Genomic DNA, 56,687 nt, shown 5'->3' on the forward strand with positions numbered 1-56,687 from the left:
GGCGGCTTCGCCCGTCGCGGAAAGACCAAGCAGCATGACCAGGATCAGAACCCGCATCGTCTCCTCGCCTGAAATCGCAGCCTGAACGGTAGGGGCCTGATCCTGCAGCGGCAAGACGACAGCGGAATGGCTGAGCCTCAGACGAGCCCGCCCAGCCGATAGCCCACGCCCGGCTCGGTCTCGATCAGCTTCGGCTCGGCCGGATCATCCTCCAGCTTCTGCCGGAGCTGGCCGACGAAGACGCGCAGGTATTGCACATCGTGCTCATGCGCCGGCCCCCAGACGGCGGTGAGTATCTGCTTGTGGGTCAGCACCCTGCCATTGCCCTGCGCCAGGCAGGCGAAGAGGTCGTATTCCTTGGGGGAGAGCTTCACCGCCGCGCCGCCCTTGCTGATCCGGCGATTGACGAGGTCGATCTCGACATCGCCGACCTGCAGGGCCGGTTCCGAGCCCTGGCGCTCCAGCCGATGGCGCAGCGCGACGCGGAGGCGCGCCAGCAATTCGCCGACGCCGAAGGGCTTTTCGACATAATCGTCGGCGCCGGCATCGAGCGCGTCGATCTTCTCGGTCTCGCGGTCGCGGGCGGAGAGGATGATCACCGGCCCGTCATAGAAGGCCCGCGCCTTGGCCAGCGCCTCCTTGCCGTCCATGTCGGGCAAGCCGAGATCGAGCACGACGGCGTCCGGCGGCTTTCGGGCGATCTCGCGCAGGCCGGTAGTGGCGTCGTCGGCGCGGATCGGCTCGTAGCCGGCAGCGTCGAGCGCCGGGCCGAGAAAGCGATGGATCTGCGGCTCGTCGTCGATGACGAGGATGCGCGGGCGAAAGGCGGTCATGGCTCGGAACTCTTGCTCTCTCCGCCCGCAGCGTCCTTGCGCAGGCTGATCAGGATGCGGGTGCCGCCCTTGCTGCCGTCCGGGCGGTCATGGATCGGGCTGGCGGCGGCGATGCGCCCGCCCATGGCTTCGACGAAGCCCTTGGCGATGGCGAGGCCGAGGCCGGCGCCCTTGCCGCGCTCGCCGCCTCGGTCGATCGATTCCTCCAACCGCCGGAACTTCTCGAAGACGCGCTCCAGCTCAGCGGTCGGGATGCCGCGGCCTTCGTCCTCGATCGAGATCACGACATTGCCGCGGTCCTCATAGGCGGCGGCCTCGATCAGCGCGCCGTCCTCGCTATAGGCGATGGCATTTTCGAGGATGTTGACCAGGACCTGCTCCAGCAGGCCGGCATCGGCCCGGACCAAGGAGAGTTCCGCCGGAAAGTCACGATGGACCCGGCGCTGGCCGAGTCGGCGTGAGATGCGCGAAAGCGCCGACGCGATCACGTCGCGGACATCGATCCAGTCGCGCCGCGCCACCAGCGCCCCGCCTTCGAGCCTGGTCATGTCGAGCAGGTCGCCGACATAGCGGTTCAGCCGCTCGGCCTCCTCGCGGATCGAGAGCAGGAGGTCGTCACGCACGGCGGGCTTCATGCCCTCGCCATAGTCGATCAGCGTCGTCACCGAGCCGAGCACGGTGGCGAGCGGGGTCCGCAGATCATGGCTGACCGAGTTGAGCAGAGCCGAGCGCAGGCGGTCGCTGCGACGCAGCGCCTCGGCATCGACCGCTGCGGCGGCGAGTTCGGCCCGCTCGATCGCGATGGCTCCCTGGTCGAGCAGCGCCATGGCAAAGCGCGCGTTCTCGGCGGTCGCCAGCGCCTTCGGCTCGAATCCGACCACGCCGGAACGGGCGCGAACGCCCTGCAATGGCCGGAAGGTCCAGGGGACATTCGGCAAGGTGCCGGTGCCGGCGCCGGCCGGCTCGCCGCGGTTCCAGGTCCAGCGCGCCGCCGTCATGTCGGCGGTCGAGAGCACTTCGAGTTCGGGCGCGCCGGCGGCGGGAGCGATCTCACCATCGACCGGCAGCAGCACCACGACCTTGCCGGAGGTCGCGGCCGAGACCTGCTCGGCCAGGATCGAGGCGACGTCCTCGCGCCGCGCCGCGGCGGAGAGACGACGGCTGGCAGCGAGGAGGGCAGTAATCGCCGAGGCGCGCCGTGCCGTCGCCCTGGCCTGGTCGCGAATACGCCCGGTCAGGCCGCCCGTCGTCAGCGCCACGGCGAAGAAGACCATGAAGGTCAGGACATCGCCGGGATGGCCGATCCAGAAGGAGAGGCGCGGCTCCAGAAAGAAGAAGTTGTAGGCGAAGGCGGCGAGCGCCGCCGCGGTCACCGCCGGCCAGAGCCCGAAGGCGAGGCCAGCGCCGAGCACGCTGACCAGGAACAGCATGGCGAGGTTGACGTTCTCGACCCGCTTGTCGATCAGCTCGGCGAGGCCGATCACGACCCCGACCATGGCGACCGCGCCGAGATGGGCGAGCCAGTTCAATCGGCCCCGTGACGTGCCTTGGATTGCAGGGCGTGCAGGCCCTGTCGTCACCTCGGTGATGATGTGCAGCGCCGCGCCGTTCTGCGCCTTCAGCAGTTCAGGAGCGAGGGAAGGGCGGAACCAGGCACGCCAGCCCTTCCGATGCGACTTGCCCACGACGATCTGGGTGACGTTGTTGCGGCGGGCATAGTCGAGCACCGCGCCGACGAGGTCGTCGCCATTCAGCACGACGCTGGCGCCGCCGAGCTGTTCTGCGAGCTTCAGCGCTTCCGCCAGATGGGCGCCACGGCCGGCATCCGGCTGCGCCCCGCTCGGCCGCTCGACATGGGCGACGATCCAGGGCGCATCCATCATCATGTCGGAGAGGCGTCGCCCGGCCCGGACCAGCGAGCCGGCCATGGCATCGGGCCCGATCAGCACCAGGATGCGCTCCCCCGCCGCCCAGGGCCCCTCGACGCCGGCGCGCTTCATCGCCTGGCTGAGCTGGTCGTCGACCGTTTGCGCCGCGCGCCGCAGCGCCAGTTCGCGCAGCGCCGTCAGGTTCTCCGGCTTGAAGAAGTTGCCGGCGGCCAGCCGCGCCGTCTCGGGGACATAGACCTTGCCTTCCTCCATGCGCTGACGCAGCTCGGTCGGCGTGATGTCGATCAGCTCGATCTCGTCGGCGCGGCTGAGCGCGCTGTCGGGCACCGTCTCGCGCTGGCGCACGCCGGTGATCTTCCAGACCACGTCGACCAGGCTTTCCAGATGCTGGACGTTCAGCGTGGTCCAGACGTCGATGCCAGCCTGCAGCAGCTCCTCGACGTCCTGCCAGCGCTTGGGGTGGCGGCTGCCGGGTGCGTTGGAATGGGCGTATTCGTCGACCAGCAACAGCCGTGGCTTCAGGGCGAGGGCCGCGTCGAGATCGAACTCCATCATCAGCCGGCCGCGATGCTCGAGCGGTCGGCGCGCCATCACCTCGAGCCCGTCGAGCAGTTCTTCCGTCTCGCGCCGACCATGCGTCTCGACGACGCCGACCAGCACCTCGCCATGCTCTGCCTGGGCGCGCCGGCCTTGCGTCAGCATCTCGTAGGTCTTGCCGACGCCTGGCGCCATGCCGAGAAAGATCTTCAGCCGGCCGCGCTTGCCGCGGCCGGCTGAAGCCAGCAGGGCGTCGGGGTCGGGCCGCCCTGCCTCGCGGAACTGGGATTCGTCTGTTGCCATCGAACCTAACGTTGGGCGCGCGGCCAGCGCGCGTCGAGTGCCAAATTCACGGCTAGCACGTTGACGCGCGGCTCGCCGAGCAGGCCGAAGGTCGAGCCCTCGGTATTGGCGGCGATCACCGCCTGGACCTCGGCCGCCGGGACCTTGCGGGCGGCGGCGATCCGCGGAGCCTGCCGCGCCGCATTGGCCGGCGAGACGTGCGGGTCGAGGCCTGAACCCGAGGTGGTGACGGCGTCGACCGGGATCGGCGCGTTGCTCTCGGCGCGCAAGGCCTCGGCATCGGTCTTGATGCGGGCGGCGAGGTCCTCGTTCAGCGGGCCGAGATTGGAGCCCGACGAGCCAGATGCGTCATAGCCGTCCTTGCCGGCCGCCGAAGGGCGAGGGCGCAGATAGGCTTCGTCCTTGAAGTTCTGTCCGATCCAGCGCGAACCGACGACCTCGCCGGTGGCGTTGCGGATCAGCGAGCCACCGGCCTGGGCCGGGAACAGCGCCTGCGCCAGCCCGGTGACTCCCAGCGGATAGGCGAGGCCGAGCAGGGCGGTGAAGAGGACCATCGAGACGATGGCGGGGCGAAGATTGGCGATCATGATACGGCTCTCCTGTCAGGCCGTCAGACGAGCTTGAGGGCGGCGAGGGCGAGATCGATCAGCTTGATGCCGATGAAGGGCGCGATGATCCCGCCGATGCCGTAGAGGGTGAGGTTGCGCGAGAGCAGCTTGGCCGCGCCGATCGCCCGGTAGCGCACGCCGCGCAAGGCGAGCGGGATCAGCGCGACGATCACCAGCGCGTTGAAGATCACCGCCGAGAGGATCGCGCTCTGCGGGCTCGCAAGGCCCATGATGTTGAGCGCGCCGAGCGCCGGCAGCGAGACGACGAAGAGCGCCGGAATGATGGCGAAATACTTCGCGACGTCGTTGGCGATCGAGAAGGTGGTGAGCGCGCCGCGGGTGATCAGCAACTGCTTGCCGACCTCGACGATCTCCAGGACTTTTGTCGGGTCGCTGTCGAGATCGACCATGTTGCCGGCCTCGCGCGCGGCCTGCGCGCCGGTCTGCATGGCGACGCCGACATCGGCCTGGGCGAGGGCAGGGGCGTCGTTGGCGCCATCGCCGCACATGGCAACGAGGCGGCCCTTGGCCTGCTCGGTGCGGATGATCCGCAGCTTGTCCTCGGGGGTCGCCTCGGCGAGGAAATCGTCGACGCCGGCTTCCGAGGCGATCGCCGCCGCGGTGACGGGGTTGTCGCCGGTGATCATCACCGTCCGTACGCCCATGCGGCGCAGATCGGCGAAGCGCTCCTTCACGCCAGGCTTCACGACATCCTTCAGGTGAATGACGCCGACCAGAGCGCCGTTCTCGCTGACGGCGAGCGGCGTGCCGCCCGAGCGGGCGATGCCGTCGACCGCCTGGCGCAATTCCGCCGGCACCTGACTTTCGCTAAGATCGAGCGTCTTGATGACGGCGTCGACGGCGCCCTTGCGCCAGGATTTGCCGTCATGGTCGAGGCCCGACTGGCGGGTGGTGGCGCTGAACGGGATCGTGGTCGCCCCCGCCGGAATCTCGGCGGTGACACCCTGATTGCGGGCGAGCTCGACGATCGAGCGGCCTTCCGGCGTCTCGTCGGCGAGCGAGGCCATCAGCGCGGCCCGCAGCGCCGCATCCGGACGCACGCCCGGAACCGGGATCACCTCGACTGCCATGCGGTTGCCGAAGGTGATGGTGCCGGTCTTGTCGAGCAGCAGCGTATCGACGTCGCCGGCGGCCTCGACCGCCCGGCCCGAGGTCGCGAGCACATTGACCTTCAGCAGCCGGTCCATGCCGGCGATGCCGACGGCGCTGAGCAGGCCGCCGATCGTCGTCGGGATCAGCGTGACGAAGAGCGCACCCAGCACCATCGGGTCGAGCGAGACGCCGGAGAAGGCGCCGAGCCCGGTCAGGGTGACGACCGCGATCAGGAAGACCAGGGTGAGGCCGGCGAGCAGCACGGCGAGCGCCAGCTCATTCGGAGTCTTGCGCCGGTCAGCACCCTCGACCATCGCGATCATGCGATCGAGGAAGGACGAGCCCGGACGCGAGGTCACGCGGACCTTGATCCAGTCGGAGACGACGGTGGTGCCGCCGGTGACGGCCGAGCGGTCGCCACCGCTCTCGCGGATCACCGGGGCGGATTCACCGGTGATCGCAGCTTCGTTGACCGAGGCGACGCCCTCGATGATCTCGCCATCGGCCGGGATGACGTCGCCGGCCTCGACCAGGACGACATCGCCCGGCGCGAGCTCGTGAGCCGGCGTCGGGATCATCGCATTGCGCTCGGCATCGATGATCAGCTTGGCCTTGGTGGTGACGCGGGTGGCGCGCAGCGAATCCGCTGCCGCCTTGCCGCGCCCCTCGGCGATCGCCTCGGCGAAATTGGCGAAGACCACGGTGAGCCAGAGCCAGATCGCGATCTGGATCGGGAAGGCGGCGGCCTGACCGTTGGCGATGGCGACGATCGCCGAGACGGTGGCGAGCGCGGCGACGACCTCCGTGGCGAGGATGACCGGGTTGCCGGCTAGCTCGCGCGGGTCGAGCTTGTTGAAAGCGCTCTTCAGGGCCGTCAGGACGACGGCCTGGTTGAAGGCGCTGGACTTGGCGAGTGAGACACTCATCGAAAGAGTTCCTTTGTCGGCTCAGCGAACAGCCGCAAGCACCTGGAAGTGCTCGACGATCGGCCCGAGCGCGAGCGCGGGGAAGAATTGCAGGCCGCCCAGGATCAGGACGATGCCGATGAGCAGGCCGACGAAAAGCAGGCTATCGCTTGGCAGGGTGCCGGCGGTCGGCGCGAGCTTCGGTTTGGCAGCGATGGCGCCTGCAATCGCGAGGACCGGGATCGCATAGGCAAAGCGGCCGAGCAGCATGGCGATGCCGAGCGTGGTGTTCCACCAGGGCGCATTGGCTGTCAGGCCGGCGAAAGCCGAGCCGTTGTTACCCGCCGCCGAGGAATAGGCATAGAGGATCTCGGACAGGCCACGCGGCCCCTTGTTCAGCAAGCCCTCCAGCGCGACCGGCAGCACCGCGGCGACGGCAGAGAAGCCGAGGATGGCGAGCGGCAGGATCAGCACCGCCAGCATGGCGAACTTGATCTCGCGGCTCTCGACCTTCTTGCCGAGATATTCCGGCGTGCGCCCGACCATAAGACCAGCGACGAAGACCGCGAGCAGCGCCATCACCACCATGCCGTAGAGGCCTGAGCCGACGCCGCCGGGCAGGATTTCTCCGAGCTGGATCAGGAACATGGCGACGCCACCGCCAAGCGGCATGAACGAGCCGTGCATGGAATTGACCGAGCCGTTCGAGGCGCCTGTGGTCTGCGCGGCCCAGACGGAGGAGGCAGCGGCACCGAAGCGTACTTCCTTGCCCTCCATATTGGCAGGCGCATCGGTGATGCCGGCGGCGACCATCGCGGGCTGCGGCGTCAACGTCTCGGAGGAATAGATCGCGGCGGCGCCGAGGCCGACCAGGATCACCATCGCGGCGAGCAGGGCGCGCGCCTCCTTGCGGGCTCCCGCGACGCGGCCGAAGGCGATGACCGTGCCGAAGGCGAGGGCGTTCAGCGAGACGACTTCGATCAGATTGGTCAGCGGCGTCGGGTTCTCGAGCGGATGAGCCGAGTTAACGTTGAACAAGCCGCCGCCATTGGTGCCCCATTGCTTGATCGCCTCCTGGCTGGCGACCGGGAAGAGGGCGATGATCTGATCAGCGCCTTCCAGCGTCTTGGCGGTGACGTTGGCGAGCAGGCTCTGCGGCACGCCGGCCGCGACGAGCGCGAGCGCGGTGACGATCGACACCGGCAGCAGCACGTAGAGGACGGAGCGGGTCAGGTCGACCCAGAAGTTGCCGAGCGTCTCGCCGCGATCGGCAGCGAAAGCGCGCGCCACCGCGGCCGCGACGGCAAGGCCGGCGCCGGCCGAGACGAAGTTCTGCACGGTCAGGCCCGCCATCTGGCTGAGGCTGCTCAGCGTCGTCTCGCCGCCATAGGACTGCCAGTTCGTGTTGGTGACGAAGCTGACCGCCGTATTGAAGGCGAGATGCGGCGAGACGCCGTCGAAGCCCTGCGGGTTCAACGGCAGCACATTCTGCAAACGCAGCAGGCCGTAGAGCAGCACCAATCCCGCGGCGCTGAAGGCGAGGAAGGCGCCGGCATAGCCGAGCCAGTTCTGCCCCTTGTTCCGGTCGATGCCGAGCGCGGCGTAAAAGCCGGCCTCGACCGGTTTCAGCACCAGATCGAGCGGCGTTGTCTCGCGCGCCCAGACGCGCGCCATATAGATGCCGAGCGGCCAGCCCATGGCTACCGTCAGCGCGATCGTGAAGACGATCTCAGCCCAGCCCCGCCAATCCATGCGAGGTCTCCTTTTTGTCGTTGTGTCAGAAGCGGTCGGGGCGCAGCAGCGCGGCGACCATGTAGATCGCGAGCCCGAGGGCCGCGGCGGCATAGAGCAAGGTCAGGCCCATGGCGTCAGACCTTGCGCAGCAGCGCTGCGTACCAGCCGAAGAGCGCGAAGGCCCCGGCTCCGAGCGCGAGAAAGACGATATCGGCCATGATGGATCTCCAGCCTAGGTTAGGCCGGAGATGTGGTGCCGCACCTGCTAAGGGGTCGAGCCGGAAGGGCAGGCGGGGGCATAAACGATGCATAAAGATGCAAAGCAGCCCAAGGCGCCGACATTCGAACTGCGATCAGCGTCCGCTACTCGAAGCCATAGACAGCCTCGGCGAGTGTCGACAGACATGGAAGGGATTGCGGGAAGGGCGTCAGCTCGCCGCTTCCAGGCCAACTATAGCGAGGAAGCCCGATACCGCGAGGCTCGCCCAGAATATCTCGTTGACGACGCCTTGGAGGGGCACTGCCCCCATGGTCACGCCGGACAGGCCGCCGGCCAGGAACAGCGCCGACGCCGCAACAAGGCTGTTCATGATGTCCTCCCGCATTTTGGCTTCGAACGCGGCGGGAGCGATTCCGTTCCCCCGATTCGACCCGACATCAAATCACTTGTTTTGATCGGACCATCGCACATCCATAGTTGCGGTGATGTGACAAGCGCGAAGAGGAGAAACCGGCATGACGCATCGCTTGAATGGCGCCTGTCATTGCGGCGCGATCGGGCTCGAATTGACGCTGCCGCGGCCGCCCGAGGAGGAGGTGGTCGGCGCCTGCCAGTGCTCCTTCTGCCGCAAGCACAATGCCCGGACGGTCTCCGATCCCAAGGCACTGGCACGCCTCATGGTGCATGAGTCGGCCGAACTCCAGCGCTACCGTTTCGGGCTCTCGGCCTCGCAGGTCGTGCTCTGCCGCCGCTGCGGCGTCTATCTCGCCATGCTGATGGTCGAGGAGGGCAAGGCCTGGACCACGATCAATATCGACGCGCTCGACGAACGCGCCCGTTTCACCAGGCCGGCTGAGGCGCGGGATTTCAGCGGTGAGGCGCTGGAAGGCAGACTGGAACGCAGGAAGGCGCGCTGGACGCCGACCGAGCTGGTCGGCTGGCCAGAGGAGGGCGGCTAGATCAGGTCACCGGTGCAGCCAGCTGCGTCAGCCGCTCCCGCACTGCATCGGAGAACGGCCGCGCCTTGCGCGTCGCCTCGTCCATCTGGACGATCACCGAAATCCCGCTGGCGACGCAGCGTTCGCCCTGGAAGATCGCCTGTTCGAGTCGGACCGAGCTGCGGCCGATCGAAGCGATGCGCGTGCCGATCTCGACCTCGCCGGGCCAGAGCAGCTCGGCCCGGAAATCCAGCTCCAGCCGGGCGAGGACGAAGGCCGTCCCCGGCTCGGCCAGCTGAACGGTTTGGCCATAGATCAGCTCGACGCGCCCGGTTTCCAGGAAGGTCGAGAACACCGCATTGTTGACGTGGCCCTGGCGATCGGTGTCGCCATAGCGGAGCTTGTCCTTGGCCCGCAGCGGAAAATCGATGATGGCGAGATCGTCCGACATGGCAGGCCCCATTCTATGACGGAGCCTTCAAACGCGATCGGCGGGCGCGAGGCAAGCGTCTGCGGCGATCGAACGGGCGAGGGCGCTCAAGCCAGCACGTCGCCGTAATCGGGATGGCGGCGTGTCGCAGCGACGGCGACCGCATCGTCGTGACCCATACCGAAGTACCGCCGGCCTTCAACGGGCGCGGCCTCGGCTCGCAGCTGGCCGAAGGCATCTTCGAGATTGCGCGCGCCAGCGGGCGGCGTGTCGTGCCGCGCTGCTCCTTCGTCGCCGCCTGGGCACGTGGCGAAGGCCTGTCCGCCAGGGAAGTCGAGCTCGAAGCGCCCACTCTCGGGCCGCTCGACGACCATGGCCCGGCCGGCTCCCATATGCTGCGTCATCGCTCGTCTCCACAGGCGCCGGGTGGCAGGGATGGCGCTGCTTCGAGCCCAATATGGAAGCACAGCAGCCGCTCGTCTGCGGCTGCAATCATGCCGATCGGGAATGGCAGGGCTGCGGCGAACAGCCCTGCGGTATTGTGATCAGGACAGCCACTCCTGCTCGCGCCGGCGGGCACGCTCGCCCTTGAGCTCGTCCTCGGCACCGTGATCGACGATCTCCTCGCTGCGGTTGCGGAAAGTCCAGATCGCCTTCGCCGCTTCCCAATGCTCGTGGTCGCGGCCTTCCGGCTGTCCTTCCTCCATCCAGAGCGCATAGGCGATCTTGCGGATCTCGCGCTCGGCCTTGCCAGTATGACTCATCTTGTCCTCCTGGTTCCGTTGCGGTCGACGAGGAAACGACGAAACGCCAGCCGGCGTTCCGCGCCTCCCGATCAATCTGTCACGGCAATGTGGCGCTCGCATGAGCCCATCGGAGGCAGGCGGCGGCTCCTTTCGGGGAAGAGCGATCCTACTCCGCCGCAGCGGGGGCGGGGGCTGTCATCTGCTCGAAGCAATCGAGCGTCCGCGCCGAATAGACCAGCGCTGCGCCGGCGTTCATCGCGATCGCGACCCCGAGCGCCTCGGCGATCTCCTCGCGGCTGACGCCCACCTTGATGGCCGCATCGACATGGGAGGTGATGCAGCCGTCGCAGCGCGTGGTGGCTGGACTGGACTACTTATCGCGCCGAGCTGAAGGGCCGCGTCGGCGATTTCGGCAAGGCCGCGCCGGAAGCGCTTCGCGGCTATGCCGCGCTTGCCGGCGGGGCTGCGAAGACCACGCATCTCGACGCCCGCACGCGCGAGCTGATCTCGCTCGCCGTCGCCGTATCGGGATGCCCTCCGTCCTAAAGTCGGCCTGATGATCGGCCGACGCCAGTTGTCGGGCAGAGGTCGTGCTCACGCCAGCCCGATCGGAGGCGATGGTCGCCGCAGGCTTGAAGAATGCGCGCATCGCCCCAAATCCCGGTCAAAGGGCACCATCGGCTCAACGGAGCTCACCATGGACCATGAGAAGTTGAAGCAATTCCGCAGGCGATCGATCGAGAAGGCGCTACGCGCCGGGCTCCCGGCTTATTTCCTCGACGAATGCGACGATGACGGCGTGATCCGGGTCAAGCCCAACGGCGCGGCCGAACGGATCGTCGTTCAGCAGGGCCAGGTGCAGGTCCAACCGTTCGAATGCCGGGCCTGCTGATCGGCGAAGGCCCCGCCGGCAAAGGCGGGGCCTTTCTCTTGGCAAACGCAAGGGCAAGAGGCGCGCTGATGGGCGGCATATTCCGTTGTTCGGAAGCCGTGCAGTGAACCGTCGAACGGCCGGAGGGAGCATGACATGGAGATCAATTTGATTCGCATAAGACATATTATGGAACTTAAATAGATGCTCGGAAGCGCCTCGAGCAGAACGCACTGTCAAAACACCGACTGAGGTTTCACCCCTCGATCGTCAGCTGCATCCCATCGAAGGCCGGTTCAATGTTGTCCGGCAAGCGCTTGGCCAGGCTGGCATAATCGAGATCGACATGGAGGTTGGTCAGGATCGCGCGGCGCGGTTTCAGCTGCGCGATCGCCTCCAGCGACTGCTCCAGATTGAAGTGGCTGGGATGCGGCGATTCACGCAGGCAGTCGAGGACGAGCATGTCGAGCCCGCTCATCGCCGGCAGTGACTCCGGCGGGATCGCACTGACATCCGGGGCATAGCCGAGCGAGCCGAAGCGGAAACCGAGCGCGTCATAGTTCGGGCCGTGCTCGAGCCGGAACGGTAGCGTCTCGATCGGTCCGCCAGCGCCGTTGATCGTGAGCGGTTCGCCGGCCGCGAGCGATACGAGATCGAGGATCGGCGGATAGAGGCTGCCGGGCGGCGTCTCGAACAGATAACCGAAGCGCTGGCGCAGCGTCGCGCCGGTCACGGCATCGGCATGGACCGGGATGCGCTTGCGCATGTGCAGGACGAGCGCGCGCAGGTCGTCGATGCCGTGGGTGTGGTCGGCATGGTCATGGCTGAACAGTGTCGCATCGAGCCGGTCGATCTCGGCCGAAAGCAACTGCTCGCGCAAATCCGGCGTGGTGTCGATCAGCACGCTCGTCGTGCCGCCCGGGCCTTGGCGCTCGACCAGGATCGAGCAGCGCCGGCGCCGGTTCTTCGGTTCGGCCGGATCGCAGGCACCCCAGCCGGAGCCCGGCCGCGGCACGCCGCCAGATGAGCCGCAGCCGAGAATGGTGACGGTCAGGCTCATGCGGCGACGCAGGCCTCAGGCCACCCGCGCCACGGGCGCGGCGTGGTCCATCTTCCAGTAGCAGCGCCTGGCGTTCTCCGTCGTGATCCTGGCGATCTCGTCGAAGGACACACCCTTGACCTCGGCCAGAACCTTCGCAGTCTCAACGACATAGGACGGTTCGTTGCGCTTGCCGCGATATGGCGTGGGAGCGAGGTAGGGCGCGTCGGTCTCGACCAGCAGATGCTCCGGCGGGATGTCACGGGCGATATCCCGGAGCGCCTGCGACGTCTTGAAGGTCAGGATGCCGGAGAAGGAGACGTAGAGCCCGAGCTCGACGCCGGTGCGGGCTAGCATCTCGCCGGCGGTGAAGCAGTGCAGGATGGCGGGGAAAGCGCCCTTCCCCATTTCCTCGCGCAGGATCGCCGCCATGTCCTCGTCCGCCTCGCGCGAGTGGATCACCAGCGGCAACTGGGTCTCGCGGGCGGCAGCGATATGGGTGCGCAGGCCCTGCTCCTGCGCCTCGCGCGGGCTCTTGTCGTAGTGATAGTCGAGCCCGGCTTCACCGATGGCGACGCATCGCGGATGGCGCGACAATTCGACCAGCTGCTCCGCGGTGACGTCGAGCTCCTCATGAGCGCCGTGCGGATGTGTCCCGACCGAGCACCAGACCGACGGGAAGCGCTCGGCCAGCGCCGCATAGGCGTCAAAACGCGCGACGCGGGTCGAGATCGTCACCATCCGGCCGACGCCGGCCGCTTCGGCGCGGCCGACATAAGACGCGATATCCTCGGCGAAATCCGAGAAATCGAGATGGCAATGCGTATCGATCAGCATCAGGCGGTCTCGCTGCCTTCCGGCTCCACATAGCGCGGGAAGACCGCGCTCGGCGCCGGCAGGGCGGTGCCCGAGGTCAGGCGGCCGACCTCGCCGAGCGCGGCGAAGTTGCGCGCTTCGGCCGGAACCGCCAGCAAATCGAGCAGCTTGGCCATGGCCTGCGGCATCACCGGTTGGGTGAGGATCGCGACCTGCCGGATCGTCTCGATCGTGACGTAGAGCACGGTATCGCGCCGGGCCGGGTCGCTCTTGGAGAGCTTCCACGGCTCGTTGTTGGCGAAATAGCGATTGGCCTCCGCAACCACGGCCCAGATGTCCGCCAACACGACGTGCAGGGCGAAATCCTGCATGGCGGCGCGCGTCTTCGCCAGAAGCCCATCGGCCTGCGCCAGCATGGCGCGATCGCCTTCCGTCAGCGTGCCAGCCGGCGGCACCTTGCCCTCGCAGTTCTTGGCGATCATCGACAGCGAGCGCTGCGCCAGATTGCCGAGATCATTGGCGAGGTCGGCGTTGATGCGGCCGACGATCGCCTCGTGGCTATAGTTGCCGTCCTGGCCGAAGGAGACCTCGCGCAGGAAGAAATAGCGCAGCTGGTCGACGCCGTAGATATCGGCGAGCGCGAACGGGTCGACGACATTGCCGACCGATTTCGACATCTTGGCGCCCTTGTTCAGCAGGAAGCCGTGGCCGAAGACGCGCTTCGGCAGCGGCAAGCCCGCCGACATCAGGAAGGCCGGCCAGTAGACCGTGTGGAAGCGCACGATGTCCTTGCCGATGATGTGGACATCGGCTGGCCAGTAGTGCCAGCACGGGTTGCTTTCGTCCGGGAAGCCGCAGCCGGTGACGTAGTTGTTGAGCGCGTCGACCCAGACATACATTACATGCTTCGGATCGCCCGGAACCGGCAGGCCCCAGTCGAAGGTGGTGCGGCTGATCGAGAGATCCTCCAGGCCACCCTGGACGAAGGAGACGATCTCGTTGCGGCGCGTCTCCGGCGAGACGAAGTCCGGCACGTCTCGATAGAGCGCGAGCAGCTTGTCCTGATAGGCCTTGAGGCGGAAGAAATAGCTCTCCTCCTCGACCCATTCGACCGGCGTGCCCTGCCCGCCCAGGCGCGTGCCGTCAGGCTGGAGGGTGGTCTCCTCCTCGCCATAGAAGGCCTCGTCCCGGACCGAATACCAGCCGGAGTACTTGGCGAGATAGATGTCGCCATTGGCCTCCATCCGGCGCCAGAGCTCCTGCGTCGAGGGCAGGTGGTCGGCGTCGGTGGTGCGGATGAAGCGGTCGAAGGAGCAGCCGAGCCGCTGCTCCATCTCCTCAAAGCGCATGGCGATGCCGTCGACGAAGTCCTTCGGCGAGAGCCCGTTCTGCGCGGCGGTGCGCTGCACCTTCTGGCCATGCTCGTCGGTGCCGGTCATGGCGAAGACGTCGTAGCCGTCGAGGCGCTTGAAGCGGGCGATCGCGTCCGCCGACACCATCTCATAGGCGTGGCCGATATGCGGCGGGCCGTTGGTGTAGTGGATCGCGGTCGTCAGATAGAACTTCGGGGCCGAGGCCATGGTCTGTCCGGGTTCGTGTCGTTGTCAGGCCGCGCGCGAACGGGAAACCGCCTCCGACAGATCGTGAAACAGCGACATGACGAGGGGGCGGCGATCGAGATTATAGGTTTCGACCTCGTTCGCGGCGCGTGCAAGTCTCTCCCATACCTCCGCGAGGGGCGCAAGCCGGGCGGGCCCGGCGGCGGCATGCGCATGGAGATGGGCGCCGAGCCAGCCCTGCACCGTCTCGATCATGACGGCGAAATCGGCTTCGCCCGCCCTGCCCGCGACATCCTCGCCGAGCGCCAGCAGTGCGGTGAGATCGACGGAGGGCAAGGCGTCGAGCCGCGCCCGCACCGCCTCGACCAGCGCCAGCGTCTCCGGATCGACATAGGTCAGCGCCCGCTTGACCGAGCCTTCTGACAAGGCTGCGGCACGCCCGAGCGCCGAGGTGTCATAAGGCAGGCGCATGCGCTCCAGCGCGATCGCGCCGGCCTGCGCGACATCGCTTTCGCCGAGTGGCTCGAAGGAGAGCAGCCGGCAGCGCGACCGGATCGTCGGCAGCACGCGGCCGGGCGCATGCGCGACGATCAGGAAGAGGCAGCGCGGCGGCGGCTCCTCCAGCAGCTTCAGCAGGGCGTTGGCGCCCGGCCGGTCGAGATCCTCGGTGGAATCGACGATGGCGACGCGCCAGCCGCCCTCGCCTGCGCTGGAGCCGAAGCGGTCGATGATCCGGCGCACCAGATCGACCGGGATATTGCTGGTGAAGCTCTTGCCGTCCGGCTTGGCGATGCGCCGCAGGAGGTGGAGGTCGGGATGCGACTGCGCCGCGATCTTGCGGGTGGCGCCGTCCGTCTCCGGCATGGCGAGGTCTCGGGCGGCTTCCGCCCGGCGCAGCGGATCGCCCTCAGCGAGCATGAAACGGGCGGCGCGATAGGCGAAGCTCGCCTTGCCGACGCCCTCCGGGCCACCGAGCAGCCAGGCATGGTGCATGCGGCCGGAGCGCAGCGCCGTCAGGAGGGCGTCCTCCTGGCGCTGATGGCCGATCAGCGCCAGCGTCTCGCGCGGATGCGGGGCGTTCGGCAGGCGGTCGGGTTCGTTGCTCGATTCGATCATGCCGGCGCAATCTGCGGCAAGGGCAGCCGGCTGGAAAGCGCTTCCCAGGCGGTATCGGCCAGCGTCTCCGGCGGGAGGCTGGCGTCGAGCACGACGCAACGCTGCGGCTCGTTGGCGGCGATATCGAGAAAGCCCTGGCGCAGGCGACGGTGGAAGCTGATCGTTTCGCTCTCGAAACGGTCTGTCGCCTCGCCCGGCTGGCGACGGCGTGCTGCGCGGGCAAGGCCGGTCTCGGGCGCGAGGTCGAGGATGAAGGTCAGCTCCGGCATCAGGCCGGCGATCGCGACGGCTTCAAGGGCCGCGAGCTTGTCCATGGCGATCTCGCCGAGCGTGCCCTGGTAGACGCGGGTCGAATCGATGAAGCGGTCGCAGATCACCCAGGCGCCACGCTTGAGCGCCGGCCTGATCCGGCTGTCGACATGGTCGATGCGGGCGGCCTGGAACATCAGCGCCTCGGCGAAGGCGCCATAGGGCTTGATCCGCCCAGTGAGCAGGGCCTCGCGGATGCGCTCGGCCTTGGGCGAGCCGCCGGGCTCGCGCGTCAGATCGACGGTGAGGCCATGCGCCTCCAGCCGGGCCGCGAGCGCCTTGGCGAGGGTCGACTTGCCGGCCCCCTCCCCGCCTTCGAGCGTGATGAAATGCCCCGGTGCGGGCCGCGCCTTCGCTCTGGCCACGCTCAGCTCCGCTTCAGGGCCTTGCGGACCCAGCCGGTCGCGGCCTCCATCAGCGCATCGAGCGCCCGCTGCTGCAAGCTGCCGACCGCGACGCTCTCCGCCGCATAGAGCGGGATATCGAGCGTCTTGATCTCGCCGCGCATCACCAACAGGCGGCCGATCTCCGCGCCCTCCGCCACCGGCGCCTGCAACGGACCGCGATAGACGATGCGGGCGGCGAGGCGCTCGCTGCTGCCGCGCGGCACCAGCAGGTTGACCGCTCCCTTAGCCTTCAGCGCGACCCGCCCCTTCTCGCCGCCGAAGACGCTGGCCTCGCCGACGCTCTCGCCTTCGGCGAAGACCTGCTTCTGCTCGAAGGAACGAAAGCCCCATTCGAGCAGCTTGCGGGCTTCGCTGGCGCGGTCGCGGGCATTCTTCAGGCCGTTGACCACGACGATCAGCCGCTGGCCCTTCTGCAAGGCCGAGCCGACGAGGCCATAGCCGGTCTCGTCGATATTGCCGGTCTTGAGGCCGTCGGCGCCGATGTCCATGGCGAGCAGCGGGTTGCGGTTGCTCTGCTTGATCTTGTTCCAGGTGAAGTCGCGCTGGCCGAAGATCTTGTAGAGCTCCGGATAGGTCTTGATGATGTGGTCGGCGAGCAGAGCGAGCTCGCGCGCCGTCACCTTCTGCTGCGGGTCGGCCATGCCGGTGGCGTTGCGGAACTGCGACTTGGTCAGCCCGAGCGCGTGGACGCGCTCGGTCATGATCCTGGCGAAGCTGGCCTCGTCGCCGGCCACCGCCTCGGCCAGCGCGATCGCGGCGTCATTGCCGGACTGCACGATCAGGCCTTGCAGGAGGTCGCCGAGCTTCACGCGGCTGTGGACGATGGCGAACATGGTCGAGCCGCCGGAGACGCCGCCGCCCTTGCGCCAGGCGTTCTCGGAGATCGAGATCTCGGTCTCCAGCGTCATCTTGCCGGCAGCGATCTCCTGGAAGGCGACCAGCGCAGTACCGAGCTTGGCCATGCTCGCCGGCACCATCAGCTCATCGGCGGCCTTCTCGTAGAGCACGGCGCCGCTGGCAGAATCGAGCAGGACCGCATAGGGCGCGGCCGATTGGAACGCCTGCGCGCGGACAAGGCCCGGCGCCAGCACCAGCAGGGCCACGCAGACGGCAAGAACCTTGCTCCAAACCGGACAGTAGGCGCGCGCCATCCCTGATCGACCTTGCGTCATATCGAGATCAGATGATGCGCCGGTCCGGGCGGTCAAGCCCGGATTGGAATCAATTCCGGGCCAGCGGCTGCTGCGTCTGCAGCTTCAGCCCGGCGGAGAGCGGCTGGCTCTTGGCGAGGCGGATACCCGAGGTCTTCTCGGGAGCGGTGACCAGGCTGGCCGTGCGCGGCACCGGCTTGGGGGCGGTCACGAGATTCGGACGCAAGACCGGAACCAGCTTGCCAGCATTGGCGGTGGCGCCGAGATCGAAGGGCCGGGACGGCGGCAGGCGGATACCACGGACCGGCACGCCCTCCGCGGACGAGGTCGACGCGACAGTGGCGACGATCGGGCTCTGCGCGGCGATGGTGCGCGGCTGCTCGGGGGCATAGGCCTGCACGACGGGCTGGGCCGCGATCGGAGCCGGAGCGGGCTCCGCCCGGGCGGGCGCCGGCGGAGGTGCCGGCCTTGCAGCTTCGTCGTCAAGATCCGGTCCGGCTGAGCGGCCGAGATCGACCCGCTGCGAAGCGCTCGCGATCATCGTGCGGCTGCTCTGGCCCGGGATCGAAGCGGCAGAGCCGTCGGTGCGCAGCGAGGCGAGCAGCATGTTGTCGTCGGAGCCGGCCAGCGAGGCCTGGCCGAGATACTCGATCTTGACGCGCGCCGTGCCCAGGTGCCGGAAGGCCAGTGCATCGGCGGTCTTCTGCGAAACGTCCATGACGCGGCCGCCATGGAACGGACCGCGATCGTTGACGCGCACAATGATCGAGCGGCTGTTGGTCATGTTCGTGACGCGGGCATAGGCCGGCAGCGGCATGGTCGGATGCGCGGCGCTGATGCTCATGCGGTCATAGACTTCGCCATTGGCGGTGCGACGGCCGTGGAAGGCCTCGCCATACCAGGAGGCGGTGCCGACTGCTGTATAGCCAACCGGCTTTTCGTAAGGAGTGTAGCGCTTGCCGGCGACCGTATAGCTGCGCCCGATCAGCTCGCGGCCGCCGCCCTTTGGCACCGGCTGCCCCTCCTCGACGACGCGAGCGCTGGCGGGGCCGTATTTGGAAGACGGAAAAGCGCCGATCTCTTTCGACTTGCCGCGGCGGGCGACCTGGTCATTGGCGCAGTTCGCCAGGAACAGGCCGGCGAGCACGACGCAGCCAAGACGGGTCGCCGTGGCCAAGGAAGCAGAAGCGCGAGGGGCGTCGCCGGAGTCGGTCAGGGGGATGGCCACCGCCGGTGCGCTCGTGCCTCGCATCATGCCGCATTCCTGTTCGTCGCGCCGAAAACGCTACGCCGCCCAAGCCACCATCAGTGGCAAGGTCGCAGTTTTCGACCAATTCCATTAAGGGATCGTTAAGCGGCGGAAGCGCGTACGCGCCACCGTCAACGGAAGCCCAGCCCAGCCCAGCCTTTGGGCGGGCACAAAGGTGTCGAAAATGCGGCAACTGTCAATCGGCGACCACCCCGGCGCCATTTTTCGGTGGAGCGTGACAAGCCTGCAACGCTTGAATCCGCTTGCCGGCCCAGCCTTGCAACGAGACCGCAACGCCATCATAAACCTCTGATATTACGCGTATTTTCTGGGGACCGATAACTGATTATCGCAACCTCGCCGCATGCGGCTTGCAAAAATCGGCAGGGACCGGCAATGACGGTGCGCCGGAAGGGTGGCCGAGTGGTTTAAGGCAGCGGTCTTGAAAACCGCCGTGGGTGCAAGCCCACCGTGGGTTCGAATCCCACCCCTTCCGCCAAAAGCTCGTGAAATGCTTGCGATATACGCAGTGGCTGACGAGGCGCGTCCCTCGCAGGCAAATATCGTCAGCGATCCGATCCGCAGCGTTCCGTTGCCCCCGAGAAGCGCCTCCCCTCGCCTTGAGGCAGCTCTTTTTGAGGCAGCTCTTTGGCCCGGCCCGTGTCGCACCTGGGGCGGGGGCAGCCGCCGCAATGCAGAGCGATCAGGACGCGGCCCGGCCAGGCAACTGCTTACAGACCCATCGAGACGAGAAGATCAGAAGCTCGGCTCCATTCCTGCCTCCGATGCCGGGCGCCCGAGCAGGACGGCACCAGGAAAGGACCAACCTTCGCACCCACGGTTCGCACGTCAAAGATCAGCCGCAGCGCCTGAAGCAGACCATCCTCAGACAACATCGATCCAGCCGGGAGTCGCGGTTAAGAATGTTGCGAAACTTGGGAGCACATGCGATGGCGATGCCGCTGGTTTGATGGAAGATCGCGGCACGATGCGATCAAGCGACATGACCGAAGGAATGAAGGGTTGAGCGAGTTGTCATTGATAGGACGAGTGGTGCGCAAACTCGCCGGCCGGCCGAGCGATGATCATCGGCATCACAAGCAGTCGGCCCTGGCAGATCTTCTCGTCTCCTCGACTCCGGAACGCTTCGGTGTCGACCTTGCCGATGCGCTCGAGCATCGCCCGGAAATGACACTGGACGTGGTCAACCAGCGGGTCATTGCCTATCAATTCCTTGCGCACCTCGGAAACATCATCCGCCGTTTCCGGATCGACACGATCATCGATGCGGGAGCCCACTCGGGCCAGTACGCCTCGACTGTTTACGGCTATGCCGGCTTCAAGGGCCAGATTCATTCCTTTGAGCCAGTAAAGCGTTATTTTGACGTTTTGAACTCCCATCTGCACTACTATCCTGGATGGAGCGCCTATAATCTGGCGCTTGGCGACGAGCCGGGGCCGGCTCAGATTTTCGTCGGCGGCGGCCACGGCGGAACTTCCTCGCTCCTGGCGCAGACCGAGCATCTGACGACTTTCGCCTCTGCCAATACTCTCGGCGAACCGGAAGATATCGAGGTCCGGCGCGTTGACGATATGTTCGGAGAGGCTCTCAGCGATCCGGAACGCCGAGTGATGCTCAAGCTGGACGTTCAGGGCTTCGAAGAGCGTGTTCTGCGTTCGGCAGGACGTTTCGTCGAGTCCTTCAAGCTCGTTCAGGTCGAAGTCTCGAGCGTCGACCTCTACGCGGGACAAGGCAGCGTCGGAGCCATCGTGTCCTACCTGGAAAATTTAGGGTACACGCTGGTCTTCACGGTCAATAGCTTCAGCCCGCAACCGTCGATCTTTATCGACTACGACTTTATCTTCTGCAGACGCTCCGAGATCGTGAGTTGATCGGCCGCATTTCGTTCGGACGCCTGCACCGGAAGCAGTTCCCGGGATATGCAGGCACCGCACGGTAGCCTTCGCCGGCATCAGCGTGGCGCCTGCGGTCAAGGCGCTCGGCCGGTTTCGCCAAATAGCAGGGTGAAACGAGCCCTGGCATAGACGGATTTGGAGTTAGCCATGACAAGACGCGCGTTGATAACGGGCATCACCGGCCAGGATGGCGCCTACCTGGCTGAGCTGCTGCTGTCGAAGGGATATGAGGTTCACGGCATCAAGCGGCGGTCGTCATCGTTCAACACCCAACGCATCGACCATCTCTATGCCGATCCGCACGAGATCCAGGATCCCCGCTTTGTCCTTCACTACGGGGACATGACTGACTCGACGAACCTGATCCGGCTCTTGCAGCAGACGCAGCCGAGCGAAATTTACAATCTCGCAGCGCAAAGCCACGTTGCCGTGTCATTCGAAAGCCCGGAATACACAGCCAACGCCGACGCGATCGGGCCTCTGCGACTGCTGGAAGCCATCCGCATCCTCGGGATGGAGAAGCGGACACGCTTCTACCAAGCCTCGACGTCCGAGCTGTACGGTCTCGTGCAGGAGACGCCGCAGCGAGAGACTACGCCGTTCTATCCGCGCAGCCCCTATGCCGTCGCCAAGCTGTATGGCTACTGGATCACGGTCAACTACCGTGAAGCCTATGGCATGCACGCCTCGAACGGCATCTTGTTCAACCACGAAAGCCCGATCCGCGGCGAGACGTTCGTCACCCGCAAGATCACCCGTGCCGTGGCGCGCATCTCGGTCGGGCTGGAAAGCTGCCTCTATCTCGGCAACCTCGACGCTCGGCGCGATTGGGGCCACGCCCGCGACTATGTCGAGGGCATGTGGCGCATCCTGCAGCGGGACGAGCCTGGCGATTATGTTCTGGCAACCGGCGAGACCAGATCGGTGCGCGAGTTCGTCGAACTCGCCTTTTCCCATGTCGATCGCAACATCACCTGGCGCGGCGAGGGAGTGAACGAGACCGGTATCGACTCCGCGACCGGCAATGTCCTGGTCAGGATCGAGCCGCGGTACTTCCGCCCGACGGAAGTCGATCTGCTGCTCGGCGATGCGTCCAAGGCCAAGGCTGAACTTGGCTGGTCGCCCACGACGCCGTTCCATCAACTGGTCAGCGAAATGATGGAGAGCGACCTCGCCGCTGCCCGGAAAGACGCCGCCGATGTCGCCTGAGATCTTTTCCCTCGCCTCCAAACGGGTCTGGGTCGCAGGCCACCGCGGAATGGTCGGCTCCGCGCTGCTTCGCCGCCTCGAACGCGAGCAGTGCCAGGTCATCACGGCCGGGCGGGGCGAACTCGATCTCAGGGACCAGGCATCGGTCCGAACATGGATGACGCGCGAGCGTCCGGAGGTGATTTTCCTGGCCGCAGCGAAAGTCGGCGGTATCGTCGCCAACGATACGCTGCGCGCGGAGTTCCTCTACGACAACCTGATCATCGCAGCCAACATCATTCACACCGCCCATACGCTCGGCGTCGAGAAATTGATGTTCCTGGGGTCGACCTGCATCTACCCTAGGCTCGCGCCTCAGCCATTGAGCGAAGATTCCCTTCTTACCGGCCCTCTGGAGCAGACGAACGAGCCCTATGCGATCGCCAAGATTGCGGGGATCAAGCTCTGCGAGACCTACCGGGCGCAGTATGGGGCGGACTTCATCTCCGTCATGCCCACCAATCTCTATGGTCCGGGCGACAACTACGACCCCGAGCACAGCCACGTCGTTGCGGCGTTGTTGCGGCGTTTCCACGAAGCGAAGCTGGCGGAGGCTCCGGAGGTCGTCGTGTGGGGAACCGGCACCCCACGGCGCGAATTTCTCTATGTCGACGAGATGGCCGACGCCTGCGTTTTCGCGATGACGCGCTATTCAGGAGCGGAGATCCTGAACATCGGTACTGGCGAGGATATCGCGATCAAGGATTTCGCGACGTTGGTGGCCGAGGTGGTGGGTTACCGCGGTCAGATCCGCTACGATGCAAGCCGCCCTGACGGAACGCCGCGCAAGCTGGTCGACGTATCGAAGATGGAGAAACTCGGGTGGCGGGCTTCGGTGCCGCTCGTCGAGGGCCTCAAGCTGGCCTACGACAGCTTCCTGGACGCCCGGAAGTCGTCCTGACATGGGCGAACTTGGACGACGCCAAGACACTGCCCGCTCACCCTCTTTTCGGCGGGGCTCTTCGAGGGGACTAGGCTGGATCGCTTCAGATCGGTCAGCCCCCTGCCCCGCATAAGCTCGAGCGTGACGCCCTTTGCGGCTTTGTGAAGAACTCAATCGCGGGGCTCTCTAAAACGACGCTCGCCCAAGTAGGCATGCAGGCAACAAGACCAGAAGGTCGTCGTCCTTTCCGCAGCAAGGCTGCCTAAGAAGCAATATTCTTGCCTGACGCTCAGAAATCCAAACTTGGAGATGCTTACAAATGGTACGCGCGTTTTGGATGCCGAACCACAATTTCGGCGACAATCTCAATCATTATATTCTTTCGCGTATCGCCAAGGACGGCGTCGTCTTCACCGACATCTTGGATGCCGAGACAAAGGTCGTTTCGATCGGTACGATCCTGGGCTGGTGCAATGAAACGACGATCGCGTGGGGCCCGGGCCTCGGCAACGTCGGCGATGCCGTGAACCCCTTGGCGACGATTCGGGCGGTGCGAGGCCCCCGCTCGCGCAAGCGCGCGCTGGAATGCGGATGCAAGTGCCCGGATGTGTTTGGTGATCCCGCGCTTCTTATGCCGCGCATCTATCGGCCCGTCACGGAAGTCCGGCACAAGGTCGGCCTGATTCCACACTATGTCGACCAGAAGGTCGTCTATCAGCGCTATCGCAATACCGACGCCTCGATCCGGGTCATTGATATCCTCGACACGCCCGAGCGCGTCGTCGATGCGATCGCAAGCTGCGAGATGATCCTTTCCAGTTCGCTGCATGGCGTTATCGCTGCACATGCCTATGGAATTCCTGCCGCCTGGGTCGAGTTCGGCGACAAGATCGGCGGAGACGGAACGAAATATCACGATTATTTTGAATCTGTCGGATGCACCGTCGCCGATCGCATCAACTGTCGGGACATGCCGGCCGCCGGTACGATGCTGTCGCGAGCAAAGTCTCATCTGGAGCTGAAAGTTCATATCGATACTGATCCGCTGCTGGCCTCCGCTCCTTTTGAGCTCGCACCGAACTTCGGCAGCGGAGGTGCCATAAGGGCTTGAAAGGCAACCTGAGCCTCCGCCCTTCTTCCGAGTTGCGGCAATCCGTGGTCCGGGCGCATGACAGGAAGTGGTTCTCGGATCGATCCGACGATCCCAGGACAATCCAGCAGCATCGAGCTTTCGGCCGCTCGCCGAAGGCTCTTTGTCATTTCGAGCTCAGCAGAAGTGGAAACCCGTTGGAAAAACACGCGGCTTCCGAAAGAGCGCTTCCGTCAACCTTCGCGAGGCGGAAATGCTCGAACTTCAGGCCCCATGGGCATCAGGCGCCCCACTCCGCTCGGGATCGCCGGACGGGAATGAACTCCACCATTTTTTCAGATGCAATGTGAGCCGTGGTCGGTACCACAGCGATCTAAGCATCCAAATGCCCCCGGCAATTCGGCGTCCGGACTTGAAGCGCGCCGCCGCTCGCTCGAGCGCGAGGTAAGCAGCCAGATTGCGACGCGCGCTCGCCGGCATGTTCGGGCGCGGGTCATCGAGCCCGAATTTGAGCGCGATCAGGTTCGCGGCCTCGTCGACATTCGCGACCGTGGCGTTGGCGCCGACATTGATCCGGGCTCCCAGATGCGGCGCGACCTTCAATGCTCCCCCGGCCCTGGCTAGGCGGATGAACCAGTCGAGGTCCTCCAGGCGCCGCAAGCTGGTATCCAGAGGGCCGATCTGCGCGAACGCCCTTCGGGAAATCAACGCGGTCGACCCCGGGCAATGCCAGCAGCCAGCGCAGAAATCCGCAAGGGCGGCGCTTTCGATGGGGAGCATATCGTCGCTACCCCGTTCTCGAGAATAGCGAAAGGCGCTGGCGATCACCGTGAGGGGGGCCTCGCCATCGGCGATCGCGAGCTGCGACGCGAGCTTGCCCTGCATGAACTCGTCGTCGGAATCGAGGAAGGCGATCCATTCCCCACGGGCAGCCGCAACACCCGTGTTGCGAGCCGCCGCCGCCCCGGCGTTGATGTCATGGCGAACCAGATTGACACGCGGATCGGCTGCTAGATCGTCCGGAAGGGCGAAGATGGGATCGGACGCATCGTCGACGAGCACCACCTCCAGCGAAACGCCGGCCTGCGCCAAGGCCGACCGCAACGCCTTGGTTGCCGTTAAGGGACGATTGTAAACTGGAATGACTACGGAAACGACCGGCAGCGACATCGACTCAGCCCAACTCACATTCGGCAGCGCGAGACGCGCCTCCGGCAAGATACGTCTTGGCAAGCCCTGATGAGAGCCTTGACCCAGCCTGGTACACACTAAGGACGAGCTACTAAATGCCCTCTCTCCCCGGTGCCAGATCCTACATTCGATCTTCCGACATCAGCCTTGGTCTCAAGCCTTGTGATGCTGAGGCGGTGTGCTACAAGCGCCCCGCCACGTAACTCTGTGCTTGCCTTCTGCGTCGGCACGACCGTCTCCCAACCAGCTCCCGCAAAATGAAGGAGCTGGTTTTTTGCGGTAATCAATTGACGTATCGAGTGAAGCTACGGCCCAGCAGGCCGGCGCTGCTGACTGGGATTTCGGAGAAGGACAATGGAGACCAAGGCTCTGCTGAAGGACGAGGCGGTATCGCCTACCCTCGTATCGGTCTTGATCCCCGTCTACAATGTCGAAAAGTACCTTGAGGAGACCGTTCGGAGCATCCTGAATCAAAGTCACCGCGATCTCGAGATCCTGCTGCTCGACGATGGCTCGACGGATGGTTCGATGGCTGTCGCGTCCAAGCTGGCGGCCACCGATTCGCGGATCGTGATCCTGCCTTCAGCCGGTCATAACCGGGGCGTCGTCGCAACGCGCAACGATCTCCTTCGCGCTGCGCGTGGTGCTTATATCGCCTGGAATGACAGCGATGACATCAGCACGCCGGATCGGATCGCGCGTCAGCTCGATTTTCTGAAGAAGAACCCTCAGTTCGGCGCCGTAGGCACGGGTATCGTCTTCGCTGACGAGAACCTCGTACCCCAGAGCTCCACTAGCTATCCGGCAGACCCAGAGAGGCAGCGTACCGACCCCTATTTGTGCTGCGCGACGATCATGGCGACACGCGCTGCGGCGCAAGATGCCGGCCTGTTTCGCCGCGTTTTCCGGTTCGGCGGCGAGGATGGCGACTGGATATTGAAGATGTCGGACAAGCACGACGTCACCAACATCCCCAACGCGCTCTACACCTATCGTCGCCATCCGCAATCGCTCACGCACAATCTGCAGAACTGGTCGTTGACCGTGCGGATTGGTGTGTTTGCGCGCTATGCAGCGCGATTGCGTCGTTCGGGGCATGCCGATCCCGTCGATGCATTGGATGATACCCGGTTACCCGAGCAGCTCAATGCCTGGGCATTCCTCGACAACACATCGCTGTCCCACGAGGAGATTCTGACGGCTCTGTCCCGGCGATTGGATGGCGAAGCGCCAGCCCTGTCCATTCTCCATGGGTTCGTCGCGGAAGATGCGGAGGCGCGGGCAATCGTCTCCGGCTACGACCGCCAAACCTTCCATTCCTTCGAGGTGTTGCTCGCCGTAAGGCAGAAGGATCTGCCTCGGATCGAGGCGATCGTGAAACGAGCCCAGGCCGACATTCGGCTTGTCCCCATCGCAGAGGGAGCGCCTTGGCCTGCGCTGATCGAGGCCGCCCGTGGCCGCTATCTGTTCATGCTGAGCGCCGACAACAAGCCGCCTCCGCCCTGGGCCGTGCACGAATTCGTATCTCGCTGCCTTCAGGCTCGCGACAACAATGCGGAACTGCCGCGCGATTGTAAAAGGATCGAGGTCACTGGCGAAGTCCTGCGAGCCGGCAAGCGTCATCGGCTTGCCATGAAGGCGGATGAGGCAAAAGCCTTGCTGCTTCAGCCTGACGGCAGGCATCTTGGGCTGATCATCGAGGCGGCGGCGGAGTCCGGTCTGGCCAATGTTTGGCACCGGACCAAGGTGGTCTATCGCAATCACGGCGCCATAGCCGTTTTGGAGGCCACTGCCCGGAACCTCAAGCTGATGGCCAAGCGATTGGCCGCCCGGGTCATTTATAAGTGGCTTGCACCGCGAATTCTCAAGTCCGACCGGGGGCAGGCATTCCTCAACCTGCCACCGATGAGGCGGCTGAAGGATAAGCTCCGCACAAAAGTCCTGCAGCACTCCCCCGATTCCTCGCTGGTCGAGATCGAGGCCGCTCCGCCGCCGCCGGTCGTGCCGAAGACCTTTCCGATGGACTATGCCAAGGCCGCGGCGGAGGCCAGGATCAAGGTCGGAGTCTATGAATGCTGGGGCGATTTCGTCGACTCCCTGCATTTTATGACCCCGGACGGCACTCCGTTGGTGGACGGCGTCATGTTCGCTCCCATGGAGGAAGTCGAGAATCCTGACTTTGTGCTCGTTCTGAACACGCCGGCGCAGGAGCAGGTCACCGCGACGATCGCGCCCGAGCGCCTGTGGTTCGCCATAGGGGAGCCCCCGACTGCGATACATCGCCCCTTGCACCGCGGCCAGGGGACGCATTCGACGATCGTGACATGCGATCTGTCCTTGCCGGACGGGGACGCGCGCGAGCGGCGGTACATTCATGCCCCGGTGATGACCCGAACTTGGCATGTCAAGCGGCAGTACCGCGAACTGGAGGCAATGGAGCCGCTGGACAAGCAGAAGAAGCTGTCCTGGGTCACCAGCAACCTGCGCATTCTCGAGGGCCACCGCTATCGCATGCAGTTTCTCGACAAGCTTCGCGAGCGGGTCGATTTCGACCTTTTCGGGCGGGGGTTCGACCCGATCGACGACAAGTGGGATGCGATCGCGCCCTATCGGTACTCGATCGCCTTCGAGAACGTCGCAGCACCGCTCTACTTCACTGAAAAGCTCATGGACTGCTTCGTTTGCCAGACGATGCCGTTCTATTTCGGCGATCCCGAGATCGAAAAACGGTTCCCACCGAAATCGATGATCCGGATCGATCCGGAAGATCCCAAGGTCTTTGACATGATCCGCGACATTTCGGCTTCCGAGCTATGGAAGGAGCGTCAGGGCGACATCGCAGAGGCTCGTGAGCTCGTCCTGAAGAAATACAACATGTACCGGGTCCTCGCTGATCGCATACGCGAAGCTGCCCTGGTACCGCCGAGGGAGGCCACGGCCCTCCAGATCAAGCGCCAAACCGTCCTCTGAGCAATTGTGTCTTTGCCTTATGCAGACCAGCTTCCTCCCTTTAGCTGTAGCAATCGGCCACTTGTGCCGACGTGTGTCGGCTTCGGGCCTGGAAGCGCTACGTAACACAGCATCCTTCCGAACATCACTCGTGCGCGCACGACCCGATGGATGTCAAAAAGGAGAATCCTTTTGATTCTGTCCGCCGAAAAAAAGTATTCGCTCATCCTTGACCGCGTCTGGCTGCCGCACAGTCTGCATTTTCTGCGGCGCGACATCGCGCGACAGTATGACCGAACCGCATTCGGCTTTGTCTGGCTGTTCATTTCGCAGACCATCACTATTGGCGGCATCGCCTTCGTGTTTTCTACGGTCTTCCGAACCGATCTGAAAGACTTCTTCCCTCATCTCGCGATCAGCATCCTGTCATGGAATATGATGAGCGGCGCGATTGCAGAGGGTCCGCGTGTCTACCACGCAGCGGGACCGATTTTGAATGCGTTTCCTGTCCCTTATGCCACGTTCGCTTTTCGCATGGTCCTGCGCTATCTCGTAGCGTTCTGCTTTGGATTGCCAATTTATTTCGCTGTCGCAATCTGGTTCAAGGTTCCATTTTTTCCTAGTATTTTACTTTCATTTATAAATATCCCAATTCTACTTTTGCTCCTCTACCCTCTTTCAAATGTACTCGGCATCGCTGGCGCACGCTTCCGCGACGTAGCCCCAACCGTAGGGTCCTTGATCTATCTTCTGTTTTTGGTTTCACCGATCCTTTACAAACCCAACGCAATTACAGAAAAGGCTCAGTTCCTGCTGTTCCTTAATCCATTTTATTACCTCTTGGAGCTTGTTCGCCTTCCTTTCCTCGGAGGAGTTCCTCCGCTGCATGTCTATGTCGTGGTGCTCGCCATGACCGCGCTGGCCTGGATCTGCTCCTCGCTTGCCAACAAGCGCTATGGGAAATATCTCGTGTTCTGGGTCTAAGCGCCTCAAACCAAACATCTCCTTTGCCGGCCCCCAAGACCGGCGACCGCCTCAGTTGGAGTAAGGCGTGTGATCATTTTTGAGAACGTCACGATCGATATTCCGGTCATTCTTCAGGACGGAGCCTCGTCATTCAAGAATACCTTGGCGCGGAATGTCGGAGGCGTAATCAGCGGTAAAGGACTTGCTCGCAAACGCGTGATTCGGGCCCTGGACAACGTCTCTTTCTCGCTCCCACCCGGCGGGCGTCTGGGACTGGTCGGCCACAACGGGGCGGGCAAGACGACGTTGTTGAAGACGGTCGCGGGGCTTTACCCCATCTCCGCCGGCCGCGTGCAGGTCGATGGCAGCATCCGCACCTTCTTCAATCTCTCTGCCGGCCTCGAGCCATCCTTGTCGGGATTGAGCAATATCCGGAACGTGGCGCTTTATTACACGCAGGACAGCAAGGAGATCGACGATCTGGTACCGAGCATCGTGGAATTCTCCGAGCTCGGGGAATTCATCGACTTGCCGGTCTCGGCCTATTCGGCCGGTATGCTGGCTCGGCTGATCGTCGGGATCGCTCTCAACTTCAAAGGCGATATTCTCGTCATGGATGAGATGCTTGGTGCAGGCGACGCTCGTTTCATGAAAAAGGTCATGGGCCGCGTGGAACGGATGATGGAAGAGGCACGTACGCTGGTGTTCGCTTCGCACGCGACCGAGATCGTCCGGCAGTTCTGCACAACCGCATTGTGGCTGGACAAGGGAAGCATCCGGATGGAAGGAGATGTGATCGCGGTCACGGACGCATTCCACGCTACGCTCGACGCCAGCTGAATGCGGAAGGGCTACTGGCGGATGCCAGAATGATCACGATCATCGTCGTAACGCGGAACCGCGCAGCACTCCTGGAAGAGTGCCTCGCGAGCTTGTCCCAGCAGCAAGCGCCGGGTGATTGGCGGGTGCTTGTCGTCGACAACGGCTCCAGCGACGATACCAACCTCGTCACCACCCGCTACAGCGCGTCGAATCCTCGGTTCTCTGCCATTTCGGAGGCCGAGCCGGGCGCGAGCCGGGCCCGCAATCGCGGCGCGACTGAAGCGAACACGCCTTACCTGTTGTATGTCGATGACGAGTGCACGTTTCCGGATGGATACGTTGCACTCGCCCAGGAAATCGCCGCAGGGCAGCAACCGGCCTGTTTCGGTGGCCCTGTCTTGTCTCGGCATCACGCCCATCCACCTGTGCCAGCCTGGTTCAAGCCGGATTACGGCGCTTTTTCCCTGCCCCACAACAACCGCCCGGGACTACCGCCGCGCTTGAGCGCCGGAAACCTGGGCGTGTCCCGAGAGGCGCTTTTCGAGGTTGGCGGCTTCCCGGAAAGCTACGGGCCGGTTGGCTCATTGATGCGCTATGGCGAAGAGAATGCCGTGATCGCGGGAATGTGGGATCGCTTCGGGGCGGAGCGCGTGGTCTACGAACCAAAATTAATCAATCGCCATCTCGTACGACCCGAAAAGTTCAGTTGGCGCTTCATTTTGAAGGATCACTTCCTTCGCGGCCTGGCGCGCGGACGGCTAAAGGCGGCGGGACTTGGCGAGGATAGCCGTATTCATGACGGCTCCGCCAGCGCGAGCGCCCCAGCTTCTCGAAATGGTTTTGCCTTGGCGCGCCTCCTCGTCGACGGGCTGCTCGATGTGACGTTCTTGCGGCTTGTGACGGAATCGAAGCGTTTTCCCAATTGGCAGAATGTTGTGTACGAGCGGTGGATGCGCTATGTCGCCGCCGTCGGGGTCGGGGTCGGTTACCTCAAGGGCAAGTTTGAAGGCCAGCCCGCCGGCTAGCGGCTTTTGAGATCCAACCGGCGTGACCCCGCGACCACGAATTTTGTCTCCTTGCTGACAGACCACACGGTTTGAGCTTTGGAGATGTTGTAAAGAACTCCATGCGCTCGAATGGCCGGAGCGCGCGAAAAGAAGGTTGCTCGGATGTCTACGCCAAATTACGAGTCAAAGCTTTACGGGCTGCGCTACTTGTTCTCGTATCTTGAGCAGGCTCGTGCCGCCAATTTTCGGGATGAACGCGTATTTGACGAAATGGAATTTCTTCTCGAGCTGGCCAATTTCAAAGGCCCCAGGACTAGCCAGCTGGGTCAGGACGTCTTTGCGCTCGCCATGAACGGCTATAAGCGGGACGGGTATTTCGTCGAAGTTGGCGCGCACCATGGCGAGCAGCTTTCAAACACCTGGATGCTCGAGAACGGCTACGGCTGGGATGGGCTCCTGATCGAACCGAACCCTGCCCATCAACACAATCTGAGCATGCGCTCGGCGCGACTTGTCGGTTACGCCGCATGGAAGCGCTCTGGCGAGAAGCTCAACTTCCACGCGACCGCCGATAGCGCCCTGTCGTCGCTGGCCCATGTGAAGCCGTCCGATGCACATGACCGCACGAACTTCAAAGCCCTGGTGGTCGAGACGATGACGCTCGACGACATTCTCACCAGCCGGAAAGCGCCGAAGGTCATCGATTTCATGTCGATCGACGTCGAGGGCGCCGAGCTCGACGTGCTGGATGGCCTCAGCTTCGACAAATGGCAGATCAACGCGATCTGCCTGGAGCACAACCACGACAAGCCGCGGCTTGAAGCCATCGATCGTCGCTTGGCGGCAGCCGGCCTGCAGCGGGTTTTCGAGATCGTCTCCGACTTCGACGCCTACTATGCGCAGCCTGCCGCCTATGAAGCGTGGCGCAATTCCGTCGCGAAGCGTGGGTAGTCGCGGGGTCGGCTCCAAAAGCAGGACATGCGATTGAGACCGGCCATTCGGTGCCCGAGATAGTGCGGGCCCGCCACGGATCGGCCGCTGGCGCAAGCCACTCCTCGCCGGCCGCGGGGAGCGGCCATCGCTCCGAACGAGCATGCGCAAAGGCATCGCGTCGCTTGGGGCGATGAGCTTGTGCAAGCGCGCTGAAGATGACCTGGTCGGCACAGGGGCCGGCCTCGCATCCAAAACGGCATGCTGCCGAGCCCTCTTCCCAAAGACTGGCGTGTCTCGACCTGTTGCTACGCGCTCCGATTGAATGCGCCCTTGCGCGTGTCTCGCCTCTGCAGGTCTCGCCTCTACAGGTCTCATGGCGCCCGGCCGCAAGGTCCGAGCAACCGGGCGCTGTCTGCTGGCAAAGGGGCCTGCCTCGCTCGGAGCCACCCGGGGTGAGCGTGCTCGCTTGCCATTTCGGAATGTCGATGCCCTAATCCAAGGATCGCTCGGCGATCGCCGCCGAAGCCTGTCGACCGGCCGCCAAGAGCCGGCATGTTTCTCAAGGGAGGTCACCTTATGTCGAAAACCGGATGGTTCGGCGCCTTGGCGCTCGCCGCGCTGGCGCAAATCGTCCCGGCTACGCCGGCCTACGCCCAAGCCTGGCCGCAGCGGCCGGTCAGCTTCATCGTGCCGTTTCCGGCCGGCGGCGGCACCGACGCCTTCGCTCGTCCCCTCGCCGCCCAGCTCGAGCAGCAGCTCGGTCAGCGCATCCTGATCGACAATCGCGGCGGCGCCGGCGGCACGGTCGGTGCCTCGGCCGCGTCCAAGGCCGCGCCGGACGGCTACACCTTCTTCATCGGCGCAGCGCACCACGCCATCGCGCCGGCGCTCTATCCCAAGCTCGACTACAACATCCAGACCGACTTCATTCCGATCGGGGTGATCGCCCAGCCGCCGCAGGTCGTCGTCGTCCATCCTGGCAAGGTCCAAGCCAAGACGCTGGCCGAGTTGATCGACTTCGCCAAGAAGAATCCCGACAAGCTGAACTATGGCTCGGCCGGCAACGGCACCACGCACCATCTCGCCGGCGAGCTGTTCAAGCTCACCACCAAGATCAACCTGACCCATGTTCCCTATCGCGGCGCGGGCCCATTGATGCAGGACCTCGTCGCCGGCCAGGTCGATCTCGCCTTCGACGGCCTCGGTTCCTCGGCGGCACAGATCTCCAGCGGGACGCTGCGGGCGCTCGCCGTCGCTGCGCCCAAGCGCGCCAGCGCCTTTCCCGACGTGCCGACGACGGCGGAAGCCGGTGTGCCGGGCTACGAGGTCTCGACCTGGTACGCGATGTGGGCGCCGAAGAACACGCCGCCCGAGATCGTCGCCAAGATGACGACCGAGGTGCAGAAGGCGCTGGCTTCGCCCATGGTGACCGAGGCCTGGAAGAAGAATGGCTCGGAAATCCCGAACCTCTACGGCCCCGCTTTCGGCGATTTCGTCAAGACCGAGGTGGCCCGCTGGGGCAAGGTCGTGGCCGAGGCCAACGTCAAGCCGGACTGAGCCTGCAGGCACTCACCCGCCCTCGCCCGCGTCGTCGATCACAGCGCGGGCGATCGCGAGGCTGAAACCGGCCCGCGCCAGCGCAGCGACATGCTTCTGGCGCTGTTCTGCGCGGTCGCCACGGCTCCACGGACCGAGGCGCTTGCGACGGGCGGCGATACGCGCCGCCTCCAGTTCGACAGCCTCATCCAAGACGGCTGTCTCAGCGACAAGCTCGCGTCCGACACCCTTGGCAGCGAGCCCGGCCGCGACGGCGCGCGTCGAGCGCCCCTTGCGGCGCAGGCTCTGCGCCTTCGCCTCGGCGAAGCGGCGATCGTCGACGAGGCCGGAGGCCACAAACGACGCGACGATCTCCTCCACCATCCCCCGGAAGGTTTGCGGCTCCTGCCCGTGATGGCGGCAGCTGCGTTCGACCTTGCGCAGCAGGACGCGCTTCAATTGCGCCGCCGGCACCGAATAGCGCTCGAGATAATGCAGGGCGGCGCGGCGCAGATAGGCCGCATCGATCCGCCTCGGCGCCGGCCGATCTCGCGGCCCCCGCTCCTCGTCCGGTTTCAATGCCAAGCTAATCGAACCTCGGCTTGCCGCGGCTCGACTTGACCGAGGAGCGCTTCTCTTTCGAGGCCAGGCGCCGTTCCTTCGAGGCCTTGGTCGGTTTGGTCGGCCGCCGGACCTTCGGGCGCACTTCGGCCTGCCGGATCAAGTCGATCAATCGCGCCAGAGCCTCCTCGCGATTGCGGCTCTGGCTGCGATGCTCCTGCGCGGTGATGACGATGACGCCGTCCTGCGTCAGCCGGCTGCCGGCGAGCTTCATCAGGCGGATCGCCACCTCGTTGGGAAGAGAGGCCGAGCGGCGGGCATCGAAGCGGAGCTCGACCGCGGTCGAGACCTTGTTGACGTTCTGCCCGCCTGGGCCGGAGGCGCGCACGAAGCTTTCCTCGATCTCGCTGTCGTCGATCGCGATGGACGGGCTGACTTGAATCATGGGAGGAGGCTACCTCAAGCCATGGAGAATTGCAGCGATGAAGCCTTCGCGTGACATCGAGCGCCTGATCGAGATCATGGCCGCATTGCGCACGCCCGGCACGGGCTGCCCCTGGGATCTCGAGCAGGATTTCGCCTCGATTGCCCCCTACACGATCGAGGAGGCCTATGAGGTCGCCGATGCCATCGCGCGTGGGGATATCCTCGATCTCAAGGACGAGCTCGGCGACCTTCTGCTCCAGGTGGTCTTCCACGCCCGGATGGCGCAGGAGCAGGGCAGCTTCGCTTTCCCCGACGTGGTGGAGGCGATCACATCCAAGCTGATCCGCCGGCATCCGCATGTCTTCGGCGATGCGCGCGATCTGTCGCCGGCGCAGGTCAAGGCGCTGTGGGGGCAAATCAAGGCGCAGGAGAAGGCCGACAAGGCGCGTGCAAGGGCGCTGGCCGGCTTGCCCGAGCCGCCTGAGGCCAAGGGCGTGCTTGCCGGCGTACCGACCACCTTGCCCTCGCTGACCCGGGCCTGGAAGCTCCAGGCCAAGGCCTCGACCGTCGGCTTCGACTGGAACGATGCCCGGCTCGTGCTCGACAAGATCCGCGAGGAGACCGCCGAGATCGACGAGGCGCTCGCCGGCGGCGACAAGGCCGCGATCCAGGAGGAAATCGGCGACCTGCTCTTCGTGATCGCCAACCTCGCCCGCCATGTCGATGCCGATCCCGAGGCCTGCCTGACGGCGGCCAACGCCAAGTTCGAGCGCCGCTTCGCCGGCATCGAGGCAGCGCTGGAGCAGGAAGGGCGCGAGCCCAAGCAGGCCTCGCTCGACGAGCTCGAGGCGCTCTGGCAGCAGGTCAAGCGCGCCGAGCGTGCCACCTCGTGACCAGACGAAAACGCCGGGCGCGAGGCCCGGCGTCGATAAGCTTTTTTCGCCTGATCGACCGATCAGGGCTTCGGAGCCGGGGCAGGCGTCGCGCCGGGAGCCGGAGCCGCGCCGGGAGCAGCCGGCGTGCCGGGGGCCGGAGCGGCGCCAGGCGTGGCATCGGCGCCGCCGAGACGCTTGCGCAGCTCTTCCTGGCGCTTGGCGAGCTCGTCCTGCAGCGCCTTCTGCTGCTCTTCCAGCACCTTCGGGTCGATCGGCGCGCCGTCGAACGCCTTGGCGAAATCAGCCATCGGAATGGCGAAGGTGACCTCGCGCGCGCCCTGGTTCTGCACGCTGATGTTGAGGGTGTTGCCCTTCTTCATCGAATTGATGAAGTCGTCCTTGACCTGCGCCTCGGCGAAGCAGCCATTCGGGAAACAGATCGCGTAGCGGCCCGGGGTCGGCTGCGCAGTATCGACGCCAAAGCGGATGCCTGGCTGCAGCAGCAGGCCCAGCGGCATCAGGAAGCGCACGATCTTGTTGGCGTCGCCCTTCACGTCATAGACCGCGACGGCGAGCACGGGCTGGCCCTGGTCCGAGACGAAATCGCGCGTCGTGTAGCAGATTTCCTTGTTGGCAGCCTGGTCCTTGCCGCAGACCTTGGTCCAGCTCGTCTGCGACGGCTCGGGCTTGACCTGGACGAGGGTCGGGCCGGTCTGCGCGGCCTGGCCCTGTGCCGGGGCGGGCTGCGCCGGGGCAGGCTGGGCCGGCTGAGCCGGGCGGCTCGCAGGGCGTTGCGGCTGCGCCTGCTGGGCGAGCACGGAGAAGGGGGCGAGAGCGACGGCGGCGCCCAGCACGAGCGCGAGGCCGCGGACCGTGCTCTTCGCGGTGGCGCCCTGGCTCTTGAACAGGCGGGTCGAAGCTGACATCTGCGATTCCTTGACCATGGAAACTGGTTCGGCTGCCATGACCGGCAGCGTGCATCACCCAAAGCTCAACCGGCAAGGTGCCGGAGCCGGTAGCGGCGTGAGCACATCAGGCGCGATTGAGGCGTTTGAATGACGCCCGGCCTGCGTTTAGCGAGTTCCGTCGCAGGTTTCCAGCCCGAAGAGCGCCACGCGACAAGTTTGATCGCATGTTATCCTGCGGCAGGGAATCAGGTTTGAGCATGCATCGACGCAACCACGCCTCGGCGCGCCCGGCATGGGTTTTCGGGCTCGTCATCGCGAGTCTCGCGGCTTTCGGCCTCGCGGGCAGCATTGGTGCGACCGCCGCCGAGAACGACAACGCCATCGCCATGCATGGCGAACCGGAGCTGCCGAAGGGCTTCGAGCATTTGCCCTATGCCGATCCCAAGGTGCCCAAGGGCGGGCGAATCATCTTCGGCCAGCAAGGCACCTTCGACAGCCTCAACCCGCTGGTCGTGCTCGGTGTCGCTCCCGATGCGGTGCCACGCTATGTCCAGCAGAGCCTGCTTTTCCGTTCCGCCGACGAACCCTTCACCGCCTATGGCCTGCTGGCGAGTAAGGTCGAGCTCAATTCCGAGCGGACCCGCCTCGCCTTCCAGATCGACCCGCGCGCTCGCTTCTCCGACGGCAGGCCGGTGACGGCGCAGGACGTGATCTTCACCTTCGAGATGCTGAAGACCAAGGGCAAGCCGTTCCATCGCTCCAGCCTGGCGCGGGTGACCAAGGTCGAGGCGCCCTCGCCCGACCGGGTCGTCTTCGAGCTCGGCGACGGCTCCAACCGCGAATTGCCGCTGGTGATCGGCGCCATGCCGATCTTCGCCAGGCACGCCACCGACGCCGAGAAGTTCGGCGACACCAGCTTCAAGCCGGCGCTCGGCTCCGGCCCCTATCTCGTCGAGGAGATCAAGCCCGGCGAGATGCTCCGTCTGAAGCGCCGCAAGGATTTCTGGGCGGAGGATCATCCCCTCACCCGCGGGCTCTTCAACGCCGAAGAGATCCGTTATGATTTCTACCGCGATTCCAATGCTTTGTTCGAGGCTTTCAAGGCCGGGCTTTACGATTTCCGCCTCGAAAGCGATCCGACGCGATGGATGACCGGCTACGACGTCCCGGCCGTGCGCGACGGCCGGATTATCCGCGACACCTTCCGCTTCCAGACGCCCAAGGGCATGACCGGGCTGGTTTTCAACACCCGCCGCCCGCAATTCGCCGATATCCGCGTCCGCGAAGCGCTGGCGATGCTGTTCGACTTCGAATGGGCGAACCGTAACCTGTTCCACGGCGTCTATCGCCGCGCCGGCAGCTTCTTCGCCGACAGCGAGCTCTCGGCCCTCGGCGTTCCAGCCGACCGGCGCGAGAAGGCCATGCTCGCGTCCTTCCCCGGCGCTGTCCGCGACGACATCCTCGCCGGGACCTGGGCTCCTGCAGCAACCGACGGCTCCGGCCGCGACCGCGACCAGGCCCGCCGCGCGCTCGATCTGCTGGAGGCCGCCGGCTACAAGCTGAACGACGGACAGCTGCGCAAGGACGGTAAGGGCGAGGTCTTCGGCTTCGAGATCACCGTCACCAACCGGCCGCAGGAGCGGCTGGCGCTGAACTATGCGACCTCACTGGCGCGGCTCGGCATCGCCGTCTCGGTCAGGCTGATCGACGATGTCCAGTACTGGCGCCGGCTCTCCACCTTCGATTTCGACATGATCCAGTGGACTTGGCCGGCCTCGGCCTCGCCCGGCAATGAGCAGATCGGCCGCTGGGGCTCAGCCAATGCCGAGCGCAAGGGCGCGCTCAACTACGCCGGCGTACGCTCACCCGCGATCGACGCGACATTGCAGGCGCTGCTCGCGGCGCGCTCGCGCGAGGATTTCGTCGCGACCGTGCGCACGCTCGACCGGCTGCTGCTCTCGGGATTCTACGTGGTGCCGCTCTATTACCTGCCGGAGACCTGGCTGGCGCGCTCCCGCGAGATAACCCTGCCCGAACGGCGCCCGAAATTCTTCTTCTCCACCGAGACGCTGGCGCGGCTGCCTACCCCGCCTGCGCCCGCGAACTAGGCCGGCCAATGCGCATGGGCTCAGACGAAATCTCCATCGGCGCGCTGGTCGAAGGGCTCGATTTCGACAGCCTGCTCAAGGCGCTGGCCGCGCGCCGCGGTTATGAACCTGCTTTCCGCGATCCGCCGGGCCGGCGTGACTGGAGCGATTTCGCTCCAGGCGCCTTCGGCTTCGCCGAGCTCGACGGCCGGGTCGACCGGCTCGCCAACCTGTTGCTGCTGGCCAAGCCCCAGCCTGGCGCTTGCGTCGCGATCCTCGCCCCGCTCGGCCCCGAGGCTCTGGTCTCGCTTCTCGCCAGCCTGCGGGCCGGCCTGTCGCCGATGATGCTGCCCGCGCATGCCAAGGAAGCGGAGCTGCTGCCATTGATCGAGCGCTCCGGCGCGGTGATGGCGCTCGGCGTGCCGCGGATCGGCGATCTGCAGCCGCTGCACCTGCTGCGCGACGTTGCGGCGCGCTCCTTCGGCATGCGCTTCATAGGCGGTTTCGGCGCGCGCGTGCCGGATGGCGTCGCGGCGCTCGAACCGCTCCTCGGCCATGGCGCCACGCCGTCGGCGCTGCCGCCGGCCACGATCCGGGCCCCGATCCGTGTCGTCGATGGACACAGCCTCGCAGGCCCCTTCCCGGTCAGCGAGAAGGAAGTCTTGGCCAAGGCGCTCGAAATCTCGCGCGTGCTGAAACCGCTCGCCTCGTCGCGCATCATCACCACGCTGGTCGGCGGCGACCTCGCCGCGCTCGCGACCGGCCCGGGCATCGCGCTGCTCACAGGTGTCGAACTGCTGCCGCTCGGCCTGTTCGTGCTCGATGATCTGCGCGCCTGCCTGGAAGGCGGCCGCATGGTCCATCTCGTCATTCCCGCAGCAATGGAGCCGGCACTGGCGCGCTCCCGGCTCGGCGGCCACAAGGCGCTGACCAGCCTCGTCGTCACCCGACGTGCCGGAGAGGATGACGGACTGCCGCGCCTCGACCGGCCGGATCTCGCCATCGTCGACGTGATCACGCATGAACCGGGCCGCGTCGAGATCAGGCGACGCAATCCGGAGGGACCGCACTGATCGGCGTGCCGCTCATGCCCGGCCCCGTCTGCCAGCCGTCCGGCTCAGTTGAACCGGGAGATCGAGCCGGGACGAGGATCCCGCATGTGCCGGCTGCTGGTGGAAGGCTCAAGTCACTTTGTCGTTCTGCGTGCAGTTCGTTGCCGTGACGGTGAAGCCGATGTCCTGCTTGCTCCATCCGCCGCCATCTTCCCAAGCATGCGAGACGGACTGCCCGCATTTGAAGAGCTGGAGCACCGAGGCGGAGGAGTTTGCCGGAAGCTGTTTGCCGTTGACGAACAAGTGATTCGACGTGTTGGGATCATCCGTCCGGATCGTATAGATCGACCCCGATTCACCGCGCTTGCATTGCCCCCCGGAGTTGGGTGCCTGCCCAGGCGGGCAGCCATTGGTCGAGACCTCCATTTTGAGGTAGATCTTGTCATAAACGCCAAGATCGAGCGTTTGATTCAGCGAGCCGGTGACAGAGCCGGTACCTCTGCCGTTCGCCCCGCTCTTGTCGGTGGGCTGATAGACCATCGATGCGATTTGCGTGTCGGCGGAATCGCCGGGCTTGTGAACCCACAAAGTGACCCGCTTCCAATACCATCCATAGGCATAGTCGAGCTTGAAGGTGATCTGGCCAGGGGCCGGCACGGGGGTGTGCACGATTGTACATGACCGCTCGACCTGCAGCGCGACGGAACTATAGCCGATAATGCCGGCAAAGGCGTTGGCGCTGGCACCGCTGGCGCGGATGGTAATGGCATCGTCGACGATAGTGCTCGCGACCGCGACACCGGTTTGCCCGTCCTCGGTCATCTTCTTGTTGGTGATGTCGTTGACGACGGAGGTATAATCCTGCTTCGCATTGGCGCCTGCCTGCGCCCTGCGGTAACTGACCTCTATCGAGGAATGCTGACAGCTCAGTTCGACCGCGCTGGCCATGCGCTGGCGTTGCGCCGCGGCTCGCGAAATGTCGATGCCGCCACCGACCGCCAGCGCGAGCATCGGCACGGCAAGCCCGAACATCAGAGCGGTAGAGCCTCGGACATCCCTCAGAAACGATCGAAACTGAACAGACATCGGAGCATCCCCAGCGCTTCTTCGCGAATTTCTCAGGAAAGGCATAGGTGCGGAGATATTGAAGAAATATTTCCTGAATATGCGATTGTACGAGGCATCGCGTGGGAGGCCCGACATCTTGCAATTCATAAATCAAATGCAGATAATCTAGCCTTTAAATGATTCATAAAATGCAATGGATTGATTCATAAAACGAGTAATTATCAGTATTAAATGCAATATTAATTTTTATTTGCAAGAAAATGCTTGAATATAGATACAGAAAAATCAAGATTGAGTATCATAAAATTTGTATTCAAATAGAATTGAATGAGCATCAAAAATCGGCGAGCTCGATAAATGGCGGCCGACGAGCATGCACGCGATCTCCCTCCGAGGTGAAGAGAGCCAGGTGCGAGCAGCTCCGGAATGCCAAAACGATGCGATTCCACAGCACCTTCCACTGACAGGCCAGGCGCTCATTCCAGCGCTTCCCTCGCCCAGTAGCGGAGCGAGGAAGTCAGTCGTGGCACTTCGCCCAAGAACGAAGGCGCCCTCGGTCAGGCCGCCTTCTTGCGCTCGGCGATGCGCGCGAGATCGGTGAGGAGCCGGCGAGTGCCTTTCAGCCGCTGCTCGGCATCGTCGAAATCGTCGATGAAGACGACGCGCATGTCCGGGCGAACCTTGGCCAGCGTGCCCTGCTTGGCGACGTAGGAGACAAGACCTTCCGGGTTGGCGAACTCGTTGTCGCGGAATGCGACGATGATGCCCTTCGGCCCGGCCTCGACCTTCTCGACATTGGCGCGCTTGCACAAAGCCTTGATCGCGACGATCTCCAGGAGCTGCTTGACCTCCTCCGGCAGCGGCCCGAAGCGGTCGACCAGTTCGGCACCGAAGGACTGCAACTCGCCGTCGTCGTCCATGGTCGAGAGGCGCTTGTAGAGCGTCAGCCGTAGCGTCAGATCGCCGATATAGTGCTCGGGGATCATCACCGGCGCGCCGATCTGGATGGTCGGCGACCAGTGCGCGTCGCTCTCGATCTCGATTCCGGCCTTGAGCGCCGCCACCGCCTCCTCCAGCATCTGCTGGTAGAGCTCGTAGCCGACTTCCTTGATATGGCCGGACTGCTCGTCGCCGAGCAGGTTGCCGGCTCCTCTGATGTCGAGGTCGTGGCTGGCGAGTTGGAAGCCGGCGCCCAATGTATCGAGCGATTGCAGAACTTTCAGGCGCCGGTCGGCCTGCTCGGTCAGCTTGCGGTTGGCCGGCACGGTGAAGAGCGCATAGGCGCGCACCTTGGAGCGGCCGACACGGCCCCTGAGCTGGTAGAGCTGTGCCAGGCCGAACATGTCGGCGCGGTGCACGATCAGCGTGTTGGCGGTCGGGATGTCGAGCCCGGATTCGACGATCGTGGTCGAGAGCAGGATGTCGTACTGGCCCTCGTAGAAGGCCGTCATCACGTCCTCCAGCGTGCCCGCAGCCATCTGGCCGTGCGCGATACCGACCTTGCACTCCGGCACCTGCTTGTCGAGGAAGTCCTTGACGTCGGCGATGTCCTCGATGCGCGGCACGATATAGAACGAGCGCCCGCCCCTGTACCGCTCGCGCAGCAGCGCCTCGCGCACGATCAGCGGATCGAAGGGCGTGACGAAGGTGCGGACCGCCAGGCGGTCGACCGGCGGCGTCGCGATGATCGAGAGCTCGCGCACCCCGGTCATGGCGAGCTGGAGCGTGCGCGGGATCGGCGTCGCGGTCAGCGTCAGCATGTGGACCTCAGCGCGCATCTCCTTCAGCCGCTCCTTGTGGGCGACGCCGAAATGCTGCTCCTCGTCGACGATGACGAGGCCGAGATCCTTGAAGTCGATACCCTTGCCGAGCAGCGCATGGGTGCCGACGGTGATGTCCATCGTCCCGTCGTTGATGCCCTGCTTCACCGCCTTGAGATCGGGCGCCGAGACGAAGCGCGAGGCCTGGCCGACCTTGACCGGCAGGCCGGCAAAGCGCTCGGCGAAGTTGCGATAGTGCTGGCGCGCCAGCAACGTCGTCGGCACCACGACTGCGACCTGCTTGCCGGCGAGCGCGGCGGTAAAGGCGGCGCGCAGGGCGACCTCGGTCTTGCCGAAGCCGACATCGCCGCAGACCAGCCGGTCCATCGGGCGGCCGGCGGCGAGGTCGTCGAGCACGGCGTCGATGGTGTTCTGCTGGTCCTCGGTCTCCTCATAGGGGAAACGGGCGCAGAACTCGTCATAGAGCCCGTCCTGCGGCACGAGGCGCGGCGCTTCCTTGAGGGCGCGCGCGGCGGCGATCTGGATCAGCTTGCCCGCCATCTCGCGGATGCGCTGCTTCAGCTTGGCCTTGCGGGCCTGCCAGCCACCGCCACCGAGCCGGTCGAGCACGACCTCGGTGTCTTCCGAGCCGTAGCGCGAGAGCAGCTCGATATTCTCTGCCGGCAGGAACAGCTTGGCGTCGCCGGCATAATGGATTTCGAGGCAGTCATGCGGCGCGCCGGCCGCCGTGATCGTCTGCAGGCCGATGAAGCGGCCGATGCCGTGATCGACATGGACGACGATGTCGCCGGGGGTCAGCGAGGACAGCTCGTTGATGAAGTCCTGTGGCCGGCGCGCCTTCTTGCGCGGGCGCACCAGGCGGTCGCCGAGAATGTCCTGCTCGCCGATGACCGCGAGCTTGCCAGCCTCGAAGCCGGTCTCGAAGCCCCAGACGGCGAGCGCCGTGGTGCCGGGCTTGAGATCGAAGGCAGCCCGCAAGCTGCCGGTCATCTGCACGGTCTTGAGGCCATGATCGGCCAGCACATGGGCGAGGCGCTCGCGCGAGCCCTCCGACCAGGCGGCGAGGATGACGCGGCGCCCCTCGCCTTCCAGCGCCTTCACATGCGCGACGGCCGCGTCGAAGACGCTGCCGGAATTGTCGGCGCGCTCAGCCGCGAAGCTCCGGCCCTGCTTGCCGCCGAGATCGACGACGAGCTTGCCCTCGCTCTCCGGCAGCTGGAACGGCGTCAGCGAGGCGACGCCGGCCTCGCCGACAATGCCGCGCCACTCGGCCGGCGTCAGGTAGAGCGACTCGGGCGGCAGCGGCTTGTAGGGCACCGAGCCCGGCGAGGGCTGGTCGAGCGCGCTCTTGCGGGCGTCGTAATAATCCTTGATCAGGCTGATGCGCTCAGCCACCGCATCATCGGCGTGATGGTCGAGCACGATCGGGACATCGGGCAGATAGGTGAAGAGCGTATCGAGCTTTTCCGCCAGCAGCGGCAGCCAATGCTCCAGGCCGGCCGGGCGCCTGCCCTCGCTCACCGCTTCATAGAGCGTATCGTCGCGGCCGGGCGTGCCGAAGGTCGAAATATAGGACTGGCGGAAGCGACGGATCGAATCGCTCGTCATCTGCGCCTCGGACATCGGCACGAGGTCGAGCCCGCGTAACTGCCCGGTGGTGCGCTGCGTCTCCGGATCGAAGGTGCGGATCGATTCGAGCGTGTCGCCGAAGAAGTCGAGCCGGATCGGCGCCGGCATGCCCGGCGGGAAGAGGTCGACGATGCCGCCGCGCACGGCGAATTCGCCGGTCTCGCGCACCGTCGAGGTCCTGAGATAGCCGTTGACGTCGAGCCAGCGCGCCAGCTCCTCGGTGTCGACCATGTTGCCCGGCGCCGCCGAGAAGCTCTCGGACGCGACCTTGCCGAAGGCCGGCACGCGCTGCAGCGCGGCGTTGACGGTGGTCAGCAGCAAACGCGGCCGGTCGCCCGACTTGGTCCGGGCGAGGCGCGACAGCGTCGTCATCCGGTGCGCCACGATCGAGGGCGCCGGCGAGACGCGGTCATAGGGCTGGCAGTCCCAGGCCGGGAAGCTCATCACCTCGAGATCGGGCGCGACGAACTGCAGCGCGTTCTCCAGCACCTGCAGCCGCTGGCCATCGCGGGCGATGAAGACGATCAGCGCCGGGCCTTCCGACTTCTTGGCGCGGGCGCGCGTCAGGTCGGCGAGCACGACGGCGTCGAAGCCGTCGGGCACGCCGGCGAGCATCGGCTTGTCGCCGCGGTTCAGCGCATCGAGGATGCGCTCGAGCTGCGGCTTGGCGATCTGGGCGGGAGGCGGAATGCTCATCGGGCAATCAATCTCAAGGCGTCATTCTCGGGCTTGTCCCGAGAATCTCAGGACCAGAGCCCGCTGGTTTCCGAGATGGTCGGGTCAAGCCCGACCATGACGGCAGTTCAGACATGGATCGGCTTGTCGTGCTGATGAAAGGCCTTCAGCCGCCGGAAGACCTCGTTGTCATAGTTCTCCGGCACCTCAGCCTCCCCCGTCACCCAGCTCAGCAGGTCGCGGTCGAGCACCTCGATCAGCCGCTCGAACTCGTCGAGCTCGGCCTCGCTCAGATTGCCGATCTGCGCATCGGCGAAACGGCCCATGATCAGGTCCATCTCGCGCATGCCGCGATGCCATGAACGGAACAGGATCTTGCGCCGGCGCGGGTCGAGGTCGGCGCTGCTACGGGTCGAGCCACTCATCATCGGCCTCGCGAAATGGAAATAGGGCCGGCCCCGTCGCGGAGCCTGCCGTCGCGAGCTATATAGCGATGCCATCTCGCGAAGTCAGCGGCAGGAATGCCACCGGCCTCGCACTCCTGACATGCCGTGAAGCCATTGCGCCCATCCGTCCTCGATCCGCTCTTCGCCCCGGCCACGACGCTCGCTGGTGTCGGTCCCAAATCGGCCAAGTCGCTCGACAAGCTCTTGGGCGACGAGACGCATGCGGCCCGCGTCATCGACCTGATGTTCCATCTGCCGACCGGGGCGATCGACCGGCGGCCGAGCGAGAGCATTGCCGAGGCGCCGATCGGCGAGATCGCGACCTTCTCGGCACGCGTCACCGAGCACCGCCCGGCACCGCCGACCAAGGCCAAGGCGCCCTATCGCATCATCGTCGAGGACGAGACCGGCGACGTCACGCTGGTCTTCTTCCATGCCGATGTCCGCCATCTCCTGCAGACCCTGCCAATCGGCGCCTATCGCATCATCTCGGGGAAGCTCGAACTCTGGGACGGCATGCGCCAGATGGTGCATCCCGATCGCATCCTCGATCCCAAGCTCGCCGCCACCCTGCCCTCGGTCGAGCCGGTCTACGGGCTGACCGAAGGCATTGGCGGGCGCGTCATGGCGCGCATCGCCGCCGGAGCGGCCGAACGCTGTCCCGAGCTGCCGGAATGGCAGGACGAGGCCTTCGCGGCCCGCAACGACTTCGCGCCCTTCCGCGATGCCATCCATGCCTTGCATCACCCGGTCGATCTCAAGGCGGCGACTGGCGAAACGGTCGTGCGTCGGCGCATCGCCTATGACGAATTGCTGGCGAGCCAGATCGCGCTCGCGCTCGCCCGCCGCCAGCAGAAGAAGGCGGCCGGCCGCACCACGTCCGGCGACGGCGCCCTGCGCAACGCCATCGAGAGCGCCCTGCCCTTCACGCTGACCGATGGCCAGCGCAAGGCGATCGCCGACATCCATGACGACATGGAAAAACCCGAGCGCATGCTGCGCCTGCTCCAGGGCGATGTCGGCTCGGGCAAGACCGTGGTCGCGCTGATGGCGATGGCCGCTGCCGCCGAGGCGCGGCGGCAATCGGTGCTGATGGCGCCAACCGAGATTTTGGCCCGCCAGCATGCCGAGCGTCTCGCGCCTCTCGCCGACAAGGCCGGGCTCAAGCTCGCTTTGCTCACCGGTCGCGAAAAGGGCGCGGGCCGCCGGCAGGTGCTGGAAGGCCTGGCCAATGGCGAGATCGACATCGTCGTCGGCACCCATGCCCTGTTCCAGGAGGGTGTCGCCTTCCATGACCTCGCTTTGGCCGTCGTCGATGAGCAACACCGTTTCGGCGTGCATCAGCGCCTGCTGCTCGGCGCCAAGGGCGAGGCGGTCGATATCCTGGTGATGACCGCGACGCCGATCCCGCGCACGCTGGCGCTGACCTGGTTCGGCGACATGGATGTCTCGATCCTCTCCGAGAAGCCGGCCGGCCGGAAACCGATCACCACGCGAGCGATCTCGCTGGAGCGCTATGACGAAGTCGTCGGTGCGGTCGGGAGGGCGCTGGAGAGCGGCGCGCAGGTCTACTGGGTCTGCCCGCTGGTGCAGGAATCCGACACGCTCGACGTCGCGGCGGCAGAGGAGCGCTTCGAGGCGCTGCAGGGCCTCTTCGGCGACAAGGTCGGCCTTCTGCACGGCCAGATGCCCGGGCGCGACAAGGACGCTGCCATGGCCGCCTTCTCCGGCGGGCAGACGCGCGTGCTGGTTTCGACCACGGTGATCGAGGTCGGCGTCGACGTGCCCAACGCCTCGGTGATGGTGATCGAGCATGCCGAGCGCTTCGGCCTCGCCCAGCTCCACCAATTGCGCGGGCGGATCGGGCGCGGCTCGGCCGCCTCGACCTGTCTCCTGCTCTACAAGGGCCCGCTCGGCCAGGTGGCGGAAGCGCGCCTTACCATCATGCGTGAGAGCGAGGACGGCTTCCGCATCGCCGAGGAGGATCTGCGCCTGCGCGGCGAAGGCGAGGTGCTCGGCACGCGCCAGTCCGGCTCGCCCGACTGGCGCATCGCCCGCCCTGAGATCGACGGCGATTTGCTGGCGGCAGCGCGCGACGATGCCCGCCTGCTGATCGAGCGCGACCCGCAATTGGAGTCGCCGCGCGGCCAGGCGATCCGGACGCTGCTCTATCTGTTCGAGCGCGACGTCGCGATCCGCCTGCTGCGGGCGGGCTGAGTCGGGCCTCGCTACGCGGCCTGAGCGTTTTCGGCCGTCTTGGACGGGATGCGCGCCACAACCTTGAGCTCGAAGTCGAAACCGGCGAGCCAGGTCACGCCAACGGCAGTCCAGGTCGGATAGGGCGGCTCGCCGATTTCCTCGGCGCGGATGGCCATCATCTTCTCGAACTGCGTCGCAGGGTCGGTGTGGAACGAGATGACATCGATCATGTCGTCGAAACTCGCTCCCGCCGCCGCCAGCACGGCGCGCAGATTGGCGAAGGCGCCCCGGACCTGGTCTTCGTACACCGGTTCGGGCGAGCCGTCTTCGCGACTGCCGACTTGGCCGGAGATGAAGAGCAGATCGCCATGCCGGACGGCGGCCGAGTATTGATGGATGTCGTAGAGGGCGTGGCGGTTGGCTGGGAAAATCGCGTCACGTTTGGACATGTCGGTTCCTTTTCTCGGTTTGCGAACGCACGCGGCCTCGCGGCTGGTTCGCTCTTGCTGACATGACGTAGCGCGGGACCATTGTTCTGATTAGCCGTTGAAATCGACACAAGTTGATGCAGATTAGCCAGTAATGGCTCGCCCATCGCTCAACGACCTGACCGCTTTCGTCACCGTCGCGACCCGCCGGAGCTTCCGGCGCGCGGCGGATGAACTCGGCACCGCGCCCTCGACCTTGAGCCATGCGATGCGCGCCCTTGAGGAGCGCATCGGGGTGCGGCTGCTCAACCGCACGACGCGTAGTGTCTCGCCGACGGAAGCCGGCTTCGAACTGCTTGGTCGGCTTCAGCCGGCGCTCAGTTCGTTGGACGAAGCGCTCGACAGTATCGCCACCTTCCGCGGCAGCCTTGCCGGCACCGTCAGGATCAACGCGCCGCGGCTGGGAGCTGCAATCCTTGTCCGCGATATCCTGCCGGTGATGGCGGAGCGCTTTCCCGATGTAACCGTCGATCTCATCGTCGAGGGAAAGCTGATCGACATCGTCTCAGCCGGGTTCGATGCCGGCGTGCGGCTCGTGGATTCGATTCCGAAGGACATGATCGCCGTGCCCTTCGCTGGCTCAGTCAGCTTCATCTGCGTCGCGTCGCCCGCTTATCTCGACGGTTTCGGCGAACCCGGGACGCCCGACGAGCTCACGCGCCATCGCGGCATCGGCCACCGCGTGCCGGGCGGCAAGCTCTATCGCTGGGAGTTCGAGCGAGCCGGACAGGCGCTGGCGATCGAGACCAGCGGACCGGTCATCCTCGACGACGAGGAGCTGATGGTGGATGCCGCCATCAACGGTCTCGGCATCGCCTATGTCGCAAGCCCAGCCGCGGAGGCCGCACTGGCCGAGGGACGCCTCCGCAGGGTTCTGGAGCCTTGGACGCCCGCTCCCGAACGGGTCGCGATCTACTATCCCGGCCACCGCACCGTGCCGCCGGCGCTGCGCGCCTTCCTCGATGTCGTCAAGGCTGCGCGCGAGAAGCAAGAGCAATCCTGATCAAGCGGCCCCGCCTCGCCTCCGCCATGGTGCCGGCGTTTCGTGAGTGAGCCATGGACCCGATCAAGAAAGCCCTCTGGTGCATCGAAAGCCGCTTCGCCTCCGAACTCTCGCTCGACGAGATCGCAGAGCTCAGCGGTGTCTCGCGCTTCCATCTCAGCCGCGCCTTCGGCGCGGCGACCGGCCGCTCGGTGATGCGCTATGTGCGCGAGCGCCGGCTCTCGGAAGCGGCGCGCCAGCTCGCCGACGGTGCGCCGGACATCCTCCAGGTCGCACTCGACTGGGGCTATGGCTCTCACGAGGCCTTCACCCGCGCCTTCCGCGAGCAATTCGGCATCACGCCGGAGGAGCTGCGCTCCAGGCGTGACCTGTCATCACTTGCTCTCGTGGAGCCTCTGTCCATGCACGCCGCATCCCGCACTCTCCTCGCCGAGCCGCGTATCGTCACCGGCAAGCCCATGCTGATCGCCGGCTTCAGCGGTCATTTCTCGGTCGACAGCACGCAGGGCATCCCGCTGCTCTGGCAGAAGATCGCCCCGCATTTCGGCCACATCCCCGGTCAGAAGGGCTTCGTCGCCTATGGCGCGAGCTATAACTGCGATGATGTCGGCGCCTTCGACTACATCGCCGGCGCCGAGGTCTCCTCGTTCAGCGACTTGTCCGACGAGTTCGCAAGGCTGAGCGTGCCGGAGCAGCTCTGCGCCGTGTTCGAGCACAGCGGCCACATCACCGGCATCAAACAAACATTCGAAGCGATCTGGCGCGACTGGCTGCCCAAATCGGGCCGTGAGCCGGCGATGGGCGTGACGCTCGAATTGATGGACGAGCGCTTCGATGGCGCGACCGGCAACGGCATCGTCGAAATTTGGGTGCCGCTGAAGGGCTGACCTATTTCGCCCCGTCCGACATCGGTTGGCCGGGCTGGATCAGCCCGGCGGACATGATCAGCTTGGCGCCGTCCTCGACCGAGATCGACAGTTCCACGACCTCGCGCCGCGGCAGGTAGAAGAAGAATCCGGTCGTCGGGTTCGGCGTGCAGGGCAGGAAGACGCCGATCTGTTCGTCGCCATCGGGCAGCCTGCCGGCGATCTCGGGAGCCGCCTCCTGGGCGATGAAAACGATCGACCACATGCCCGGCTGCGGAAACTGCACCATGCCGACCTTCCGGAACGAGGTGCCGGACTGCGAGAAGATCGTCTCGAAGATCTGTTTCACGCCCTTGTAGAGGCCGCGCACCACCGGCATGCGGTTGAGAATCGACTCGCCGGCGCCGATCAGCGTGCGTCCGACGAGGTTCGCGGCGAAGAATCCGATCACCGTCAGGCCGATCAGCGCGATGATCAGGCCGAACCCCGGCAGCGGGAACGGCAGGTGGTTTTCCGGCCAGAACTGCGCCGGCACCAGCGGCTTCACCATGCCGTCGACCAGATTGATGAACCACCAGGTCACCGAGGCGGTGATCGCAAGCGGCGCCGCCAGCACCAGCCCAGTCAGGAAATAGCGCCTGAGTCTGGTGCCGAAGGTCGGCCGCAACAGATCGGGCTGGGCGACGAGGCGCGGATCGGGCATGCGGGCATTCATCGACGATCCGGGTCTCCGTCCGCTCTTGCGGCCCCGTCACGTTGCGCCGCACTATCGGACGATAGCCGAGCAGCAGCCGGTGGCTAGTCCCCGATTCGTCGATAGGCCTCGTGTCAGACCCCTCCAGACCACAGCGCCGCTGGCATCGGCCACTCTATATCGCGGCCGGCTGGGTCTGCACCGTGCTCGGCGTCATCGGACTGGTCATGCCATTGATGCCCGGAACGATCTTCCTGATCGCGGCGGCCTGGTGCTTCTCGCGCTCGTCGCCGCGCTTCGAGCACTGGTTGGTCAGCCATCCCTGGCTCGGGCCGCAGGTGGTGCGCTGGCAGGAGACGGGCGCGATCGCGCGCAGGACGAAGTACATCGCCTGCGGCTCGATGCTGCTGAGCTTCGTCGTCGTGGCGGCAACGGACGCGCCACCGATCGCGCTCTGGCTGAGCGGCGCCGGCCTGATCGCGGCCGGTACCTATGTCGCGAGCCGGCCGGAGCCTGAGGAATAGGCACCGGTCAGGTGCACCCGTCTTTTCGGGGCAGGCCGACAGGCCTCAGCCCGGAATCCATGAACATTGCCCATTCCGTCATGGTCGGGCTTGTCCCGACCATCCACGTCTTCGCTGGTCGAGAGTGGCGTTCAAGACGTGGATGCTCGCCACAAGGGCGAGCATGACGAACTGGAACAGTGTCGTGTTCATGGGTTCCGGGCTCGCCGCTCCGCGACGCCCCGGAATGATGGTTCACTCCACCGTCACCGACTTCGCCAGATTGCGCGGCTGGTCGACGTCCTTGCCCATGAAAACGGCCGTCTGGTACGCGATCATCTGGATCGGCACGGCGTAGACGATCGGCGCGAAGAGCGGATCCATCTCCGGCATGATGATGGTCGCTTCCGGCACGATACCGCATTCGGCCGCGCCTTTGGCGTCGGTGACCAGGATGATCCGTCCGCCGCGCGCCGCGACCTCCTGCATGTTCGAGGCGGTCTTCTCGAAGAGCGCGTCATGGGGCGCAATCACCACGACCGGCATATCCTCGTCGATCAGCGCGATCGGGCCGTGCTTGAGTTCGCCTGCCGGATAACCTTCTGCGTGGATATAGCTGATTTCCTTGAGCTTCAGCGCGCCTTCAAGCGCCAGCGGGAAGGCAGTGCCGCGGCCGAGATAAAGCACGTCGCGCGCCTTGGCGAGCTTGCGGGCGAGCTTCTCGATCTCCGGCTCCAGCGTCAGCGCCTGCGCCATCAGCCCGGGCAGCGCGATCAGCTCCTGAACGTAAGCGGCCTCCTGCTCTGCGGAGAGCGTGCCACGAGCGCGGGCAGCGGCGATGGCGAGGCCGGCGAGCGCGGTCAACTGGCAGGTGAAGGCCTTGGTCGAGGCGACGCCGATCTCGGGACCGGCCAATGTCGGGGCGACGACATCGCTCTCGCGCGCGATCGTCGAGGTCGGCACGTTGACGACCGACATGACATGCTGGCCTTCCCGGCGGGCATAGCGCAGGCAGGCGAGCGTATCGGCCGTCTCGCCCGATTGCGAGACGAAGAGCGAGAGCCCGTTCGCCGGCAGCGGCGCCTCGCGATAGCGGAACTCCGAGGCGACATCGATCTCGACCGGCAGGCGCGCCAGCTTCTCGAACCAGTACTTGGCGGTGAGGCCGGCATAATAGGCGGTGCCGCAAGCCGAGACGGAGAGACGCGACAGGTTCTTCCAGTCGAACGGCGTCTCGAAGGGTAGCCGCGTCACGCCGTTCGCCATGTCGACATAGTGGGTCAGCGTATGACCGACCACTTCCGGCTGCTCGTAGATCTCCTTGGCCATGAAGTGGTGGTGGTTGCCCTTCTCGACCAGGAAGGCGCCAGCCGCAACGCGCTGGGCGCGGCGCTCGACCTGTTGGCCGTCGGAGTCGTAGAAGGTCGCGCCCTTGCGGTTCAGCACCACCCAGTCGCCCTCGTCTAGATAGGCGATGAGGTTGGTGAAGGGCGCCAATGCCAGCGCATCCGAGCCGAGATACATCTCGCCGTCGCCAATGCCGACCGCCAGCGGCGAGCCCTTGCGGGCGCCGATCAGCAGGTCTTCCTGTCCCTCGAACAGGAAGGCGAGCGCAAAGGCGCCGCGCAGATGCGGCAGCGCAGCCCCGACCGCCGCGACCGGATCCTTGCCGCGGTCGAGCTCGCGGGTGACGAGATGGGCGACGACCTCCGTGTCGGTCTCGCTGGCGAAGACATGGCCGTCGGCCTCGAGCTCGGCCTTGAGCTCGCGGAAGTTCTCGATGATGCCGTTATGGACGACCGCCAGCTTCTCGGTGGCATGCGGATGGGCATTGGTCTCGGTCGGCTTGCCGTGCGTCGCCCAGCGGGTGTGGCCGATGCCGATCAGACCGTCGAGCGGCTCGGTGGAGAGGCGCACTTCGAGATTCTTGAGCTTGCCCTCGGCGCGGCGGCGGCTGAGCCGGCCGCCTTCGAGCGTCGCGACGCCGGCCGAGTCATAGCCGCGATATTCGAGCCGCCGCAGCGCCTCGACGACCTGACCGGCGACGGCCTGCTTGCCGAGAATGCCCACGATCCCGCACATGAACGTGCCTCATCCGTTGATATCGATGCGCATCGCAATAGTCCGAGGCGGCGCAATTGCGAAATCACGTTGAATGTCGAACTGTGAACAAAATGCCTTGCAAGTCGCCAAGATTGGCAAGGCAACTCCTTCAAACGATGGACGCCCCCAACGGACGAGTGCGGAACAATCATCTCGTTCCGCATCCTTGGGCTTTCGTCATGGCCGTCCTGACTTCGGACCTCTTCAGAGGCGACACCAAGCTGGAGGCTGCCGCCGCCAGTGATCCCGGTCACATCACCCGCGGCGCGCGCGGCGATCATGTCAGCAAGATCCAGACGGCCTTGAACCGCGTCGACGATGCCGGGATCGGGATCGACGGCAAATATGGCCCCGAGACCGCGAGCGCCGTGCTGAGGTTCAAGCAGAAGCGCGACATCGTCGCCCGTCCGCGCCAGCAGAAGGCCGACGACATCGTCGGGATCCGGACCATCAAGGCGCTCGACGACGAGATGCGGCAATGGGAACTCAAGCCGCCGAAGCCGACATTCGCCACCGTCGCCTCGCCCAATCCGATGTACGGCGACACGGATCGGTTTGGGTTCAGCCTCGCTCGCCTGGCCCAAGGGGCCGATGGCGATTGGTCACGCCGCGACCGATCGCTGCCCGCCTGTCAGATGGTGCCTCTGGGTGCCACGCGCATCCTGATCTTCGCGTTGTTCGGCGGTGAGGGCGAGGTCAATTTCGAGTTCAACGGCCCGGGCGTGTGCGCCATCGTGCGCAAATCGAGCGGCGAATCCGAAGGCGGCGGACGCCTGATCAGCGTGACCGTGCGCGGCCTCAAGGCGGCCGAGACGGAACTGAGCCTGCGACTGGACCTGAAGCGCATCGTGACGGTCAAGCTCATCGTCCGCAAGCCGACCCAGCGCTCGCTCAGCGTGGTGCATCTCGGGCCGGTCCGGACGCCGGGCGACGATACTTATGTGCAGGATAATCTGCTGCCGGTTCTGAACTGGATTTTCGAGCCGCAGATCAATCTCACCCTGACGCGCGGCTGGGGCCGCATCCAGCGCACCTTGCCCCTGAACGACGACAAGTCCGCCTGGAGGGCGCCCGACCCCGACAAGGATCTATATGTGCTCACTCAGGGCCAACGGGCGCCGAAAGGCGCGGCGTTCGTCCATTGGCGCGATCTCTATCAGTTCGGTCACGATGCGGACCTTCTGGTCTTCTGCGCAGCCAATCTCAAGGAGGTGACCAGCCCGAACGTTGTCGGCATGGGGCCCTTCAAAACCAACAGATGCTGGGTGAACTGCGCGGCTCACAATCAGTATTCTCCTGGAGGAGCTCTGAGCGTCATCACAGCCCATGAGCTGGCTCATGCAATCGGCGCCCATCACATTCCGGCGCCCATGAACCAGCACTATCTGATGAACCCCGGGGGGAACTTCGGCCACGTCGCCATCCCGTCGGATACGCTGCACGAGTACCGCCTGGGTTAAGGCTCGCCGGAAACCACCGCGCCCGACAGCTGGTTTCGACCGAATTCAGCCCGCCGCCTTGCGCGCCTTCGCCGCAGCCCGGAAGGCGGCAGCCCAGCCCTCACGCTCCATCTGACGGCCACGTGCTACGGCGAGCGCATCCGGCTTGACGTCGCGGGTGATGACCGAGCCCGAGCCGACATAGGCACCCGCCCCGATCGTCACCGGCGCGACCAGGGCCGAGTTGGAGCCGACAAAGGCGCCCTCGCCGATGATCGTCTTTGACTTGAAGAACCCATCGTAATTGCAGGTGATCGTGCCGGCGCCGATATTGGCGTTCGCGCCGATCTCGGCGTCGCCGATATAGGTCAGGTGGTTGACCTTGGCGCCCTCGCCGATCGCCGCCGCCTTGATCTCGACGAAGTTGCCGACCCTTGCCCCCTTCGCCAGCGCGCTGCCAGGCCGCAGGCGAGCATAGGGGCCGATCGAGGCAGCCGGTCCAACGCTCGCCCCCTCCAGATGCGAGAAGGCGTGGATGACGGCGTTGTCCGCGACCCTGACACCACAGCCGAAGACGACATTCGGCTCGATCACGACATCGCGACCGATCTCGGTATCGTGGCTGAACAGCACCGTCTCTGGCGCGACCAGCGTGGCACCGGCCAGCATCACCTCCAGCCGCTTGCGCCGCTGGAAATCGGCCTCGACCGCTGCGAGCTGAGCGCGATCGTTGACACCCTGCACCTCGGCCTCGGGCGCGACCCGTGCGAGCGCCTTCAGGCCTTGCGCGCGCGCCACGGCGACGGCATCGGTCAGATAATATTCGTTCTGCGCATTGGCACAGCCGATCGCGTCGAGAATGGCGAGCGCCCTGCCACCGTCGAGCGCCATCAGCCCGGCATTGCACAGCGTGATCCTGCGCGTCGCCTCATCGGCATCCTTGTGCTCGACGATTGCCTGGAGCTCGCCATCGCGGGTGACGAAGCGGCCATAGCCGGCCGGGTCGCGCGCCTCGAAGCCGAGTGCAGCCACGGCGGCTCCGGCATACAGGGCCTGGCGCAGGTCGGCGAAGGTCTCTGGACGCACCAGCGGCGTATCGGCGAAGGCGACCAGCACATCGTCATGCTTGCCCGTCAGACTTTCGCGGGCGGCGAGAACCGCATGCGCCGTACCCTTGCGCTCGGTTTGGACGAAGACGGCGGCATGCGGAGCGTGCTTCTTCACCTCGGCTTCGACATCGGGCCGGTCGGGCCCGATAACCACGGCGAGCGCATCGGCCCCGGCAGCAGTCACCGCCGCCAGGGCATGGCCGAGCAGCGAACGGCCCGCCACCTCGTGCAGCACCTTAGGCCGCGCCGATTTCATCCGGGTTCCCTCGCCGGCCGCCAGCACGATGGCGAGGCAGGTCCGGGCGGGCTGCATTTCCGTCATGATCGTCCTGTCACATGCTCTCTGGAACGGAAACGCGACCACGACCGGTCGTCGTCCCGGGCGCAGGCGAATGCCGCACCGGCGGTGGATAGCCGATAGCGAGCGGATTTGGCAAAGCCCAGCGGACGATACGCCCCAACATCGGCTCCGGCCTGGTCATCCGGTACGGCTTTGTTTCTGGCATGGCGTTCCTGCATGCAAGGCGTCCCTTTTTTCGTCTTTGACCTTGCGCCACGCTTTTCAGCCCCGCGCGAAATGCTCTAGAAGCGCATGGCGGCAGAGCTTTGCCGGCCCAAGTTGGAACTGATGTCGAAATCCTTGAATCGCCGTCGATTTTTGAGCCTTGCAGCGACCGGCGCCCTCGCGCAGCGATTTGCCGTCGGCACTGCGGCGGCACAGGCCCCGACGACATGGGCCGGGCTGGTGCAATCGGTGATCGCCGAAGGGCAGCGCTTCGATCCCGCGCTCGTCATCGAGGCCGCTCGCGTCCTCTCGCGTCGACCGATGGTGCCGCTTGTCGCGACCGATTTGCCGGAAGGCTACGCCACCCTGCCCTATGATCAATATGTCGGCATCAGGGCGCAGCCCTCCGGCATGATCTGGGCGGGCGAGAATCGCGGCTTCACGGTCGAGCCGCTGCATCGCGGCTATGTCTTCTCGTCGCCGGTCAGCCTGTTCACGGTCGAGGACGACGTGGTCAGGCGCGTCGCCTTTGACCCCGGCAAATTCAACTATGGCCGCGTGACGCCACCGCCGGCAGGTGCGGATTTGCAGTTCTCGGGCTTTCGCGTCTCGGCAGGGCTGGAGCGCCCCTACGAGCTCGCGTTGTTCCAGGGCGCGACCTTCTTCCGCTCGCTGGCCCGCGGCCAGAACTTCGGCGCTCTGGCCCGCGCTTTGATCCTGCGTCCGGGCGAGACCCGCGGCGAGGAGATCCCGTTCTTCCGCGCCTACTGGATCGAGCGGCCGAGCCCGGCCGCTGGCGTGCTGATCATCCATGCGTTGCTCGACTCCGAGAGCGTCACCGGCGCAGTGCGCATGACGCTGCGCCCCGGCGACGTCACCTTCATCGATGTCGAGATGACGCTGTTCGCCCGCGCCAATCTCGACCATGTCGGCTTCGGCTGCGTGATGGGCACCT

Annotated in this window: 51 protein-coding genes, 1 tRNA gene and 1 pseudogene (2 of these 53 only partly in view); 24 read left to right on the forward strand and 29 right to left on the reverse strand. The window is 65.3% G+C overall.

Annotated elements, in window-relative coordinates:
• The 8 genes from ACQKLX_RS00790 to ACQKLX_RS00825 form a co-directional block, all read right to left on the reverse strand.
• A protein-coding gene (locus ACQKLX_RS00790; RefSeq protein ID WP_427358606.1) for a hypothetical protein crosses the window boundary here: on the reverse strand, positions 1-57 show its start. Its footprint begins 399 nt before the window's first position; 57 of the gene's 456 nt are visible here — the first part of the coding sequence; its start codon is at positions 55-57; the stop codon falls past the left edge of the window.
• 80 nt (positions 58-137) lie between these two features.
• A complete protein-coding gene (locus tag ACQKLX_RS00795; protein ID WP_427358608.1) occupies positions 138-833 on the reverse strand; it encodes a winged helix-turn-helix domain-containing protein in 696 nt (231 codons plus the stop codon).
• Positions 830-3,562: a DUF4118 domain-containing protein gene (locus ACQKLX_RS00800; protein ID WP_427358610.1), complete on the reverse strand. Its 2,733-nt coding sequence runs from the start codon at positions 3,560-3,562 to the stop codon at positions 830-832. Before ACQKLX_RS00800 ends, ACQKLX_RS00795 begins: the two co-directional genes overlap by 4 nt.
• A gap of 5 nt (positions 3,563-3,567) precedes the next feature.
• The gene (gene kdpC, locus ACQKLX_RS00805; protein WP_427358611.1) at positions 3,568-4,149 is read right to left on the reverse strand and encodes a potassium-transporting ATPase subunit KdpC; all 582 of its coding nucleotides are present in this window, start codon (positions 4,147-4,149) and stop codon (positions 3,568-3,570) included.
• Positions 4,150-4,172: 23 nt separating this feature from the next.
• Positions 4,173-6,209 carry a potassium-transporting ATPase subunit KdpB gene (kdpB, locus tag ACQKLX_RS00810; protein WP_427358613.1) on the reverse strand — a complete coding sequence of 679 codons (2,037 nt, stop codon included), beginning with the start codon at positions 6,207-6,209 and terminating at the stop codon, positions 4,173-4,175.
• Positions 6,210-6,230: 21 nt separating this feature from the next.
• Positions 6,231-7,940, reverse strand: coding sequence for a potassium-transporting ATPase subunit KdpA (gene kdpA, locus ACQKLX_RS00815; protein WP_427358615.1), 1,710 nt, complete (start codon positions 7,938-7,940; stop codon positions 6,231-6,233).
• A gap of 25 nt (positions 7,941-7,965) precedes the next feature.
• Entirely contained in the window at positions 7,966-8,052 is an 87-nt protein-coding gene (gene kdpF / locus ACQKLX_RS00820; protein ID WP_126116082.1) for a K(+)-transporting ATPase subunit F, read from the reverse strand.
• A 298-nt stretch (positions 8,053-8,350) separates the two neighbouring features.
• Positions 8,351-8,512 carry a hypothetical protein gene (locus ACQKLX_RS00825; protein WP_427358617.1) on the reverse strand — a complete coding sequence of 54 codons (162 nt, stop codon included), beginning with the start codon at positions 8,510-8,512 and terminating at the stop codon, positions 8,351-8,353.
• Between the two features lie 145 nt (positions 8,513-8,657).
• On the opposite strand from ACQKLX_RS00825, the gene ACQKLX_RS00830 reads away from it, so the two are divergent.
• Positions 8,658-9,101, forward strand: a complete 444-nt coding sequence (locus ACQKLX_RS00830; protein WP_427358619.1) for a GFA family protein — start codon at positions 8,658-8,660, stop codon at positions 9,099-9,101.
• 1 nt (position 9,102) lies between these two features.
• Here ACQKLX_RS00830 and ACQKLX_RS00835 read toward each other — a convergent pair whose 3' ends face one another.
• Complete coding sequence (locus ACQKLX_RS00835; RefSeq protein ID WP_427358620.1) at positions 9,103-9,531, reverse strand: acyl-CoA thioesterase; 429 nt, start codon at positions 9,529-9,531, stop codon at positions 9,103-9,105.
• A gap of 113 nt (positions 9,532-9,644) precedes the next feature.
• On the opposite strand from ACQKLX_RS00835, the gene ACQKLX_RS00840 reads away from it, so the two are divergent.
• A complete protein-coding gene (locus tag ACQKLX_RS00840; RefSeq protein WP_427358622.1) occupies positions 9,645-10,055 on the forward strand; it encodes a GNAT family N-acetyltransferase in 411 nt (136 codons plus the stop codon).
• Here the strand turns inward: ACQKLX_RS00840 and ACQKLX_RS00845 are convergent, their stop codons facing one another.
• Together ACQKLX_RS00845 and ACQKLX_RS00850 are read right to left on the reverse strand one after the other, a co-directional pair.
• Positions 10,056-10,274 carry a DUF2934 domain-containing protein gene (locus ACQKLX_RS00845; RefSeq protein WP_427358624.1) on the reverse strand — a complete coding sequence of 73 codons (219 nt, stop codon included), beginning with the start codon at positions 10,272-10,274 and terminating at the stop codon, positions 10,056-10,058.
• A gap of 148 nt (positions 10,275-10,422) precedes the next feature.
• A pseudogene (locus ACQKLX_RS00850) lies at positions 10,423-10,614 on the reverse strand (carboxymuconolactone decarboxylase family protein); the annotation flags it as partial.
• 29 nt (positions 10,615-10,643) lie between these two features.
• On the opposite strand from ACQKLX_RS00850, the gene ACQKLX_RS00855 reads away from it, so the two are divergent.
• Together ACQKLX_RS00855 and ACQKLX_RS00860 are read left to right on the forward strand one after the other, a co-directional pair.
• Positions 10,644-10,802: a carboxymuconolactone decarboxylase family protein gene (locus ACQKLX_RS00855; protein WP_427359255.1), complete on the forward strand. Its 159-nt coding sequence runs from the start codon at positions 10,644-10,646 to the stop codon at positions 10,800-10,802.
• Between the two features lie 10 nt (positions 10,803-10,812).
• The gene (locus ACQKLX_RS00860) at positions 10,813-11,148 is read left to right on the forward strand and encodes a hypothetical protein (protein WP_427358626.1); all 336 of its coding nucleotides are present in this window, start codon (positions 10,813-10,815) and stop codon (positions 11,146-11,148) included.
• Between the two features lie 235 nt (positions 11,149-11,383).
• Here the strand turns inward: ACQKLX_RS00860 and ACQKLX_RS00865 are convergent, their stop codons facing one another.
• From ACQKLX_RS00865 to ACQKLX_RS00895, 7 genes are all read right to left on the reverse strand, one after another.
• On the reverse strand, positions 11,384-12,187 hold the full coding sequence (locus ACQKLX_RS00865; protein WP_427358628.1) for an MBL fold metallo-hydrolase: 804 nt from the start codon (positions 12,185-12,187) through the stop codon (positions 11,384-11,386).
• A gap of 15 nt (positions 12,188-12,202) precedes the next feature.
• On the reverse strand, positions 12,203-13,003 hold the full coding sequence (locus tag ACQKLX_RS00870; RefSeq protein WP_427358630.1) for a TatD family hydrolase: 801 nt from the start codon (positions 13,001-13,003) through the stop codon (positions 12,203-12,205).
• Positions 13,003-14,562 carry a methionine--tRNA ligase gene (metG, locus tag ACQKLX_RS00875; RefSeq protein WP_427358632.1) on the reverse strand — a complete coding sequence of 520 codons (1,560 nt, stop codon included), beginning with the start codon at positions 14,560-14,562 and terminating at the stop codon, positions 13,003-13,005. Before metG ends, ACQKLX_RS00870 begins: the two co-directional genes overlap by 1 nt.
• 24 nt (positions 14,563-14,586) lie before the next feature.
• Positions 14,587-15,657, reverse strand: a complete 1,071-nt coding sequence (locus ACQKLX_RS00880) for a DNA polymerase III subunit delta' (protein ID WP_427358634.1) — start codon at positions 15,655-15,657, stop codon at positions 14,587-14,589.
• Complete coding sequence (tmk, locus tag ACQKLX_RS00885) at positions 15,654-16,331, reverse strand: dTMP kinase (RefSeq protein ID WP_427358635.1); 678 nt, start codon at positions 16,329-16,331, stop codon at positions 15,654-15,656. The genes ACQKLX_RS00880 and tmk overlap by 4 nt, the downstream gene beginning before the upstream one ends.
• 2 nt (positions 16,332-16,333) lie before the next feature.
• Positions 16,334-17,524, reverse strand: coding sequence for a D-alanyl-D-alanine carboxypeptidase family protein (locus tag ACQKLX_RS00890; RefSeq protein ID WP_427358637.1), 1,191 nt, complete (start codon positions 17,522-17,524; stop codon positions 16,334-16,336).
• Between the two features lie 70 nt (positions 17,525-17,594).
• On the reverse strand, positions 17,595-18,701 hold the full coding sequence (locus ACQKLX_RS00895) for a septal ring lytic transglycosylase RlpA family protein (RefSeq protein ID WP_427358638.1): 1,107 nt from the start codon (positions 18,699-18,701) through the stop codon (positions 17,595-17,597).
• Between the two features lie 481 nt (positions 18,702-19,182).
• Here ACQKLX_RS00895 and ACQKLX_RS00900 point away from each other — a divergent pair.
• The 5 genes from ACQKLX_RS00900 (at position 19,183) to ACQKLX_RS00920 (ending at position 23,932) form a co-directional block, all read left to right on the forward strand.
• Positions 19,183-19,272, forward strand: a tRNA-Ser gene (locus ACQKLX_RS00900).
• Between the two features lie 554 nt (positions 19,273-19,826).
• Positions 19,827-20,666, forward strand: a complete 840-nt coding sequence (locus tag ACQKLX_RS00905) for an FkbM family methyltransferase (RefSeq protein WP_427358640.1) — start codon at positions 19,827-19,829, stop codon at positions 20,664-20,666.
• A gap of 171 nt (positions 20,667-20,837) precedes the next feature.
• Positions 20,838-21,899, forward strand: coding sequence for a GDP-mannose 4,6-dehydratase (gene gmd / locus ACQKLX_RS00910; RefSeq protein ID WP_427358642.1), 1,062 nt, complete (start codon positions 20,838-20,840; stop codon positions 21,897-21,899).
• Positions 21,889-22,839: a GDP-L-fucose synthase gene (gene fcl, locus ACQKLX_RS00915; protein WP_427358643.1), complete on the forward strand. Its 951-nt coding sequence runs from the start codon at positions 21,889-21,891 to the stop codon at positions 22,837-22,839. The genes gmd and fcl overlap by 11 nt, the downstream gene beginning before the upstream one ends.
• Positions 22,840-23,140: 301 nt before the next feature.
• Entirely contained in the window at positions 23,141-23,932 is a 792-nt protein-coding gene (locus ACQKLX_RS00920; protein WP_427358645.1) for a polysaccharide pyruvyl transferase family protein, read from the forward strand.
• A gap of 243 nt (positions 23,933-24,175) precedes the next feature.
• Here the strand turns inward: ACQKLX_RS00920 and ACQKLX_RS00925 are convergent, their stop codons facing one another.
• Positions 24,176-25,081: a glycosyltransferase family 2 protein gene (locus tag ACQKLX_RS00925; protein WP_427358646.1), complete on the reverse strand. Its 906-nt coding sequence runs from the start codon at positions 25,079-25,081 to the stop codon at positions 24,176-24,178.
• A gap of 375 nt (positions 25,082-25,456) precedes the next feature.
• On the opposite strand from ACQKLX_RS00925, the gene ACQKLX_RS00930 reads away from it, so the two are divergent.
• The 6 genes from ACQKLX_RS00930 (at position 25,457) to ACQKLX_RS00955 (ending at position 33,336) form a co-directional block, all read left to right on the forward strand.
• A complete protein-coding gene (locus ACQKLX_RS00930) occupies positions 25,457-28,072 on the forward strand; it encodes a glycosyltransferase (RefSeq protein ID WP_427358648.1) in 2,616 nt (871 codons plus the stop codon).
• A gap of 171 nt (positions 28,073-28,243) precedes the next feature.
• The gene (locus ACQKLX_RS00935) at positions 28,244-29,035 is read left to right on the forward strand and encodes an ABC transporter permease (protein ID WP_427358650.1); all 792 of its coding nucleotides are present in this window, start codon (positions 28,244-28,246) and stop codon (positions 29,033-29,035) included.
• A 69-nt stretch (positions 29,036-29,104) separates the two neighbouring features.
• On the forward strand, positions 29,105-29,857 hold the full coding sequence (locus tag ACQKLX_RS00940) for an ABC transporter ATP-binding protein (RefSeq protein WP_427358652.1): 753 nt from the start codon (positions 29,105-29,107) through the stop codon (positions 29,855-29,857).
• Positions 29,858-29,886: 29 nt separating this feature from the next.
• Entirely contained in the window at positions 29,887-30,864 is a 978-nt protein-coding gene (locus ACQKLX_RS00945) for a glycosyltransferase family 2 protein (protein WP_427358654.1), read from the forward strand.
• Between the two features lie 111 nt (positions 30,865-30,975).
• Positions 30,976-31,797 (forward strand): FkbM family methyltransferase, encoded by an 822-nt coding sequence (locus ACQKLX_RS00950; protein ID WP_427358656.1) that lies wholly within the window; start codon positions 30,976-30,978, stop codon positions 31,795-31,797.
• Between the two features lie 558 nt (positions 31,798-32,355).
• On the forward strand, positions 32,356-33,336 hold the full coding sequence (locus ACQKLX_RS00955; protein WP_427358658.1) for a Bug family tripartite tricarboxylate transporter substrate binding protein: 981 nt from the start codon (positions 32,356-32,358) through the stop codon (positions 33,334-33,336).
• Between the two features lie 12 nt (positions 33,337-33,348).
• Here the strand turns inward: ACQKLX_RS00955 and ACQKLX_RS00960 are convergent, their stop codons facing one another.
• A complete protein-coding gene (locus tag ACQKLX_RS00960; RefSeq protein WP_427358660.1) occupies positions 33,349-33,900 on the reverse strand; it encodes a regulatory protein RecX in 552 nt (183 codons plus the stop codon).
• 1 nt (position 33,901) lies between these two features.
• Entirely contained in the window at positions 33,902-34,321 is a 420-nt protein-coding gene (gene arfB / locus ACQKLX_RS00965; protein ID WP_427358662.1) for an alternative ribosome rescue aminoacyl-tRNA hydrolase ArfB, read from the reverse strand.
• A 37-nt stretch (positions 34,322-34,358) separates the two neighbouring features.
• On the opposite strand from arfB, the gene mazG reads away from it, so the two are divergent.
• On the forward strand, positions 34,359-35,195 hold the full coding sequence (mazG, locus tag ACQKLX_RS00970; RefSeq protein ID WP_427358664.1) for a nucleoside triphosphate pyrophosphohydrolase: 837 nt from the start codon (positions 34,359-34,361) through the stop codon (positions 35,193-35,195).
• A gap of 62 nt (positions 35,196-35,257) precedes the next feature.
• Here the strand turns inward: mazG and ACQKLX_RS00975 are convergent, their stop codons facing one another.
• Positions 35,258-36,103, reverse strand: coding sequence for an invasion associated locus B family protein (locus ACQKLX_RS00975; protein ID WP_427358665.1), 846 nt, complete (start codon positions 36,101-36,103; stop codon positions 35,258-35,260).
• Between the two features lie 239 nt (positions 36,104-36,342).
• Here ACQKLX_RS00975 and ACQKLX_RS00980 point away from each other — a divergent pair, with 239 nt between their 5' ends.
• Complete coding sequence (locus tag ACQKLX_RS00980; RefSeq protein WP_427359257.1) at positions 36,343-38,193, forward strand: extracellular solute-binding protein; 1,851 nt, start codon at positions 36,343-36,345, stop codon at positions 38,191-38,193.
• 14 nt (positions 38,194-38,207) lie between these two features.
• Entirely contained in the window at positions 38,208-39,245 is a 1,038-nt protein-coding gene (locus ACQKLX_RS00985) for an AMP-binding protein (RefSeq protein WP_427358667.1), read from the forward strand.
• A 108-nt stretch (positions 39,246-39,353) separates the two neighbouring features.
• Here ACQKLX_RS00985 and ACQKLX_RS00990 read toward each other — a convergent pair whose 3' ends face one another.
• From ACQKLX_RS00990 to ACQKLX_RS01000, 3 genes are all read right to left on the reverse strand, one after another.
• On the reverse strand, positions 39,354-40,439 hold the full coding sequence (locus ACQKLX_RS00990) for a TadE/TadG family type IV pilus assembly protein (protein ID WP_427358669.1): 1,086 nt from the start codon (positions 40,437-40,439) through the stop codon (positions 39,354-39,356).
• 410 nt (positions 40,440-40,849) lie between these two features.
• On the reverse strand, positions 40,850-44,398 hold the full coding sequence (gene mfd, locus ACQKLX_RS00995) for a transcription-repair coupling factor (RefSeq protein ID WP_427358671.1): 3,549 nt from the start codon (positions 44,396-44,398) through the stop codon (positions 40,850-40,852).
• 107 nt (positions 44,399-44,505) lie between these two features.
• Positions 44,506-44,802 carry an FAD assembly factor SdhE gene (locus ACQKLX_RS01000; RefSeq protein WP_427358673.1) on the reverse strand — a complete coding sequence of 99 codons (297 nt, stop codon included), beginning with the start codon at positions 44,800-44,802 and terminating at the stop codon, positions 44,506-44,508.
• Positions 44,803-44,937: 135 nt separating this feature from the next.
• Between ACQKLX_RS01000 and recG the strand changes: the two genes are divergently transcribed.
• Positions 44,938-47,040, forward strand: a complete 2,103-nt coding sequence (recG, locus tag ACQKLX_RS01005) for an ATP-dependent DNA helicase RecG (RefSeq protein ID WP_427359259.1) — start codon at positions 44,938-44,940, stop codon at positions 47,038-47,040.
• Positions 47,041-47,051: 11 nt separating this feature from the next.
• On the opposite strand, the gene ACQKLX_RS01010 is transcribed toward recG, so the two are convergent.
• Positions 47,052-47,471 carry a RidA family protein gene (locus ACQKLX_RS01010; RefSeq protein ID WP_427358675.1) on the reverse strand — a complete coding sequence of 140 codons (420 nt, stop codon included), beginning with the start codon at positions 47,469-47,471 and terminating at the stop codon, positions 47,052-47,054.
• A 133-nt stretch (positions 47,472-47,604) separates the two neighbouring features.
• Between ACQKLX_RS01010 and ACQKLX_RS01015 the strand changes: the two genes are divergently transcribed.
• Together ACQKLX_RS01015 and ACQKLX_RS01020 are read left to right on the forward strand one after the other, a co-directional pair.
• Complete coding sequence (locus ACQKLX_RS01015; RefSeq protein ID WP_427358677.1) at positions 47,605-48,513, forward strand: LysR family transcriptional regulator; 909 nt, start codon at positions 47,605-47,607, stop codon at positions 48,511-48,513.
• Between the two features lie 53 nt (positions 48,514-48,566).
• Positions 48,567-49,400: an AraC family transcriptional regulator gene (locus tag ACQKLX_RS01020; protein ID WP_427358679.1), complete on the forward strand. Its 834-nt coding sequence runs from the start codon at positions 48,567-48,569 to the stop codon at positions 49,398-49,400.
• A 1-nt stretch (position 49,401) separates the two neighbouring features.
• Here the strand turns inward: ACQKLX_RS01020 and ACQKLX_RS01025 are convergent, their stop codons facing one another.
• Positions 49,402-50,094 carry a DUF502 domain-containing protein gene (locus tag ACQKLX_RS01025; protein WP_427358680.1) on the reverse strand — a complete coding sequence of 231 codons (693 nt, stop codon included), beginning with the start codon at positions 50,092-50,094 and terminating at the stop codon, positions 49,402-49,404.
• A gap of 110 nt (positions 50,095-50,204) precedes the next feature.
• Between ACQKLX_RS01025 and ACQKLX_RS01030 the strand changes: the two genes are divergently transcribed.
• Complete coding sequence (locus ACQKLX_RS01030) at positions 50,205-50,597, forward strand: YbaN family protein (RefSeq protein WP_427358682.1); 393 nt, start codon at positions 50,205-50,207, stop codon at positions 50,595-50,597.
• Between the two features lie 234 nt (positions 50,598-50,831).
• On the opposite strand, the gene glmS is transcribed toward ACQKLX_RS01030, so the two are convergent.
• The gene (gene glmS, locus ACQKLX_RS01035) at positions 50,832-52,658 is read right to left on the reverse strand and encodes a glutamine--fructose-6-phosphate transaminase (isomerizing) (protein WP_427358683.1); all 1,827 of its coding nucleotides are present in this window, start codon (positions 52,656-52,658) and stop codon (positions 50,832-50,834) included.
• Positions 52,659-52,795: 137 nt separating this feature from the next.
• Here glmS and ACQKLX_RS01040 point away from each other — a divergent pair, with 137 nt between their 5' ends.
• Entirely contained in the window at positions 52,796-54,139 is a 1,344-nt protein-coding gene (locus ACQKLX_RS01040; protein ID WP_427358685.1) for a peptidoglycan-binding domain-containing protein, read from the forward strand.
• A 45-nt stretch (positions 54,140-54,184) separates the two neighbouring features.
• On the opposite strand, the gene glmU is transcribed toward ACQKLX_RS01040, so the two are convergent.
• Positions 54,185-55,540 carry a bifunctional UDP-N-acetylglucosamine diphosphorylase/glucosamine-1-phosphate N-acetyltransferase GlmU gene (glmU, locus tag ACQKLX_RS01045; RefSeq protein WP_427359261.1) on the reverse strand — a complete coding sequence of 452 codons (1,356 nt, stop codon included), beginning with the start codon at positions 55,538-55,540 and terminating at the stop codon, positions 54,185-54,187.
• 345 nt (positions 55,541-55,885) lie between these two features.
• Between glmU and ACQKLX_RS01050 the strand changes: the two genes are divergently transcribed.
• On the forward strand, positions 55,886-56,687 hold the 5' portion of the coding sequence (locus tag ACQKLX_RS01050; RefSeq protein ID WP_427358687.1) for an OpgD/OpgG family glucan biosynthesis protein. 731 nt of this gene lie beyond the right edge of the window; the window shows 802 of its 1,533 coding nt (coding positions 1-802); it begins with the start codon at positions 55,886-55,888; the stop codon falls past the right edge of the window.

Origin of the sequence: Allobosea sp. NPDC003192, from assembly GCF_050275675.1 — a bacterium.
Classification (GTDB): Bacteria; Pseudomonadota; Alphaproteobacteria; order Rhizobiales; family Beijerinckiaceae; genus Allobosea.

Bases quoted from the DNA above. Each gene is read 5' to 3' on its own strand.
- ACQKLX_RS01015 (WP_427358677.1), top strand. From the start codon at position 47,605: ATGGCTCGCCCATCGCTCAACGACCTGACCGCTTTCGTCACCGTCGCG.
- ACQKLX_RS00955 (WP_427358658.1), top strand. From the start codon at position 32,356: ATGTCGAAAACCGGATGGTTCGGCGCCTTGGCGCTCGCCGCGCTGGCG.
- arfB (WP_427358662.1), bottom strand. From the start codon at position 34,321: ATGATTCAAGTCAGCCCGTCCATCGCGATCGACGACAGCGAGATCGAG.
- ACQKLX_RS00845 (WP_427358624.1), bottom strand. From the start codon at position 10,274: ATGAGTCATACTGGCAAGGCCGAGCGCGAGATCCGCAAGATCGCCTAT.
- fcl (WP_427358643.1), top strand. From the start codon at position 21,889: ATGTCGCCTGAGATCTTTTCCCTCGCCTCCAAACGGGTCTGGGTCGCA.
- ACQKLX_RS00945 (WP_427358654.1), top strand. From the start codon at position 29,887: ATGATCACGATCATCGTCGTAACGCGGAACCGCGCAGCACTCCTGGAA.
- ACQKLX_RS00920 (WP_427358645.1), top strand. From the start codon at position 23,141: ATGGTACGCGCGTTTTGGATGCCGAACCACAATTTCGGCGACAATCTC.
- ACQKLX_RS00795 (WP_427358608.1), bottom strand. From the start codon at position 833: ATGACCGCCTTTCGCCCGCGCATCCTCGTCATCGACGACGAGCCGCAG.
- ACQKLX_RS00980 (WP_427359257.1), top strand. From the start codon at position 36,343: ATGCATCGACGCAACCACGCCTCGGCGCGCCCGGCATGGGTTTTCGGG.
- ACQKLX_RS01010 (WP_427358675.1), bottom strand. From the start codon at position 47,471: ATGTCCAAACGTGACGCGATTTTCCCAGCCAACCGCCACGCCCTCTAC.
- glmS (WP_427358683.1), bottom strand. From the start codon at position 52,658: ATGTGCGGGATCGTGGGCATTCTCGGCAAGCAGGCCGTCGCCGGTCAG.
- ACQKLX_RS00840 (WP_427358622.1), top strand. From the start codon at position 9,645: ATGGCGGCGTGTCGCAGCGACGGCGACCGCATCGTCGTGACCCATACC.
- ACQKLX_RS00835 (WP_427358620.1), bottom strand. From the start codon at position 9,531: ATGTCGGACGATCTCGCCATCATCGATTTTCCGCTGCGGGCCAAGGAC.
- ACQKLX_RS00985 (WP_427358667.1), top strand. From the start codon at position 38,208: ATGGGCTCAGACGAAATCTCCATCGGCGCGCTGGTCGAAGGGCTCGAT.
- ACQKLX_RS00925 (WP_427358646.1), bottom strand. From the start codon at position 25,081: ATGTCGCTGCCGGTCGTTTCCGTAGTCATTCCAGTTTACAATCGTCCC.
- kdpB (WP_427358613.1), bottom strand. From the start codon at position 6,209: ATGAGTGTCTCACTCGCCAAGTCCAGCGCCTTCAACCAGGCCGTCGTC.
- ACQKLX_RS00800 (WP_427358610.1), bottom strand. From the start codon at position 3,562: ATGGCAACAGACGAATCCCAGTTCCGCGAGGCAGGGCGGCCCGACCCC.
- ACQKLX_RS00870 (WP_427358630.1), bottom strand. From the start codon at position 13,003: ATGCTGATCGATACGCATTGCCATCTCGATTTCTCGGATTTCGCCGAG.
- mfd (WP_427358671.1), bottom strand. From the start codon at position 44,398: ATGAGCATTCCGCCTCCCGCCCAGATCGCCAAGCCGCAGCTCGAGCGC.
- gmd (WP_427358642.1), top strand. From the start codon at position 20,838: ATGACAAGACGCGCGTTGATAACGGGCATCACCGGCCAGGATGGCGCC.
- glmU (WP_427359261.1), bottom strand. From the start codon at position 55,540: ATGCAGCCCGCCCGGACCTGCCTCGCCATCGTGCTGGCGGCCGGCGAG.
- ACQKLX_RS01025 (WP_427358680.1), bottom strand. From the start codon at position 50,094: ATGAATGCCCGCATGCCCGATCCGCGCCTCGTCGCCCAGCCCGATCTG.
- ACQKLX_RS00830 (WP_427358619.1), top strand. From the start codon at position 8,658: ATGACGCATCGCTTGAATGGCGCCTGTCATTGCGGCGCGATCGGGCTC.
- ACQKLX_RS00975 (WP_427358665.1), bottom strand. From the start codon at position 36,103: ATGTCAGCTTCGACCCGCCTGTTCAAGAGCCAGGGCGCCACCGCGAAG.
- ACQKLX_RS01020 (WP_427358679.1), top strand. From the start codon at position 48,567: ATGGACCCGATCAAGAAAGCCCTCTGGTGCATCGAAAGCCGCTTCGCC.
- ACQKLX_RS01000 (WP_427358673.1), bottom strand. From the start codon at position 44,802: ATGAGTGGCTCGACCCGTAGCAGCGCCGACCTCGACCCGCGCCGGCGC.
- ACQKLX_RS00825 (WP_427358617.1), bottom strand. From the start codon at position 8,512: ATGAACAGCCTTGTTGCGGCGTCGGCGCTGTTCCTGGCCGGCGGCCTG.
- mazG (WP_427358664.1), top strand. From the start codon at position 34,359: ATGAAGCCTTCGCGTGACATCGAGCGCCTGATCGAGATCATGGCCGCA.
- ACQKLX_RS00890 (WP_427358637.1), bottom strand. From the start codon at position 17,524: ATGGCGCGCGCCTACTGTCCGGTTTGGAGCAAGGTTCTTGCCGTCTGC.
- kdpF (WP_126116082.1), bottom strand. From the start codon at position 8,052: ATGGGCCTGACCTTGCTCTATGCCGCCGCGGCCCTCGGGCTCGCGATC.
- ACQKLX_RS00950 (WP_427358656.1), top strand. From the start codon at position 30,976: ATGGCCGGAGCGCGCGAAAAGAAGGTTGCTCGGATGTCTACGCCAAAT.
- ACQKLX_RS01040 (WP_427358685.1), top strand. From the start codon at position 52,796: ATGGACGCCCCCAACGGACGAGTGCGGAACAATCATCTCGTTCCGCAT.
- ACQKLX_RS00990 (WP_427358669.1), bottom strand. From the start codon at position 40,439: ATGAATTGCAAGATGTCGGGCCTCCCACGCGATGCCTCGTACAATCGC.
- ACQKLX_RS00880 (WP_427358634.1), bottom strand. From the start codon at position 15,657: ATGATCGAATCGAGCAACGAACCCGACCGCCTGCCGAACGCCCCGCAT.
- ACQKLX_RS00860 (WP_427358626.1), top strand. From the start codon at position 10,813: ATGATCGGCCGACGCCAGTTGTCGGGCAGAGGTCGTGCTCACGCCAGC.
- ACQKLX_RS00865 (WP_427358628.1), bottom strand. From the start codon at position 12,187: ATGAGCCTGACCGTCACCATTCTCGGCTGCGGCTCATCTGGCGGCGTG.
- metG (WP_427358632.1), bottom strand. From the start codon at position 14,562: ATGGCCTCGGCCCCGAAGTTCTATCTGACGACCGCGATCCACTACACC.
- ACQKLX_RS00930 (WP_427358648.1), top strand. From the start codon at position 25,457: ATGGAGACCAAGGCTCTGCTGAAGGACGAGGCGGTATCGCCTACCCTC.
- kdpA (WP_427358615.1), bottom strand. From the start codon at position 7,940: ATGGATTGGCGGGGCTGGGCTGAGATCGTCTTCACGATCGCGCTGACG.
- kdpC (WP_427358611.1), bottom strand. From the start codon at position 4,149: ATGATCGCCAATCTTCGCCCCGCCATCGTCTCGATGGTCCTCTTCACC.